This window comes from Candidatus Uhrbacteria bacterium (assembly GCA_016187485.1).
In the GTDB taxonomy this organism is placed as follows: Bacteria; Patescibacteriota; Patescibacteriia; order UBA9934; family UBA10169; genus JACPJO01.
The window spans coordinates 57,672-113,260 of record JACPJO010000003.1 but is presented as its reverse complement, the minus strand read 5'-3'; the positions used below and the strand labels follow the sequence as shown (position 1 = coordinate 113,260).

52 protein-coding genes, 2 tRNA genes and 1 pseudogene (1 of these 55 only partly in view) are annotated in these 55,589 nt (G+C 55.1%); 26 read left to right on the top strand and 29 right to left on the bottom strand.

Features of this window, described 5'->3' with window-relative positions; translation table 11 throughout:
- Positions 1-37: 37 nt before the first annotated feature.
- Complete coding sequence (prmC, locus tag HYW18_01435) at positions 38-940, top strand: peptide chain release factor N(5)-glutamine methyltransferase (protein MBI2484794.1); 903 nt, start codon at positions 38-40, stop codon at positions 938-940.
- A gap of 3 nt (positions 941-943) precedes the next feature.
- On the opposite strand, the gene HYW18_01430 is transcribed toward prmC, so the two are convergent.
- Genes HYW18_01430 through HYW18_01405 form a run of 6 tightly spaced genes read right to left on the bottom strand, consistent with a single transcriptional unit; the run spans position 944 to position 5,559 of the window.
- Complete coding sequence (locus HYW18_01430; protein ID MBI2484793.1) at positions 944-1,411, bottom strand: hypothetical protein; 468 nt, start codon at positions 1,409-1,411, stop codon at positions 944-946.
- A complete protein-coding gene (locus HYW18_01425; protein MBI2484792.1) occupies positions 1,408-2,436 on the bottom strand; it encodes a DUF3048 domain-containing protein in 1,029 nt (342 codons plus the stop codon). Before HYW18_01425 ends, HYW18_01430 begins: the two co-directional genes overlap by 4 nt.
- Before the next feature lie 2 nt (positions 2,437-2,438).
- Positions 2,439-3,137: a 50S ribosomal protein L25 gene (locus tag HYW18_01420; protein ID MBI2484791.1), complete on the bottom strand. Its 699-nt coding sequence runs from the start codon at positions 3,135-3,137 to the stop codon at positions 2,439-2,441.
- Positions 3,138-3,172: 35 nt separating this feature from the next.
- Positions 3,173-3,511: a hypothetical protein gene (locus HYW18_01415; GenBank protein MBI2484790.1), complete on the bottom strand. Its 339-nt coding sequence runs from the start codon at positions 3,509-3,511 to the stop codon at positions 3,173-3,175.
- Between the two features lie 20 nt (positions 3,512-3,531).
- Positions 3,532-4,653, bottom strand: coding sequence for a rod shape-determining protein RodA (locus HYW18_01410; GenBank protein MBI2484789.1), 1,122 nt, complete (start codon positions 4,651-4,653; stop codon positions 3,532-3,534).
- Between the two features lie 3 nt (positions 4,654-4,656).
- Positions 4,657-5,559, bottom strand: coding sequence for a hypothetical protein (locus HYW18_01405; GenBank protein MBI2484788.1), 903 nt, complete (start codon positions 5,557-5,559; stop codon positions 4,657-4,659).
- Positions 5,560-5,627: 68 nt separating this feature from the next.
- Between HYW18_01405 and gyrB the strand changes: the two genes are divergently transcribed.
- The 7 genes from gyrB to HYW18_01370 all read left to right on the top strand — a co-directional run bounded on the left by gyrB (position 5,628) and on the right by HYW18_01370 (position 11,275).
- Positions 5,628-7,646: a DNA topoisomerase (ATP-hydrolyzing) subunit B gene (gyrB, locus tag HYW18_01400; GenBank protein ID MBI2484787.1), complete on the top strand. Its 2,019-nt coding sequence runs from the start codon at positions 5,628-5,630 to the stop codon at positions 7,644-7,646.
- Between the two features lie 226 nt (positions 7,647-7,872).
- The gene (locus HYW18_01395; protein ID MBI2484786.1) at positions 7,873-8,373 is read left to right on the top strand and encodes a hypothetical protein; all 501 of its coding nucleotides are present in this window, start codon (positions 7,873-7,875) and stop codon (positions 8,371-8,373) included.
- 205 nt (positions 8,374-8,578) lie between these two features.
- A complete protein-coding gene (gene secE, locus HYW18_01390; GenBank protein ID MBI2484785.1) occupies positions 8,579-8,797 on the top strand; it encodes a preprotein translocase subunit SecE in 219 nt (72 codons plus the stop codon).
- Position 8,798: 1 nt separating this feature from the next.
- Positions 8,799-9,344, top strand: a complete 546-nt coding sequence (nusG, locus tag HYW18_01385; GenBank protein ID MBI2484784.1) for a transcription termination/antitermination protein NusG — start codon at positions 8,799-8,801, stop codon at positions 9,342-9,344.
- 71 nt (positions 9,345-9,415) lie between these two features.
- Positions 9,416-9,838, top strand: a complete 423-nt coding sequence (rplK, locus tag HYW18_01380) for a 50S ribosomal protein L11 (protein MBI2484783.1) — start codon at positions 9,416-9,418, stop codon at positions 9,836-9,838.
- Positions 9,839-9,882: 44 nt separating this feature from the next.
- Positions 9,883-10,560 carry a 50S ribosomal protein L1 gene (locus HYW18_01375; GenBank protein MBI2484782.1) on the top strand — a complete coding sequence of 226 codons (678 nt, stop codon included), beginning with the start codon at positions 9,883-9,885 and terminating at the stop codon, positions 10,558-10,560.
- Positions 10,561-10,609: 49 nt separating this feature from the next.
- On the top strand, positions 10,610-11,275 hold the full coding sequence (locus HYW18_01370; GenBank protein MBI2484781.1) for a 2'-deoxycytidine 5'-triphosphate deaminase: 666 nt from the start codon (positions 10,610-10,612) through the stop codon (positions 11,273-11,275).
- Here the strand turns inward: HYW18_01370 and HYW18_01365 are convergent.
- Genes HYW18_01365 through HYW18_01355 form a run of 3 tightly spaced genes read right to left on the bottom strand, consistent with a single transcriptional unit; the run spans position 11,270 to position 13,505 of the window.
- Positions 11,270-12,172, bottom strand: a complete 903-nt coding sequence (locus HYW18_01365) for a hypothetical protein (GenBank protein MBI2484780.1) — start codon at positions 12,170-12,172, stop codon at positions 11,270-11,272. The genes HYW18_01370 and HYW18_01365 overlap by 6 nt on opposite strands.
- A complete protein-coding gene (locus HYW18_01360; protein MBI2484779.1) occupies positions 12,169-12,675 on the bottom strand; it encodes a dihydrofolate reductase in 507 nt (168 codons plus the stop codon). Before HYW18_01360 ends, HYW18_01365 begins: the two co-directional genes overlap by 4 nt.
- A complete protein-coding gene (locus HYW18_01355; protein ID MBI2484778.1) occupies positions 12,672-13,505 on the bottom strand; it encodes a thymidylate synthase in 834 nt (277 codons plus the stop codon). The genes HYW18_01360 and HYW18_01355 overlap by 4 nt, the downstream gene beginning before the upstream one ends.
- Positions 13,506-13,548: 43 nt before the next feature.
- On the opposite strand from HYW18_01355, the gene dut reads away from it, so the two are divergent.
- The 5 genes from dut to gatB are packed head-to-tail and all read left to right on the top strand — an operon-like array spanning position 13,549 to position 17,923.
- Positions 13,549-13,986 carry a dUTP diphosphatase gene (gene dut / locus HYW18_01350; protein ID MBI2484777.1) on the top strand — a complete coding sequence of 146 codons (438 nt, stop codon included), beginning with the start codon at positions 13,549-13,551 and terminating at the stop codon, positions 13,984-13,986.
- An 11-nt stretch (positions 13,987-13,997) separates the two neighbouring features.
- A complete protein-coding gene (locus tag HYW18_01345; GenBank protein ID MBI2484776.1) occupies positions 13,998-14,729 on the top strand; it encodes a hypothetical protein in 732 nt (243 codons plus the stop codon).
- Positions 14,726-15,607 carry a hypothetical protein gene (locus HYW18_01340; GenBank protein ID MBI2484775.1) on the top strand — a complete coding sequence of 294 codons (882 nt, stop codon included), beginning with the start codon at positions 14,726-14,728 and terminating at the stop codon, positions 15,605-15,607. Before HYW18_01345 ends, HYW18_01340 begins: the two co-directional genes overlap by 4 nt.
- Complete coding sequence (locus tag HYW18_01335; GenBank protein ID MBI2484774.1) at positions 15,604-16,338, top strand: hypothetical protein; 735 nt, start codon at positions 15,604-15,606, stop codon at positions 16,336-16,338. The genes HYW18_01340 and HYW18_01335 overlap by 4 nt, the downstream gene beginning before the upstream one ends.
- Positions 16,339-16,372: 34 nt before the next feature.
- Positions 16,373-17,923: an Asp-tRNA(Asn)/Glu-tRNA(Gln) amidotransferase subunit GatB gene (gatB, locus tag HYW18_01330; protein ID MBI2484773.1), complete on the top strand. Its 1,551-nt coding sequence runs from the start codon at positions 16,373-16,375 to the stop codon at positions 17,921-17,923.
- Here the strand turns inward: gatB and miaA are convergent.
- Positions 17,868-18,848, bottom strand: coding sequence for a tRNA (adenosine(37)-N6)-dimethylallyltransferase MiaA (miaA, locus tag HYW18_01325; GenBank protein ID MBI2484772.1), 981 nt, complete (start codon positions 18,846-18,848; stop codon positions 17,868-17,870). The two genes, gatB and miaA, sit on opposite strands and share 56 nt — an antisense overlap.
- Positions 18,849-18,879: 31 nt before the next feature.
- On the opposite strand from miaA, the gene HYW18_01320 reads away from it, so the two are divergent.
- Positions 18,880-20,319 (top strand): hypothetical protein, encoded by a 1,440-nt coding sequence (locus HYW18_01320; protein ID MBI2484771.1) that lies wholly within the window; start codon positions 18,880-18,882, stop codon positions 20,317-20,319.
- Here the strand turns inward: HYW18_01320 and thrS are convergent.
- The 4 genes from thrS to HYW18_01300 all read right to left on the bottom strand — a co-directional run bounded on the left by thrS (position 20,270) and on the right by HYW18_01300 (position 27,958).
- Positions 20,270-22,003 carry a threonine--tRNA ligase gene (thrS, locus tag HYW18_01315; GenBank protein MBI2484770.1) on the bottom strand — a complete coding sequence of 578 codons (1,734 nt, stop codon included), beginning with the start codon at positions 22,001-22,003 and terminating at the stop codon, positions 20,270-20,272. The two genes, HYW18_01320 and thrS, sit on opposite strands and share 50 nt — an antisense overlap.
- Positions 22,004-22,008: 5 nt before the next feature.
- Positions 22,009-23,124 carry a hypothetical protein gene (locus HYW18_01310; protein ID MBI2484769.1) on the bottom strand — a complete coding sequence of 372 codons (1,116 nt, stop codon included), beginning with the start codon at positions 23,122-23,124 and terminating at the stop codon, positions 22,009-22,011.
- A 31-nt stretch (positions 23,125-23,155) separates the two neighbouring features.
- A complete protein-coding gene (gene dnaE / locus HYW18_01305; protein ID MBI2484768.1) occupies positions 23,156-26,707 on the bottom strand; it encodes a DNA polymerase III subunit alpha in 3,552 nt (1,183 codons plus the stop codon).
- A 351-nt stretch (positions 26,708-27,058) separates the two neighbouring features.
- Entirely contained in the window at positions 27,059-27,958 is a 900-nt protein-coding gene (locus HYW18_01300; protein MBI2484767.1) for a hypothetical protein, read from the bottom strand.
- Positions 27,959-28,457: 499 nt separating this feature from the next.
- On the opposite strand from HYW18_01300, the gene HYW18_01295 reads away from it, so the two are divergent.
- Positions 28,458-28,533 (top strand) — tRNA-Ser (locus tag HYW18_01295).
- Positions 28,534-28,688: 155 nt separating this feature from the next.
- Here the strand turns inward: HYW18_01295 and HYW18_01290 are convergent.
- From HYW18_01290 to rseP, 6 genes and pseudogenes are all read right to left on the bottom strand, one after another.
- Positions 28,689-29,537 carry a hypothetical protein gene (locus tag HYW18_01290; GenBank protein ID MBI2484766.1) on the bottom strand — a complete coding sequence of 283 codons (849 nt, stop codon included), beginning with the start codon at positions 29,535-29,537 and terminating at the stop codon, positions 28,689-28,691.
- Positions 29,538-29,982: 445 nt separating this feature from the next.
- Positions 29,983-30,626 (bottom strand): annotated as a pseudogene (locus HYW18_01285) (phosphoribosyltransferase).
- 110 nt (positions 30,627-30,736) lie between these two features.
- A complete protein-coding gene (locus tag HYW18_01280) occupies positions 30,737-31,030 on the bottom strand; it encodes a hypothetical protein (protein MBI2484765.1) in 294 nt (97 codons plus the stop codon).
- Between the two features lie 8 nt (positions 31,031-31,038).
- Positions 31,039-33,426, bottom strand: a complete 2,388-nt coding sequence (locus tag HYW18_01275) for a phenylalanine--tRNA ligase subunit beta (protein MBI2484764.1) — start codon at positions 33,424-33,426, stop codon at positions 31,039-31,041.
- Positions 33,427-33,429: 3 nt separating this feature from the next.
- Positions 33,430-34,467 carry a phenylalanine--tRNA ligase subunit alpha gene (pheS, locus tag HYW18_01270; protein MBI2484763.1) on the bottom strand — a complete coding sequence of 346 codons (1,038 nt, stop codon included), beginning with the start codon at positions 34,465-34,467 and terminating at the stop codon, positions 33,430-33,432.
- Positions 34,468-34,470: 3 nt separating this feature from the next.
- Positions 34,471-35,574 (bottom strand): RIP metalloprotease RseP, encoded by a 1,104-nt coding sequence (gene rseP, locus HYW18_01265; protein MBI2484762.1) that lies wholly within the window; start codon positions 35,572-35,574, stop codon positions 34,471-34,473.
- 373 nt (positions 35,575-35,947) lie between these two features.
- On the opposite strand from rseP, the gene HYW18_01260 reads away from it, so the two are divergent.
- A complete protein-coding gene (locus HYW18_01260; GenBank protein MBI2484761.1) occupies positions 35,948-36,118 on the top strand; it encodes a hypothetical protein in 171 nt (56 codons plus the stop codon).
- Positions 36,119-36,184: 66 nt separating this feature from the next.
- The gene (locus HYW18_01255; protein ID MBI2484760.1) at positions 36,185-37,309 is read left to right on the top strand and encodes a diguanylate cyclase; all 1,125 of its coding nucleotides are present in this window, start codon (positions 36,185-36,187) and stop codon (positions 37,307-37,309) included.
- Between the two features lie 48 nt (positions 37,310-37,357).
- Here the strand turns inward: HYW18_01255 and HYW18_01250 are convergent, their stop codons facing one another.
- The 5 genes from HYW18_01250 to HYW18_01230 form a co-directional block, all read right to left on the bottom strand.
- Entirely contained in the window at positions 37,358-38,515 is a 1,158-nt protein-coding gene (locus HYW18_01250) for an ATP-grasp domain-containing protein (GenBank protein ID MBI2484759.1), read from the bottom strand.
- Positions 38,502-39,371, bottom strand: a complete 870-nt coding sequence (locus tag HYW18_01245) for a PLP-dependent lyase/thiolase (GenBank protein MBI2484758.1) — start codon at positions 39,369-39,371, stop codon at positions 38,502-38,504. Before HYW18_01245 ends, HYW18_01250 begins: the two co-directional genes overlap by 14 nt.
- A gap of 141 nt (positions 39,372-39,512) precedes the next feature.
- Positions 39,513-40,940: a hypothetical protein gene (locus HYW18_01240; protein ID MBI2484757.1), complete on the bottom strand. Its 1,428-nt coding sequence runs from the start codon at positions 40,938-40,940 to the stop codon at positions 39,513-39,515.
- Positions 40,900-41,595, bottom strand: coding sequence for a C40 family peptidase (locus HYW18_01235; protein MBI2484756.1), 696 nt, complete (start codon positions 41,593-41,595; stop codon positions 40,900-40,902). Before HYW18_01235 ends, HYW18_01240 begins: the two co-directional genes overlap by 41 nt.
- Complete coding sequence (locus HYW18_01230; GenBank protein MBI2484755.1) at positions 41,592-42,941, bottom strand: phosphomannomutase/phosphoglucomutase; 1,350 nt, start codon at positions 42,939-42,941, stop codon at positions 41,592-41,594. The genes HYW18_01235 and HYW18_01230 overlap by 4 nt, the downstream gene beginning before the upstream one ends.
- 53 nt (positions 42,942-42,994) lie before the next feature.
- Here HYW18_01230 and HYW18_01225 point away from each other — a divergent pair, with 53 nt between their 5' ends.
- The 8 genes from HYW18_01225 to radA are packed head-to-tail and all read left to right on the top strand — an operon-like array spanning position 42,995 to position 52,018.
- Positions 42,995-43,549 (top strand): LemA family protein, encoded by a 555-nt coding sequence (locus HYW18_01225; protein MBI2484754.1) that lies wholly within the window; start codon positions 42,995-42,997, stop codon positions 43,547-43,549.
- Position 43,550: 1 nt separating this feature from the next.
- Positions 43,551-44,441 (top strand): M48 family metallopeptidase, encoded by an 891-nt coding sequence (locus tag HYW18_01220; protein ID MBI2484753.1) that lies wholly within the window; start codon positions 43,551-43,553, stop codon positions 44,439-44,441.
- Between the two features lie 42 nt (positions 44,442-44,483).
- Entirely contained in the window at positions 44,484-46,997 is a 2,514-nt protein-coding gene (locus HYW18_01215; protein MBI2484752.1) for an ATP-dependent Clp protease ATP-binding subunit, read from the top strand.
- 9 nt (positions 46,998-47,006) lie between these two features.
- Positions 47,007-47,645 (top strand): hypothetical protein, encoded by a 639-nt coding sequence (locus HYW18_01210; protein MBI2484751.1) that lies wholly within the window; start codon positions 47,007-47,009, stop codon positions 47,643-47,645.
- 2 nt (positions 47,646-47,647) lie between these two features.
- On the top strand, positions 47,648-48,892 hold the full coding sequence (locus tag HYW18_01205; GenBank protein MBI2484750.1) for a hypothetical protein: 1,245 nt from the start codon (positions 47,648-47,650) through the stop codon (positions 48,890-48,892).
- Positions 48,893-48,894: 2 nt separating this feature from the next.
- Positions 48,895-49,560: a DsbA family protein gene (locus tag HYW18_01200; GenBank protein ID MBI2484749.1), complete on the top strand. Its 666-nt coding sequence runs from the start codon at positions 48,895-48,897 to the stop codon at positions 49,558-49,560.
- Positions 49,557-50,759, top strand: coding sequence for a hypothetical protein (locus HYW18_01195; GenBank protein ID MBI2484748.1), 1,203 nt, complete (start codon positions 49,557-49,559; stop codon positions 50,757-50,759). Before HYW18_01200 ends, HYW18_01195 begins: the two co-directional genes overlap by 4 nt.
- Before the next feature lie 35 nt (positions 50,760-50,794).
- A complete protein-coding gene (gene radA, locus HYW18_01190; protein MBI2484747.1) occupies positions 50,795-52,018 on the top strand; it encodes a DNA repair protein RadA in 1,224 nt (407 codons plus the stop codon).
- 20 nt (positions 52,019-52,038) lie between these two features.
- On the opposite strand, the gene recG is transcribed toward radA, so the two are convergent.
- Positions 52,039-54,093 carry an ATP-dependent DNA helicase RecG gene (recG, locus tag HYW18_01185; GenBank protein MBI2484746.1) on the bottom strand — a complete coding sequence of 685 codons (2,055 nt, stop codon included), beginning with the start codon at positions 54,091-54,093 and terminating at the stop codon, positions 52,039-52,041.
- A gap of 99 nt (positions 54,094-54,192) precedes the next feature.
- Here recG and HYW18_01180 point away from each other — a divergent pair, with 99 nt between their 5' ends.
- Complete coding sequence (locus tag HYW18_01180) at positions 54,193-54,630, top strand: acyl carrier protein (protein MBI2484745.1); 438 nt, start codon at positions 54,193-54,195, stop codon at positions 54,628-54,630.
- A 133-nt stretch (positions 54,631-54,763) separates the two neighbouring features.
- Here HYW18_01180 and HYW18_01175 read toward each other — a convergent pair.
- The 3 genes from HYW18_01175 to HYW18_01165 form a co-directional block, all read right to left on the bottom strand.
- Positions 54,764-54,840, bottom strand: a tRNA-Arg gene (locus HYW18_01175).
- A 59-nt stretch (positions 54,841-54,899) separates the two neighbouring features.
- A complete protein-coding gene (locus HYW18_01170) occupies positions 54,900-55,370 on the bottom strand; it encodes a hypothetical protein (protein ID MBI2484744.1) in 471 nt (156 codons plus the stop codon).
- 15 nt (positions 55,371-55,385) lie between these two features.
- Positions 55,386-55,589: the 3' portion of an ABC transporter ATP-binding protein gene (locus HYW18_01165; protein MBI2484743.1), read on the bottom strand. It continues 525 nt past the right edge of the window; 204 of the gene's 729 nt are visible here — the last part of the coding sequence; its start codon lies beyond the right edge, outside the window — the gene reads right to left on this strand; the stop codon is at positions 55,386-55,388.

Sequence of the window (55,589 nt, the reverse complement as noted above, 5' to 3'; positions counted from 1 at the left end):
TCGTAGAGTCTGGCGAAAGCGAAGAATAGCCTCCTCTATGCGCGTGGTTGATTTACTCACGTGGGGGAAGGAGGAGCTCAAGGCGCACACAGACCCCGGGTTTTCCGATGTGGCTTCCCCCGCTCTCGATGCCGAAGTGCTATTGGCGCACGCCATGGGGGTAAGCAAGCCAGAGCTTTTTTCCCACTTGAACGAAACGCCCTCGGTAGAAGTCGCGCAAAACTTCCGCGCATGCGTGGATCGCCGGCTTGCGCACGAGCCCGTAGCCTACATTACCGGAAAGAAGTTTTTTTATAATCGTGCCTTTGCCGTCTCCCCCGCTGTTTTAATCCCTCGTCCCGAAACAGAGACACTCATAGAAGAAGCGCTCCGCGTCATTCGACTATACGAAGAACACCACGAGCGTATCATGCTCATGGATATCGGCACGGGGTCTGGCGCCATAGCGGTCACGCTGGCGGCAGAGACGCACGAAAAAGTCTGGGCAAGCGATCTGAGCGCGGAAGCCATCGCGGTAGCAACGGAAAACGCCCGCACGCACCATGTCCTGGACCAAATCACCTTTACAACCGGAAATCTTTTGGAGCCAGTCCTCCCCCTGCTGCGCAAACACTCCCCGGAGCACACACTCATCACCGCCAATCTCCCCTATCTTACTCGCGCGCAGTGGGAAGAGGAGGTCCAGCAAGACATCCGAGATTTTGAACCGCGTATGGCTCTTGAGGCGGGCGTATACGGACTCGACGTGTACTGGCTGTTCGCACGGCAGCTTGGTAAGGCGCGCGCCCTTCTTGGCACGTCCTGTACTATTTTGTGCGAGATAGATCCGAGTCAAGAAGAAAAAGTCCCCGTTCTTATTTCTGAACAGTTTCCCCCCGCGGAAATCCGCGTCCTCCCTGATCTCTCTAAACGTCCCCGCATCGTGCGGGCGTATCTTTAAAACCTACGGCAGGATGAAAAACACCGGCACGCGCACTTCTGCGTCGTTTTCAGGAAGGCCGGAAGGATTGTCACGCATAAGGACAAGCGCGCCCACTGTTGCTTCCCCTGGATCGAATTCGATGGTGACGAAGAACGGAACAAATTCTTCGGTCATCCAGTCCGTCTGCGCTGTGGCAATTCCCTCTCCAAGCATATTCCCTTCCCCGTCTTCTATGCGCACAGGGAAACTCGCTTCAAAAAACCAAAATCCGCGCGCCTCGCCCATCACCGAAAGAGGACTTTTCACAAGGGTATGTTCCTTTGGCGAAAGTACGCGCATGGGTGCCTCCGCTGGAGGCTCTTCTATATCCTCCGCCGGTTCTTCCACAACCACAACGGGAGCCGGTTCGAGGTTGCGTACCTTTGCTAACCCCCATGCGCCGCCGGCAAGCGCTAGCAGAAGGACAAGAAAGAAGAAAGAAAATTTCATAGAGATGTTGGTAAGATTTCTATCCACGTAGCCCCCGGGGCCATGACGGCTTCGAGTTCCGTCCCATCCGGTTGTGGGATGAAGAAGCGCAGGCGCTCACTTTGCGCCGGCTTTTCCCAACGGATGTCTTGTTCTCGTCCACGTTGGTACAGCCGTCCATTGCCCGAACCTCGCGTGCGAATGCGGCGGCGTCCAATGGCATCGAGGACTTCCACATCTGTTTCCATTACAACAACGTTGGCGGCAAATATCTTTGACTCGTTTTCCATCACGTGCGGGGATCCGTTCTGGTGACGCAGGAAAAGGCCACGCCCCCCATCATACACCCATTCCACCACATAGGGCTCCGCGCCGAAATCTACTCGCACACGCCCCGCGGGGGCTCCCGCAGCGTCCGGTTCTCCGAACTTCCATGTGTCCCACGCAGGCGCGCCGAAGGGAAACCTCTCGCGTAAACGCGCAAGGCCCTCTGCCAGTTTTTCGGTGGAAGTGTAGACGTTATGCGGAGCGTCGCGGTTATCATCGCGCCAGAAAAACCACTCGTTGGAGAACTCATCAAGATCGCGTGTGTCATCACGCTTTAGTGTCTCAAGCGCCTCTGGGCTCCCCCCCACGTGCGCAAAGAGTCCGTCTAGTTCCGCATTCCAGTCTATAAAATAGGGGCGGGCGGAGCGAACGGGACCGATGCGCTCTACAGTGCGGTCAGCCGGAAAAAAAGCAAGGAACCGCGGGATGCGCGCTTCAACCGGCGCTTCTATGACCACGGACGCCCCATCAAGCCCCGCTTGCGGCCAGGCCTCCACCATATTTTCGATCACCACCCCATACACCTGCCCCACGGGCACTTCTTCCCCTGTGGGCAGACCATCAAGCGGGTGGCGGAACAGAACCGTCGGCGCCTGTTCCTTCACCGGACCGCCGCGGAAAAAATCACGGAAAGCAAAAGCAAAAAGTGCCGCGGATAGTCCAACAAGAACGACCGCGGCACGCATCATGATTTTTTTGTTGTCGGTCCTCCGTGGCATGGTTAGGCCTTTTTGTCTTTCGCGGTTTCGGTGCCGTCTTCGCCTTCCTCTCCCTCTTCTTCCTTCTTCTTCTTTTCCACCACTTCCACCGACTCCACGTTTTCTTCCACTGCTGCATCGAGTGCCGCCAACTCTTCTTCCGTTCGAGGCTCTTCCACGGACGCAACAATATATTCAGCCAATTCCGGTTCCACATGGATCCCTTCTGGAAGCTTGAGGTCGCTCACGCGAATGCGATCTGTAAACGTAGCAAGCGCTGCAATGTCCACATCAATGGAGGAAACAAGCGCGGCAGGAAGCGCGTGCACGGGAAGCTCATGCATTTCGGCAACCAGCGTTCCGCCAAGCCCCTTGACCGCCGGCGCCTCGCCCACAAAGTGAAGCGCGATTTTAGCTTCCACCTCTTTCGTCAAATCTACAGCGTGAAAATCCACGTGATCTACACGATCCGAAACAGGGTGCAGAGCAAATTCGGCAATGAGCACCGGGTACGTCGTGCCGCCCTCCACCTCAAGATGCAGAAGTCCAGACGTACCGGCTTTTTCGTAAGCCTTCACGAAGGCGACGCGATCCACAAGCACCGGTTCGGGATTCACTCCCGCACCATAGACCACGGCCGGAACTTTACCTGCTTCACGTAAAACATTAGTCTTTCGACCGAAAATGCTTCGCTTCTGTGCAGAAAGAGAAATACGTTCCATATCGCGCGCTATCGTGCCGTATTCACAAGAGTCTGTCAAGCAGACCGGACAAGGCGCGCTGAAAGTGCCGCGGGATTCTGGAAGAATTGGTAGGCCTCAAGAAGTTCGTCTTCATCGAGAGCCAGAGAAAGCGTCTTGCGCCCAAGATCATGCACAGACAAATCTGTCACCACACCCACAGAACTCACCATTTCCCCGTTTGTCATGAGGAGCATGAGAATGGCATGTTTGCCGTAATCACAATGTACATACAGAAGCTGAGTGTCGCCATCGCTTTCAAGCACGCGGCCGCGAAGAGACACGTCGCGTCGTTCACACACAGGGCAAAAGGAGACAAGACACACGGCCTCTTTGGACAGTGGGCGGTCACTCATATAAAGCGAGTGTAACACATTCACGCTTGTCGCGTCCCCTCCCCTCCCCCTGTACGAGAAAGGTGTGCGGCCGTACTTTGCGCCATCCCGATCAGACACAAAAAAAATATAAGAGAGGATCCGCCATAGCTCACAAACGGCAGCGTAATGCCTGTCACGGGAAGCAAGCCAAGATTCATACCGACGTTCACAAAAAATTGGATGAACAGCACGGCTGTCGTTCCAAGAAGGAAGAGGCGCAAAAAATCATCGGGAGCACGCGAGGCCAAACGAAGCAAACGCCAGAAGAGAAGGGCGAACGCGGCACACAAAAGCGTAAGGCCCACAAACCCAAGTTCCTCCGCCACGACAGCAGCCACGAAATCTGTATGCGCCTCCGGAATAAACCGGAGCTGACTTTGCGAGCCAAATCCAAGCCCACGACCAAACCACTGGCCGGACCCCACAGCAATCATCGCTTGCGTCACATTGTAGCCCCCTCCAAGTGGGTCCGCCGCCGGGTGAAGAAATGACAGCAAACGTTCCTGTTGATAGCCCGCGAGAAACTGCCAACCGAGCAATCCAAGTACGAGGAAAAGAGCGCCGAGGGCGAGAACTTGTCGAGAAGTTATGCGCGAACACAGAAGCAAGATGCCCCAGACGCCCACAAGCACCAGAGCAGAACCGAGGTCCGGTTGCAGAAACACGAGCACGACAGGAATGCCAGCAAGCAATCCGGTGTGCGCAATATCACGCCACGCAAGAACAGCGGACCTTCGTCGTGCCAGACGATGGGCCAGGCCGAGAATGAGCGCGATCTTTGCAAACTCCACCGGTTGAATGTTAAAGCCCGGCAGAACAAACCACCCGGTCGTGCCGCGAATCGTCTCCCCGAAAAAAAGCACAAGGACAAGGAGAACAACGCCGAGGACGTAGAGGTGAAGACTCAAACTTTCAAACCATCGGACATGCGTAAGCGCAAGGCCAAGCCCGGCAAGCGCGCCAACCAGAAGAGCGATCGCTTGCTTTTTCACGGAGAGCAGATCCCCTACCGGCAAAGACAGAGCAACAGAATAGATCGCCGCAAATCCGATGGCCACAAGGGCCACAACGGCAAGCACCATCCACCAATCAAATTGTCGCCAGGCATGTCCCGAAAACATGTTTTAGGGGTTCGACGAGAGTGAAGGCGGTAAATAGGCAGAAGGAGTAAACAGATCGGGACGCGGGAGAACATCCACGCGTGTCACCGACGGGTATGTCCCAAACCACGACAACTCAACCGTGCGGCTCTCCCCCGCCTCAAGATTTTCGAACACCGTGTGGGTCGCTCCAACAATAGCCTCGCCTCGGCGCAGCAGCACGACGGCAGGCACCTCCCAATACCCATAAGCCCCAGCGTTTTTTATGGTAAAGAGGGAGCGGCCAACCGGAACATCGCCCGAAAAGACGGCGGGGAGAAAGGAGGCGTCGGTAATCTGAAAAAGCGCGCGCTCCGCCATCCACGCAGAAACATCGGGGATGGTATGCGGGTCAATGGCATGCCACGTAACCTGTCGCGTCCGCAGAGTGGGGCGAGAAAGTGTGCGGTCATGCGGGACAGCAAGCGCCAAGAGCGCCGCCTGTTCCTTGGGGTAGATGTTGACAAACTGCGGTTCGCCAAGCGGTGTCTCGCCCGAAACATATTGATACTCCACCCGCGCCCACCAACGATCGTTGGGGTTCTCCACAAAGGAGAGAAGATCCACAAAACCTTCCTTCGCGGAAAGTACCAACGGCTCGCTAAGCGGCCGGATAGGCTTTGCGGCAAACACCTGGGCGTTCTCACGAAGATCATTGGGATTCTCGATGGCAAGCCCGCGCACAAGCGCCCGTTCCGTTTCGTAGCGGAAGAAAAACGCATCGGCAAACACCCATAACGCAAAAAAGAGAAGCGCTCCTGCTGCGACTGCCCAAAGGATAACCCCCAGACGCCGGGCGCGCTCTTTGTGCTCCACCCACCACGCCGCCCGCGTCAAAAATTTTTCCGTCTGCCGCGTCTCTTGGCTGGCCGAAAGAAAATCCTGCATAGCGGTTTCATTATATCCGAAAAAGGCTTTTCAGGCACCTTATCCTGTGATACCCTACGGCCATTCCTATGGCGGCAAAATCCTCTTCGGCCGAATACGGCGCGAAACAAATCCAAGTTCTGGAAGGCCTCGACCCCGTGCGCAAACGCCCGGGTATGTACATCGGCTCCACGGGTCCCGCAGGCTTGCACCACCTTGTATGGGAGGTCGTGGACAATTCGTTTGATGAAGCCATGGCGGGGCACGCCAAAGTCATTACGGTAAGTCTCCTCCCCAACAATCGCGTAAGCGTGGAAGACGACGGTCGCGGTATCCCCGTAGAGACTCATGCACAGTTTAAGGTGTCTGCCCTCGAACTCGTCCTCACAAAACTTCACGCAGGAGGAAAATTCGGCGGCGGCGGGTACAAGGTGTCCGGCGGTTTGCACGGAGTTGGTGTCTCCGTTGTAAACGCGCTTTCCACATGGTTGAAAGTCGAAGTGAAGCGTGACGGATTTTTGTGGGCGCAAGAATATGCGTGCGGCAAACCGACATACAAGGTGCGTAAAGTAGAGAAGGCGAGAGGCACGGGTACAAAAGTTATCTTTGAGCCGGATGCAAGTATTTTTGAAACTGTGGAGTTCGACGTCAAGACCGTCCTTGATCACCTGCGCCAGCAGTGTTACCTCACGAAGGGTATCAAGGTTGTCGTAGTGGACGAACGCACGAGCGAGCCTAAACCGTATGCGTTTTACTTTGAGGGCGGAGTGGCAAGTTTCGTGCGTCATCTGAATCACAACAAGGAGGTCCGTCACGAAAACGTTTTTTACGTACATAAAGTAGATGCCGCAAGCGAGATTGAGGTAGAGACAGCTCTGCAATACACCGATGAATACTACGAATCGCTCTTTTGTTTCACGAACAATATTTACAACCCAGATGGAGGATCGCATCTGGTGGGGTTTCGCGCGGCGCTCACGCGCGAGCTTAACACCTATGCCCGCAATAAAGGATTCCTGAAAGAGAAGGACACCAATCTGTCAGGGGACGACGTGCGCGAAGGGCTTACAACGGTGATCAGCGTGAAGCTGCGGGATCCGCAATTTGAGGGACAGACAAAGGGAAAGCTCGGCAACCCAGAAGCGCGCACGGCTGTGGAAGCTGTATTTGCCGAGGCGTTTGCCGTGTACCTGGAAGAGCACCCACGTGATGCCGAAGCGATCTTGCAAAAGTGTCTGCTTGCGGCCGAGGCACGGCGGGCAGCACGGGCAGCACGCGATACCGTTTTGCGCAAAGGCATGCTCGAGGGACTCACGCTGCCGGGCAAGCTGGCGGATTGCGCGAACCGCGATCCCGAACAGTGTGAACTATTTATTGTCGAGGGTGACTCGGCTGGTGGCTCCGCCAAACAAGGACGCAATCGTGATAACCAAGCCGTCCTCCCTTTGCGTGGAAAAATCTTGAACGTGGAGCGCGCACGACTCGACAAGATGCTGCAGAACAATGAAATAAAATCTCTCATTATCGCGCTTGGCACGAACATCGGCGAGCAATTCGACGTGGGCAAGTTGCGTTATCATCGCGTCGTCATTATGACAGATGCCGACGTGGATGGCGCTCACATCCAGACGCTTCTGCTTACCCTGTTCTACCGTTACTTCCCAGAGCTCATTCACAAGGCCCACATTTACTTGGCGCAGCCACCGCTCTACCGGGTGAACTGGGGCAAGAATGCGCGTTACGTGTACTCGGATGATGAAAAATCGCGTGTGCTCGAAGAACTTGGCGCATCTAAAGAGAAGGCTAAGAGGGCTGGGGCCGAAGAAGGCGGGGACGAGAACGCGGGCGCGCCGGAAGGGACCGGGGAGACCATGAGCATCGGCGGACTTAAAGTAAACATCCAGCGCTACAAAGGGTTGGGGGAGATGAATCCTGACCAACTATGGGAGACGACGATGGATCCGGCACATCGCACACTCCGGCGTATCACTATTGCGGACGCCTCGGCCGCCGACGAAGCTTTTGAAATTTTGATGGGTTCCGAAGTCGCCCCACGAAAAAAATTCATCCAAACTCACGCCAAGAGCGTCAAGAATTTGGACATTTAGGATAACCGCAGACTCCCCCTTCTCTCTACGTCATGACTTCGTTCTCTCTTAGTGATCTCTAAGAGAGAACTGTGGGTGCGGGCGCCGAATTGGGCGCCTTTTCCTTTTCGCGACAGGTTCTCTCTACAGATTCTCTCTAAGTCATGACTTAGTGGTCACTAAGAGAGAATTGTTGGTATGGGGGGGTTTGACCACGCACGAACTTTTGTGCTGAAATGGCCACACCATGCGACACGACGTGTTCATCGGCCTTTCCATGAGTAGCATCCCCCATTCCCTCTGGCAGAGACGCCAAGACGAGGTCTGCGCACTCGTAGACGTCCTTGAGACGCACCGGCTCTCCGTCTACTGCGCCGCACGCGAAACGCAGGCACGCGGACGATTTTCCTCCGGCCCCGAAGCAATCGCCAGAGACATCGACGCCCTAAAACACAGTCACATCATGGTGGCCTTCTACCTCGAGCCCACGAATTCGAGCCTCCTTGTGGAGATCGGCGTGTCTATCGCGCACGGAACCCCGCTCCTTCTGTTCGCCCGCCAACGCGAACACATTGAGCAGATAGGGCTCGCCTTCCCTCGGTGCAAGATGGGCAGGTTGACTCACCCACGTCTGTATGTGAGTACGCAGGCTATTAACCCCTTCAACGGGGCTACGACTTCTCTCATCCGGCGATTCACGAGAAAGTATCGAGAGACTCGCGCTCCGCTTCTCGGGTCGTCTAGGTAGAATCTCCCCCTCCCTTTATAGGCGCCGAACTGGGCGCCTTTTCCTTTTTGTGACAGATTCTCTCTAAGTCATGACTTCGTTCTCTCTTAGTGATCTCTAAGAGAGAACTAAGGGTACGGGTGCCTTTTCCTTTTTGCTTGACGCTGTACAGTGGTTTGTGTATCCTGTCTCCAATCGCCCGAAGGGGCATTTTTAAATACCCAATATGTCCGATGCGACAAAACGACTTCTCAATAACCGGCTCACGCGGTATCTACGCGAGTCCAAAGAAGAGCTCGAAAAAGTCACGTGGCCCAACCGCCGCGAGAGTACGTCCTATGCACTCCTCGTCGTAGCTGTGAGCGTAGGACTTGGCGTCTTCTTCTTCCTGCTCGATATCGTCTTTGGCAAAGGCCTTGCCCAGCTTATCCGCCTCGCCTCTTAATATGGCAAAACAAACCGCACAACTTGGCCGCCGGTGGTACGCCATTCACACCTACTCTGGCTACGAGGAAAACGTCGCGCACAACCTGAACCAGCGTATTGACTCCATGGACATGTCGGACAAAATTTTCAACGTCCTCGTGCCCAAAGAGAAGAAAATCAAAATCAAAAACGGCAAACGCCGCGTGGTAGAGGAGAAGATCTTTCCGGGCTACGTTCTCGTCGAAATGGTCGTAACAGATGATTCGTGGTATGTGGTACGCAATACGCCAAACGTTACAGGCTTCATCGGCACCGGCACCATTCCCACCCCCATATCGGAAGAAGAAATGACGTCGCTGCAGAAGCGTATGGGCGTAGACGAGCCGGAATACAAACTCGATGTACGCAAAGGCGATACCGTGCAAATTTCTGACGGGCCATTTAAGAATATGGAGGGTAAGGTTGCCGACGTGGACGAAGGCCGCGGCAAAATTAAGGTTCTTGTGTCCATGTTCGGTCGCGAAACCCCGGTCGAGCTCGACTTCTTGCAAGTGAAGAAGGTATAGGGTAAGCTCGGGCCACTTACTTAAGCGATGGTTGTCCCCACCGGGGAAATCCATTATAAACAGAACGCTTTATGGCTAAATTGGTTACGCAAATTAAGCTCCAGATTAACGGCGGAGCCGCAACCCCCGCACCGCCCGTAGGTCCCGCACTTGGCCAGCACGGTCTCAACATCGCTGATTTCGTGCAGAAGTTCAACGCAGCCACTCAGGACCGCCGTGGCGAAGTCGTGCCTGTTGTCATCAGCGTGTTCGACGATCGGAGTTACACGTTCATCACAAAAGTCGCTCCCGCGTCCGACCTCATCAAAAAGGCAGCGGGTATTCCAAAGGGTTCTGGAAAACCGTTGACGGAAAAGGTGGGTAAGATCACAAAGGCGCAGTTGCGCGAGATCGCGCAGAAGAAAATGCCCGATCTCAACGCTAACGATGAAGAAGCAGCAATGAAAATTATTGCCGGCACCGCGCGGCAAATGGGCGTGGACATTGGAGAATAACTTAACGAAGTGGGAGCCGAAAGGCGCTTGACCACACAAAAACTATGCGAAGCAAACGATACAAAGCGGCCGCAACCGGCCTCGATCTCAAAAAACTCTACACGCCTGCCGAGGCGATAGAGCTTGTGAAGAAGACGTCGAACGTAAAGTTCGATGCCAGCGTGGAGGTCCACGTACGCCTGGGCATCGATCCGGGCAAATCGGATCAAAGCATCCGCGGCACGATGAACTTGCCGCACGGCACGGGAAAGACAAAGCGCGTCGCCGCATTTGTAGAACCAGATAAAGAGTCCGTGGCAAAAGACGCGGGAGCTGATGTGATCGGCGGCGAGGAACTCATTGCCATCATCGCCCAAAAAGGAACATTCGATTTTGATGTTGCAGTGGCAACGCCAAGCATGATGCCTAAGATCGCGAAGATTGCGAAAATCTTGGGCCAGCGCGGCGTCATGCCAAACCCCAAGACCGACACCGTCGGTGCGGATGTAAAGAAAATGGTAAGTGAACAGAAAGCCGGAAAAGTAACGTTCCGTAATGATGCCACCGCCAACGTGCACCAGATCATCGGAAAAGTCTCGTTCGATGCGACAAAGCTCCTCGAGAACTTCCACGCGCTCATCGAGCAGTTGCGTAAAGTGAAACCCGCAAGCGCAAAGGGTATCTACTTCCGCTCCGTGACGCTGACATCCAGCATGGGTCCCGGAATAAAAGTGAGTGTTTAGAAAAAGCGCTCTCGACATCGAGAGCGCTTTTCGTTATTGTTTCGTCATTATGATTCTCACCCGCAAAGAAATCCTCGCCGAAATGGGTGCCGGAGCTATTCGTTTCAGCCCGCCCATTGACCAGTTCCAGCTACAGCCTCATGCTGTAGATCTTCGGTTGGGATATAAGTTTTTGATCCCCCGCAACTGGCACCAGGAAAAGGGCGGTCGACGCGCCATCAAGACCGCCATCGACCAGAGCGATGTACACAAAGAACAATACGAGGAGATCACGCTCGAACCGGGACAATATTTTGAATTGACCCCAAACGAGTTCGTCATCGGCACAAGTCTTGAGCGCGTGGAGCTTTCCTCCCCTACCCTTATGGCCCTCCTCTTCCCCCGCACCTCCACGAATCGCCGCGGCATCAATCTTTCCCTTTCAGGCATTATTGACGCGCACTATAAAGGCAACCTCATCTTTCCCATGAAAAATGAGGCGGGTAACCAAGTCATCCGCGTGTATCCCGGCGAACGGGTGTGCCAGATCATGTTTCAGACGCTCATTTCACCGCTCACGCTCGAGGAGGCAAACAAACACGGGCTCACGCAAGCAAAGTACAGCAACACCGATGAAAGCTACAAACTCGATAAAGATGAAGAACGCCGCATGATCGTAGAGGGAAAACTCGAGGACATGAAGTCTACCTATCGCGTGCCCCTCTCACTGTTATAGCTGCTTCAGAACATTTTTAAGTTGCCGGCAGGCCTCCGGCCAAGATTCAAATTCCACAAGATACACAACAGAGGGATACCCGGCCATGATGCGCGGGATTTTTTTCCCTTTTTCGACAAGGATGACAGCAGGCTTCCCGGCACTGTGCGCCATCTCCATCTCTGCTCCAACACCAAAGGACGGTGACCCAAGATAAGCAACAAGTACGTCCGACTCTTGAACACGTTTTTTATCCACGTCGTAGATCTCACTCGGGGAATGTACGGTCGCCTTAAGAGGATCTGTGTGTTCGTGAGGGCAATACATCTCCACACCCACTTCACCCGCGGCGATCTTTAACTGAGAATAGAAATCTCGGATTTCCGCCGGCGCATAGGTAAGACCGCAACTTAAATATGCCGTCTTCACGGACGGAACAAGAGTTTTTGCATACACCCGATCGCGGGAAAATTCTTCGTGGGCATTCTCCAACAAATACACATGCCGAATCCCTGCCTCCATCATTGTTTTCCAACACGGCTCGCATGCCCACCAATGTCCATACATGTAGAGATCGGCCCCTGCGACATCTATTCCTGCCTCTTGTGCCGCCTTGATCGTTTGTTGTTCGGCGTGCCCAGGCGAATCATGATGGTGGCAGAGGTCGTACCCCTCGCCGGATTTACACTCACGAACAACACGCGGACAGATATGCACGAACGCTTTTCCCTTGTTATAGCCATTTCCGGCTCGCGCCAAAACTTTCCCCTCCCTCACAAGAACAGCCCCCACAGGATAAATCTGGTCGCCGGAACACTCTTCCTGCGCCCCTTTCGCCGCCTGCATAGACAGGTCATTTATCCCGGCAAAAAGAAACTGTTTCCCCTCTGGCAGATAAGGATATTGAGGCTCACTCATATTTTCTTATAATGAAGCAACACAGCCCGATTCCCAAGCTGTTTTGTCCCGACCAACTCTACATTCATCCGCGCAAACCCCTCAGCAAGAGGAATTCCCGCCCCAAACAAGACCGGTTCAATGGTGAGATACAACTCGTCCACGAGTCCGAGCGAGAGGAACGCACTGTACACCGAAGCTCCGCCAGCAATGACCACTTGCGAAAATCCTCGCTCCTCAAGTTTGCGAAGAATCTCCGTTGGCTCGGCTGTGGTGAACTCAAGCACGTCCGGTTGTGAGGGAAAATCCGCCGGGGTGCGAGACATGACAACAGTCAGCCGTCCTGGAAGCGGCCGTCCAATGGTCTCGTAGGTTCTCCGGCCCATGATGAGTGCGCCGATCTCCTTCGTCTTCTCCACAAAAAACTTTGTATCTTCTTTACTCGTCCAATCAAGCGAGGATTGGTCGGCTCGCTCGGCAATGTATCCATTGGCACTCATGGCGGCAAGAAGAATAACCTTCATAGGGCAATTTGCATTTTCGCAAGGGGTTCAAGAGGATGGTACTCCTTTTTGAAAAGTTCAAAAATATCTTGAACAAGTTTTTTATCCGCCTCGAGAGCTCGTTCAAACGATTTCAACGGAAGCTCAAGGTGGATAGGCGCATGCTCGTGAAACCGGTTGGTAACCTCTTCTGCTTGCGCAAAGTGGTTACCGTAGATATGCGCGTGGGAAATGGAGTGCGTATAGATGCCCGGACGAACCGCAAGACGTTGGGCCAAAATGCTCGCAAGAAGCGCAAAACCCGCCACATCATGCGGCGCCCCGAGCATCATATCGTTGCTGCGCACCACATTGTGCATATTGAGCCTTCCGCCGATAATATTGACCACATACGTAAATGGGCACGGCACATTTTTCTTCTTGGGCGCCGTAAGTCCGTCCCCACTCGGATCCCACGTTACGACAACTCCTTGCCGCGAGGTAGGCTCCTCCTCCAAGTGACGCACAAGCTCTATGAGCTGATCGCGCTCAAAATGGCGCCGCCAACGATAGCCATACGCGCTTGAGATCGTGCCATCAGCTTCCGTGAAGTCGTCCCAGATTTTTGTGAACTCGCGCAAAAATCCCTCCGTCTGCTGTTCTCCAGTAAGAAACCATATCTGCTCGGCAATGAAAAGCTTAAGGGGAATCTTGCGTAGAGTGAGGAGCGGGAATCCTTCTTCTAAATCTACCTGAAACGTCAAACCCGGAAGCGAACGTGTGGTCGTCTTCGTGCGCTCGTGAAACTCCTCCACCCCCTCCTGCATAATCCGGGAAATAGCCGCTTGGTACTGGTCGTCAAATGACATCATAGTGGGGATAGTATAACACGCCTCCATGCTATAATCCTGCCGTATGCCAAGCCTCTCGGTGCGGATAAGACGGCTCTCGCCCGACATCCCCACTCCTGCGTATAAAACCGCCGGGGCATGCGGTTTTGATATTGCGGTCTCCGAAGGCGGCGTCCTCGCTCCCGGCGAGCGGAGGAAATTCCCCACGGGCTTGGTCGTCTGTGTCCCAGAGGGGTATGTTCTGCTCCTTTGCCCCCGTTCAAGCAATGCAAAGAAAGGCATCCAACTTGCCAACAGCGTAGGCGTCATTGACCCTGATTACTGCGGTCCCGATGATCAACTGCATGCTTATCTATACAACATCGGCACAGAACCCTATACCGTAGAGAAAAGCGAACGCGTGATGCAAGGGCTATTTGTCCCCGTGGCGCACGCAACATTTGAAGAAGTCGAGGATCTTGCGGCGCCAAACCGTGGCGGATTTGGGACAACGGGGCGCTAATTTGGTATTATATGAAGCGGTTGTTTCTTGCCATAGAGGGTAACGAGGCTGCAGGAAAAAGTTTTTTAGTGGATGCGGTTCGTGCGTGGGCAGAGAGTCAGAGTAAACGTGCGCTTGATCTTGTCGCGTTCGGTGCGAAGCATCATCGTCTCCCCCTCCCCGAAGAGCTTGACGGTTTTGACATTCTGTTAAGCCGCGAGCCGTCACCCGCATGGATTGGCGAGGCAATTCGTTGGGAGTTCGTGCAACGCGATGCCCGGCCTTACAGCGGGAAAGAGATTGCCGAGGCGTTTGCGCTTGATCGCCTTGTTCTTTACCGGCGTGTGCTGATTCCCGCGTTTGAACGCGGTATGGTTGTCTGCTCAGACCGCTCGGTCGCCTCTTCCATCGTCTACCAGCCGATTACGGAACCCGACCCTCTTTCGCTTGAAGAGATCATCAGCCTCCCCGGCAATCATCTCGCCCTTGAGTACGGCCCTACGCACCTTGTTGTCGTCCTCGCTGACCCACACGAGGCCGCAGGGCGCATTGCGGAGCGCACGCATAAACAGGACAATGCTCGTTTCGAAGTCCTGCCGTTCATGCAAAAACTCGACGAGCGCTATCGAGCCCCCTGGTTTCAGACCTTTTGGCAAAGCCGTGGCGCGCACATCTCCCTTCTGGACACGAGCCACACCGATACCTCCCAAACTCAACACGAGGCACAAAAAATTATCACCTCCATCCTTTCTACCTCTCTATGAGCGAACCCATTTCCGTCGGCCAAGTTATTGATAAAAGCTGGCTCACCTACCGTGCGCATTTTTCCGAACTTGTAAGTATCAGTGGTTGGCTCTTAGTAAGCGTAATCGCCTCCATCATCGGCCTCTCTTTTTCCCCGCCAGCCGCTTCTCTCTACGCCAGTCTTACCTCCTTTTCGGCAACCGAAACGGTCGGCACGGTTTTGCAAATTCTCAATAACTTTCTTGTCGCTCCGATCCTCTATATCTGGATCTTTGCCGCCACCGCGCGTTTCCTGCGCGCACGAGATCACGGCGGTTCGACAAAACTCTCCGCTGTCGGCCGCGAGGGGTGGAAGCGATTTTGGCCTCTCACCTGGGTTACGATTCTTTTCAGCGTCCTTATGCTCGCTGCCTTTCTGCCGCTAGCCCCCGGACTCCTGTTTCTTTTCGGCGGAAGTTTCCTTCCCTCTCTGGGAGCACCGGTGAGTTCGCTCGGCACACTTTTGCTCATCCTCGGTGTGTTTGCCAGCGCCTACCTTGTCTTGCGTTGGGGCATCCGTTATTACTTCGCGCCGCTTTCCCTCGCCTACAATGACATGCAGGGACAGAGCGCTTTCATGCACAGCCGGCGCCTCGTTGCCGGACGCTTCTGGGAGACGCTTATCCGTCTGGTTCTGCCGAAAGTCCTCTACTTCATCATCTTCGCTGCCGCTCTTTTTATCTTGGTGATTTTCGGCGAAGTACTCATCGGTGCCGTGTCCGGACTCAACATTGAACTCCATGCCCGACTCTCCACCATAGTTTTTAGTCTGCTTGTCGGACTCCAGAGCATCGTCCTTAACCCCCTTGTGATGATCACCGATTACGTTGTCTTTCAAGACATCGAAAAACGCGTATGAAGCCGCTCGGGCAATTGCTTGGCACGGCGTGGGAGATTTACACGGGTCAGAGCGCTGTGTTTCTTGGCTATACCGCCTGGGTGCTTGTCCCTTACGCTCTGCTCATCCTGCTCGAACCGAGTATCCAAGATACGGCGTGGGAGATTCCGATCGAGTGGACGCTGAACGTGGCACAGACAGCGCTCATCCTGTGGGCCGTCATCGCCATTACGATCTTGACCTGGGCCATCCTTCGCAAGAAAAAAGTGAAGTTGGAATTAGTCGGGAAAAAAGCCTGGCAGCTGGCACCGATCTTTGTCGTCATCCAACTCGTGAACGGTCTCATTGTTGTCGGAGGCTCTTTGCTCCTCATCATTCCGGGACTGGTCTTCTGGATTTGGTATGCCTTTAGCGCGCAGGAAGTCGTGCTCCACAAGCAACACGGGCTTGTTGCCCTCTCACAGTCTCGCAACCTTGTGCGCGGCCGTTTCTGGCACGTCGCGTGGCGTCTGGTGGGTGGGCACGGATTTCTGGCACTTGTGTACTTGTTTTTTACCGGCGCGCTTGTGGGAATTGTGAGCCTCCTCACCGAAGGTCCCTCTGTGCTGATAAATCCATCCGACATCCCGCTCTGGCTTGAGGTGCTCGTGAACGTTATTGAGATTGTCTTCATGCCGCTCGTGATCGCCTACTCGACGGTGCTCTATTTTGACTTGCGAGAAAGTGCGCCCAAAGAGCCGGCGCGTACTTGAGCCTCGGCGCCCGAACTGGTACGATCCACGCCGTATGCGCTACGTTCCTATCATCGGACTGGAAGTACATATTCAGTTGAAGACCGCTTCAAAGATGTTTTGTCGTTGCCCCAATGGGGAGACAGATGCGCCGAATACCTTGATTTGCCCCATCTGTCTTGGGCACCCAGGAACGCTTCCCGTCCCCAATCGCGAGGCCGTCTTTATGGGCATGCGCCTTGCCACAGCGCTTTCAAGCCGTATCGCTTCGCGGTCAAAGTTTGATCGCAAGCATTACTTTTATCCGGATCTTCCCAAGGGCTACCAAATTTCTCAATTCGATCTTCCGCTTGGAAGCGGTGGAGAAGTCCACGTGGAGGTACCGGAAGAGAAAACCACTGTGCGTGTTGGCATCGAGCGTTTGCATATGGAAGAAGACGCGGCCAAAAACATTCACGCCGGCGTTGAGGCGGGCGGCAAGACACTCGTGGACTACAATCGAAGCGGCGTGCCGCTTATTGAGCTCGTAAGCAAGCCCGATATGCGGTCGAGTGCACAAGCGAAGGCCTACCTGGAACAAATTCGCACCCTTGTGCGCTCACTCGACATCTCTGAAGCCGACATGGAAAAGGGACACATGCGCTGTGACGCCAACGTGTCACTCCGTGTTCTCGATGACAACGACTCCGTGGTTGGTGCGGAGTTGAATCCGAAGACGGAAATCAAAAATCTCAATTCCTTTCGCATGGTGGAGCGCGCGCTCAATTTTGAAATTGCACGACAAACAGAGCTTTGGGAGAGTAACACACCGCCTCTCGAAACTACCACACGCGGGTGGGACGACGTAAAAGGCAAGACAGTCCTTCAACGGACAAAAGAAGGGTCAGCAGAATATCGGTATTTCCCCGATCCGGATTTGCCTAAAATGGAATTGGAAGAATTCGTGAGCGAAGTTGTGGAACATTTGCCAGAACTCCCTGCGGCAAAGCGCGCGCGCTTCATGGCCGAGTACGGCCTCGGTGCTCCAGACGCAAAACTTCTTGTGGAAAGCCGTGCACTCTCCGTCTACGTGGAACAGGTATTTTCCGAAATCTATGACTGGCTACACTCCCTGCCAGAGTACCAATCAAAGAGTGAGGAGGAGAAAGTTGCGGAACGCAATCGCATGGCAAAAATCGTCGGCACGTGGCTCCTCAACAAATGGGTAGGGCTTTTGCATGAGCGAAAGCACACGGTGGAAAAAACACCGATCTCGCCGGAGAACTTTGCCGAGCTGATTGTGTTGTTGGCACGAGGAGAACTTACAAGCGCCAACGCCATGACCGTATTGGAGCGTATGACGCAAACCGGTAAAGATCCAAGCCATATTATGGAAGAAGAAGGTCTCGGAAAGTTGGATGATGCCGGAACACTCGCTACGGCGATGAGCCGCGTCATTGAGGAAAATCCGGGGGAGGTCACGCGCTATCTTGCCGGCGAGGAAAAACTTCTTAAATTTTTCATGGGGCTTGTCATGAAGGAAACGGAAGGACGCGCTGACCCGGGCGTACTTATGAATCTCGTGAAAGTAGAGCTTGAGGCAAAACGAAGCGCGACGCAAGTGTAACGGCCTCCTCTGCCGTTTTCACCCAGTGGACTTCCCCTCGTCCCCTCCACCAGGTCCTCTGCCGTTTGGCAAGCGTCCAGGTGTGTTTTTTTATGCATTCCACGGCAGACTCGAGCGAGATCTCTCCGACAAAAAATTGGCACAACTCGCGGTATCCAATCCCCGTCATGGCTGACGCGGAACTCCCATAGGTATCGAAAAGAGCGCGGACTTCGTTCACCAACCCTTGCGAAAGCATTTGGTCTACGCGCAACGAAATGCGCTCGCGGAGTTCCTCCTCTTCAACATCCATCCCGATCCAGAACGGCTCGTAAAGCTTGGGGCCTTCTTTGCGTTGCTCCCAAAACGGCCGGCTAGTTTTCATCGTCACCTCGAGTGCACGAATGACTCGCCGTTTATTGAAGCGGTCAACGTGCTCTGCCCCTTCCGGATCCAATCGCTTATAGTCGGCAAAAAGGTCACCAAGCGTCATGATGTCAAGCGTCGCGCGAAGTGCGGGGTCAGGGGGAACCTCTGGGAGAGAGAGATTCCGAACCACGGCGTCCACCCATAGCCCTGTCCCGCCTACGAGCACAGGGACGCGGTGGCGGCGGAGCATATCCTTGATTACCTCCCACGCATACTGTTGAAAGTCCGACACGTTGTACTCGTCACGTGGTGATGCGAGATCAAGGCCAAAGTGCAAAACATCCTCCACAACGATAGGTCCGCGCCCCTCCCCCAAAAACTCTGGTCGCCAACGTGGATCTTCGAGCAAGAGAGGTCTCCCTGCAGGTTTTGCCGCCCCGATATCCATCCCCCGATAGACCGTACGGGAATCGCAGGCAAGCACATCTCCCCCCACCGTCTTGGCAATTGCAACTCCCGCGGATGTTTTACCGCTTGCGGTAGGGCCCACAATAACAAGGATTTTCGGCAGAGACATAATGTCGGCGCCATGCTACCATGTGGGACGTATGTCTCAAAGACACCTCGATCGCGGCGTCGCCGACCCCGCGTCCCATGCCCTCTCCGAAGAAGAGGCGCGAAAAGAAATGGCGGGATTGTTTAAAGGGCTGGAAGGTAAAGAACGGATCGTCACGTCAACGGATGGAAAGACGGAGTCCCCTCGCGGAAAGAGCCGGGCAAAACCAGTAGCGCGCAAAACAGCAGAGTCCGTACAAGAAAAAGCCGATCTTTCTCCAACGGCTCCTGTAGGACCAAGGAGCGAGGAAGAAGAGCCGACCAGAAAAGCGCCTCGAGCGAAAAAAGAAGAGGATGACTTGGATGCGCCGCCAAAAAGGACAGAATTGAAACAAGCAGACGAAAAGAAAGAACGCGTGGCATCCTTCCTTGCCGATTACCGCGGGGTCCCCGATGTTTTAGCGCAGATCATTTACGCAGCGGCAAATCTTTCAGCGTCAGGCGGGATGAAGGAGTCCCACGTGGGGCAGGCGGTGTTGAAAGAGGCGCAGAGCATGTTTGCAGACAGCAAACCCGGAGCCCTATTGAGCGACTTCCCCTCCAACACGGCTATGATGGCCGAGATGACGTTCGCCATGCGTGAACTTGCTGGTGTGCCCAAAGACAAAATTCAGAGGGAACGCGTGGCGTACCAACGGGATGTCGCGCGACGCGTGGCAGAAAAGAGTGGGGGAAAGGCGACGATGGAAATGCCGACAACAAAGAAGGGAGCAGCTCCAAAAGAAATAAAGAAGATAGAATCCGGCACGCAGGATGCACAAGTGATTCCGAGTCTTGAAGCTCATATTCCGGCCGATCGTGTGAGCCCCGTTCTTCCTCGCGAACGCGTACGCGAAAATGAAGAGGCGGAGCGACGCGAGTTGGAGTCCTACGTCATCCCGATCGAAGCGGACTTCTTGCGCCGTGAACTTGGGTGGGAATACATCCCGCGCGAGCTTTATCGGTTTAATCCAGCGACCCCATCTGCCTTTGAGCGCATGGGGATGTTGTTATCAGATTTCGCCGAAAACAGGGTAGACGAACGAAACCTTGAGTGGGTCCTTCTTACGCTTGAAAAAGAGGGTTACTCTACAGAATTGAAAAAGTTTTTCGGGAGAAACGAACGCGTCTCGCCGGCGAGCTATGAGCGTGCCCCAGTAAAAAAACAGGAGGCCATGCGGGAAGCCATCCGCGAGACCATGTCCGCCTACTGGAAGGACAAACTTATAGAGCTCAACAAAAACCGGCTCGCTCCCTCGAATATAGAAAAGCGGATTATTCTGGGCAGAGAGCCAAAGGACAGTTTGGGAAACGAAGCAGCAAAGCGTCAACGCCAGGCGGAAGCACGCGATCTGGACATTCCGGCGTTACCGGATGCTTCCTATATTCCCGCACAGGCATCGGCTAAACCGATCGTGCGGAAAGGATTTTTGAGACGGCTTCTTGGGCGCTGATCGCAAGAGGCTTGTCCGAACCAAACACTTTGACCTGGAAGTCGCCACCGGCGACTTCTTTGTCGCCCACCACAATCGTCCACGGGACTTTTTGCATAGCGGCCTTGCGCACTTTGCCGCCGATTTTTTCGCTGCTTACATCTATATCCACTCGAACACCCGCTTTGCGCCACTCCTGTGCAAGAGCACGGACGAATTCTTCATGCCTTTCCCCCACGGACACAAGCACCACCTGTACGGGCGCCAGCCAGAGCGGAAACGCCCCCGCATAATGCTCGATAAGAATAGCCATAAAGCGCTCAAGGGAGCCGGAGATCGCACGGTGAATCATGACCGGACGCTTTTTTTCTCCGTCTGTGTCTGTATACTCAAGCCCAAAGCGTTCCGGCTGGTTGAAGTCAAGTTGGATCGTCGCCAGTTGCCACTTACGGCCAATTGCATCGCGTGCAATGAAGTCAATTTTGGGACCGTAAAATGCCGCCTCTCCGACAGCTTCCTCGTAGGGAAGCCCAAACTCCTTCAGGAGATCTCGCAATATCCCCTCTGCCCTTTCCCACACCTCCCGCGCCCCAAGATACTTTTCCGGAGCCGCCGGGCCAGAAATGGAGAGGTGGGCCTCAAGAGGCATGTGAAACCGCCCATAAAATCCCTGAATAATTTTATAGATGTTTCGCGCTTCATCAAGAATCTGGTCCGGGGTACAGAAAACATGCGCGTCGTCCTGGGTAATAGAGCGCACGCGGGAAAGGCCCTGAAGCTGTCCGGTGTTCTCGTCACGATATACTTTTGTAACCTCGGAGTACCGAATAGGGAGGTCGCGATACGACCGCGGACGGCTTGCATAAATCTGCGTGTGGTGGGGACAGTTCATCGGCTTCATGACAAACGCTTCACTAGTTTTTTTACTCGAGATATGAAAAATGTCATCCGAGAACTTGTCCCAATGCCCACTTGTTTTGTAGAGTTCGGCCTTTGCCATGTGCGGAATGTCTACACGTTCGTACCCGAAAGGCTTCATGAGTGACCACACAAACCGCTCCAAAAGGCGTCGGATCGTTGCTCCTTTCGGAGTAAACAGGGGAAGCCCCGGCCCCACAAGAGGAGAAAAGGTAAATAGATCAAGCTCCACCCCAAGCTTGCGGTGATCACGTTGCTTGGCCTCCTCCATCATCAGAAGATATGCATCCAAATCTCCTTTTGTGGGAAAAGCCGTGCCATAAATCCGTGTGAGCATGGGGTTGCGCTCATCCCCACGCCAATAAGCACCCGCAAGCGAAAGAAGTTTGAAATGTCCCATCTCCTTCTGCGGATTCTTTACATGTCCCCCGCGGCAGAGATCTATGTAATCGCCCGATTGATAGAGCGTAATAGGCTGCTTGTCACTCACGATCTGATCGATAAGTTCGAGCTTATACGGGTTATCGCAAAATAAGTCTCTCACTTCCGTGGCTGTCGCCTTGCGGCGCTCGAACCCTTCCCATGTTTTGAGAATAGCATGCATTTTTTCTTCGATCGCCGGCAGGTCGGTCTCGGAGATCGGTTTGAGAAATTCAAAGTCGTAATAAAATCCTTCTTCAATCGCGGGGCCGATAGTGCGCCTGGTGCCGGGATATAACTCCATGACCGCTGCGGCTAACAGGTGGGCGGTTGAATGACGCAGATGTTCCAAGTGTTCCTTGTCCATAAACATTACGGTTCGTTCACGATGATTTTAATTTTATTCGGCGCGCGTGGCACACGTCGGCGCCAGCTTGGGCGCAGTTCCACTTCCACGGTTTTCGCCAAGTTATTCTCCTCAAAATATTGCACGACTTCTTGCGACGTCATCCCCGCAAATACCCCACGCGAAAGCGCCTCATGCGCCGCCGAAGGGATCGCGGTCCCCGAAAGCTCTACCTTAAGCGTCGCCGTTTCCAGAGAGACATCTGCTCGATCCACGTTGATACGGAGATCCTCCGCCGAAACCCCTACCGGACGCAACCCTTTTGCTACATCATCATAAAGTCCACGTTCTGCCTCGCGGTAAAGACTTTCTTCATCAAAAAACACTCCGGTAATATTAGAGACAAGCCGCACCGTATAGCGGTCCGTCTCGGCACCTGGTGCTGTATCGCTGGCACGCTCTTTTACTTCGACGAAGAAAGCCTCTCCATCGAATACGCTGGCTGCCTCGCGCAATTCCTCCCGCACACGCTCGACACTCTTTGCTTTCAAGTCCGCCTCGGCCTTTTCCAAATCTTTCTCTGTAAGCACCCGCACGTATCGAAGTCCACCGGTCATGGGCTCTTTGCTTTCTGCGTAAATCACCGCCTGGAGCGACTCGGAGAGACCGGGAATAGTAAATTTGCTGGGACCAACATCTCCGCCGGCACCCGGCTGGTCAGCCACAATGCGTGCTTCCTTTGACGTCTTCCCAGAAACGGTCATCGTCTTCTCGAGCCGGAAAAGCACGCCGGATTCGGAAAGGAAGCGCGTCGTGGCCACAAGCGTCTGCTCAATAGAGCGATCATTGTAAACGGTCACTATGCCAGATGCTTTTCCCTCTTTAGGTTCCGCCAGAGCACCCTCTTCCTTTGGCAATTCAAAGCTTTCGGAAATCTCCACTGTGCGCGCTAAGACACGTCCGCGAAGTTCATCCTCCCGAACCGGATTTTTGCTTACATCCACAAGAAAGGATGACGAAATTTGTTGTTCAGTCGGCGTCACACGGATCGTCGCGGAAACAAGCGAGGCATACAAGACAGCCAAAAGCAGGAAGGCCGTGATAAAAACAAAGCCAAAGGCGATGCGGCGATAGACATTCATATGCGACGGATAGTATCAAATTTCCAGAGGCTTATCCAACTTCGATATTCTGGGGGCCCAAGATATTCCGCAGGTTCTCAAGAAGGGCCGGATCGAGCGAGACGCGGTACTCCGTCTCGACCTCACGGAACCTCCCAATAGATTCGACCAGAAGAAAGACGGGTTTGTTGCCTGGATACACCTTCAACGCCTCGCGGATCTCCCCTATTACTGCACGGTCCGGCCTCCCGCGCAGAACGATATTGAGCCGCCCCGGTTCCTCTTTGGGAGTCTGCACCGGCAAGACGGCAACGGAAGCTCTTCCCGTCCCCGCAGGAGAAACCGTTTTTGGCTCCTGCTCGCTTGCTTCCGGCACAAGCCAGAGACCATCATGAAGCATGTCCGCAACAGGAGAAATATTTTGAAACGAAATAGGGATAATACTGTTCGCCACAAGCTTCACTTCCTCCTCTTCTCGTTTGGAGATTTTGACGGAGATGAGGCAGGGAGCGTCATTTTTTATATGATCCTTGCATTCGGCGTACGTACGCGGGAAGAAAATAACTTCCGCCTGGGCTCTTCCGTCACCGAGCCGCGCAAAGGCCATCTGGTCCCCTTTTTTTGTAGTAATCACGGAAAGATCCGAGAGCATCCCCCCTACGCGTGCGAACGTATCCGGCTTCTGCCCTATAGCGTCGGCGATCGACACAACATACTTCGAGACGTGTGGGAGGACTTCCGACCACGGATGCGCACTTACATACAAGCCGAGAAGTTCTTTCTCCCATGCCAATCGTTCAAAACGGCTTGCCGCAGGAGCAGGCGAGAGGGAGAGACGTTCGCCGGTGGCAGAGGGCGAGAGGTCAAAGAACGACGTTTGTTTTTGTTCACGCGCTTTTTGAACATGTTTGTTGTACGCAAGGATTTGATCCACGTTTTCGAGCATCTGCCGGCGCTCCCCGAAAACATCTAGTGCTCCCGCCTTGATAAGAGCCTCCAGAGATTTTTTATTAAACGCGCGGTGCGTCACACGAGCGGCAAAATCCGCAAGATCAGTAAACGTCCCGTGCGTCTTTCGTTCCTCCACAATAGTATTCACCACTTCTACACCAAGATTCTTCACGACCAAAAGCCCAAAGCGGATTGTTTTATCGTCCACGTAAGTGAAATCTCTAAATGAAATATTCACATCGGGGCCCAACACATCCATGCCCATGCGGCGGCATTCCGTAACAGCCGCGGCGATCTTATCCAAGTCGGAAGCCTCTGCCGTCATGAGCGCTGTCATGTACTCCGCCGGGTAATTCGCCTTCATGTACGCTGTCTGGTACGCCACCATCCCGTAGGACGCGGCATGCGCCTTGTTGAATCCATATGCCGCAAACGGCTCAATAAGCAACCACAGCTCGTGCGCTTTTTTGGCCGACAGTCCATGCGCCACGAATCCTTCAAGCAGCTTCTCTTTCTGCTTGGCCATCTCTTCGGGAATTTTCTTCCCCATCGCTTTGCGCAATTTGTCGGCTTCAAGCCACGAATAGCCCGCGAGGTGAATGGCAATAAGCATCACGTCATCCTGATAGACAATAACGCCATACGACATATCGAGGATACTTTCCATGCGCGGATCCAGATACTGGATAAGAGACGCATTGTGCTTGCGGCGGATGTACTCGGGAATAGATTCAATAGGCCCCGGACGATACAAGGCCACCATCGCCATGATGTCTTCAATACGTTCCGGCTTAAGCTCCATGAGATACTTCGTCATGCCATCCCCATTCAACTGAAACAGCCCCATCGTTTCCCCGCGTGCTAATAGGGAAAAAGTCTTCCCGTCATCCACAGGAATTTTCTCAAGTTCAATCTCGACTCCCTTAAGCTTGCGCACCAACTTGACCGCATCTCCAAGAATGGAGAGGTTGCGGATGCCAAGAAAATCCATCTTGAGAAGCCCGGCGGCTTCGACAGATTTCATTTCGTACTGCGTGATCACTTTCCCCTCACGCGTATCGCGCTGGAGCGGCGTAAAGTTTACAAGAGGGGTAGGCGCAATAACGGTGCCGGCGGCGTGAATGGAGACATGCCGCGCCCGGCCCTCAATACGGCGTGCTACGTCAATCACGCGCCGGACATCCGGCTCCGTGTCGTAGCGCTTTTTTAAGTCCGGGCTTTCTCCAAGCGCGCGCTCAAGCGTCATAGGAAATCCCTGGCTTCCCATCGGCACAAGTTTGGCGACTCCATCTACAAATCCATAGGAAAAACCGAGCGCACGACCAACATCGCGGACACTTCCGCGCGCCAACATCGTGCCAAACGTACAAATCTGCGCCACTTTATCGGCACCGTATTTCTCCGTCACGTATGCCAGCATTTCATCACGCCGGTTGTCCGCAAAGTCTCCGTCCACATCGGGGGCGGAGGGACGCTCGGGATTCAAAAAGCGCTCAAATGGAAGACGGTAGCGGAGCGGATCTACGGTAGAAATGCCGATGGCGTAACTTACGAGGGACCCGGCCGCCGAGCCGCGCGTCGTGGTCACGATGCCGTTGCGCCGCGCATACTGAATATAGTCAGAGACGATCAAGAAGTATGGCGCAAAAGCCTTGAAGTCAATGACGCCGAGTTCATAGTCCAAACGCTTTTGCATCTCCTCTGTAATTTCAGGAACTTTTTGTGCGAGCTCGGCATACGCGCGTTCGCGCAAAAATTCAATGGCTGTCTTCCCTGCAGGAATATCAATGTTGGCGAAATTCCACTTGCCAAGATCAAGCGTGAGATTACACCGGTCGGCGATGCGGCGCGTGTTTTCAATGGCTTCCGGGAGATCCGCAAAACGGGCGGCAATCCCCTCTGCATCAGAAAGCGAGGCGTCAAAATCATTCTGCGTGCCGCGCTCGACTTCCTCGAGTGTCCGACTCCCTTGAATACACGATTGCACGCGCCAAGCCTCTTGGTCGCCGCGGGCAAGATAATAGGCGTCGCGCGTCACCACAAGCGGGATCCCACACTCCTTCCCTATTTCCACAAGAAGGCTGTTCACCGTGCGCTGTTCGGCCAGCTCGGGCCGATCCACAAGTTCAAGATAAAAGTGCTCTGGCCCGAACATGTCTCTGTACCGCTCTGCAACTTCTCGGAGCTTGGTACGATCAGCTCCTTGCCGCGCCAACGTGGCAAGCTCGCTGTGATAGCCGCCGGAGAGGCAGATGAGACCCTCCTTCATGCTCGCAAGCAACTCGTCATCGAGACGTGGTTTATAATAAAATCCCTCGAGGAAACCTTGTGAGGAAAGTTTCATGAGGTTTCGGTACCCTGTTTCATTTTCCGCAAGAAGCACGAGCCGCCACGGCCGCGTATCAATACGCGCGCGCTTTTGTGTACGGCCGTAAGGCGCCAGATAGACGTCCATGCCGATAAGGGGCTTCTTCCCGGCCTCTGTCATTTTTTGATAAAACTCAATGGCCCCATAGAGTACCCCATTGTCTGTAAGCGCCATGGCGTCCATGTTTTGCGCATCACAAAACTTTACCAGTTCCTTCACTTTCGGAAGAGCCTCCAAAAGAGAGTAATGACTGTGCACATGGAGGTGGACGAACGGGCTTGGCATACCGGCCAAAGCGTACCACATCGGGCCTCCCGGCGGGAGTTGTCCAGTACTAAGCGTATTGGATACCAATTCTCTCTTAGTGATCTCTAAGAGACAACTTAGAGAGAAATTCAATTCCGTCGTAGAAACACGGCCTTGCAGAAAGTCTTATAGGCACCGGTCTTCACGCAAGGGCCGATCGGTCCTTACATGAAGATCACGACTGAGGTTGATATTACTCATCGACTCCTATGTCGCCACGAAGAGGCGGCCCAAAGAGAAGTCAGGAATTCGAAACCCAGTCAGATGACTGGGTTGATGGGCTCGGCCCGGAGGCGCGTTGGCACCCCCGAGCCGAGCAAGATGGTGAGGTCAGGAAACATTCATGGTGACGACGCAGTGCGGGTCACGGGAGTCGACCGTGAAATACGCTCCTCTACTCCTCCTGTCGTCGATTTCATGCCCCGATGCCAGGACGAGATCAGGCAGGACGAGCTTGATCTGCTCGATGGTCTGAAGGCCGTTCTCCCGCAGAACACCTTCAAGCGCGGCAGCGAACCCGGGCTCCGCCACGACGTGAACACGACCACTAGGCCGTTCCACCTTCTTGAGGTGTGAGACCAGGCTGTCGGCGGAGATGATGTAGCGGAACTCCAACCGATTGTTGACCGCATCTAAGCAGTGGTCCTCGCAGGTCAGCACCGGCAGGAGAAGCGTTGACGCAGTGTGCGTAAGGCACGATGCGTCGATCGTGACCTCCACGAGGAACTCGGCGGGGCTGGTCTGCCTATTGTAGAGGCATGCGATCTGGCACAGGACGCCGGCAAGGTATCCCGTGAATGCATCGCAGAGGATGTGGGGCTCGAGGCTCCGCTGAACGATGGAGAGATGCGGACGAGGTGCGCCTACGGACCAGTACTCCGATCGACGCGGGTGCGGTGCCCCCTTCCTCTCCTGCATGTGCGCGTGGACGATGGTACGAGCGTAGTAGGGATGGTGGGCACAGAGGGATGCGTATTCGGAGAGCTCTGCCTTCGCTACGTCATCATCGAAACGACGCCACGGCTTGGGACGCGTCTTCGTGTAGTCCTCCCAACCCTTCTCAAGAAGCCGCCGATCGTGCCGGAGCAGCTGATCCCCCTCGGGCATGATGTCGTGCAGACGTCGAACGTCACGCACGCTCACAGCCATCTGCCAGATCCGCGCGAGCTTCTTCGGATCCCTGTAGCCAAGCTTCCTGAAGTGCTCAAGAATCTCACTGAACGTCGACATGGTTTGTCCAAGGTCGTGAAACCATTCCGCCAAAGGCGCTCTGCGTCCCCGCAGAACCAAACCGACTGACCACATCCGGCTTGGAAATGTCCCATCCGTCTCCCGACGGATTTGCCTGGGATGTTGTTTCGCCGACCCGCTGCGTCCCCGCAACGTTTTCTCCCATGATTGAGAGAGGCCGGATAGCATCATACGTCCTCGTATGAGTCCCGCTGACAAGGCAGGATGCGGCTATTTGAGCACTATCGGAGAGAGGTGTCAATAACCGGAGTGTCGACATAAATTCTCTCTTAGTGATCTCTAAGAGACAACTTAGAGAGAAACCTCGAAAGAGTTGCAAAGTGGCACCGTGGCAAAGAGGAATAATCCACAAAATGCCATTGACAAAGAGACAATTCTGTGGTGGAATGCACCTAAGCTAGTGAGGTATTTCCTCTATCTAGGTGTCTCAAATACAACTCTCCCCTGGTGAGTTGTATTTGTTTCACCCCGGATCCGTGGGACTGTAGAGGTAATGGTAACCTCACTAGCGTCGACACCTAGAGTTGCCGGTTCGAATCCGGTCAGTTCCACCAGCCACAGAGGCAAGATCCGGGAACACCACTCCACCTTCGTCTCCACGGGGGTGGTTGTGGTTGTAAAAGTCGAAACCCAGTCAGACGACTGGGTTGAGATTGTTGGCTCGGCCCGAAGGCGCGTTGGCACCCAAGAGGCGAGCGAGGTTGGTGGATCAGGCAGCCTTGATGGGACGCCTGATGTCAGAGACCGGGACTCCCGCCGCATTCAGAGCTACCTTGAGGTCAGAGAGAAACGCATCGGGTGCGATCCATTCGCCCATCGTGACCGATGAGCTCGCCTCGAGCGGCAGGTTGCAGGGTACCGTGATGCACATCGTGCAGGAAGTCGTTGCGGCAGACCGTCCCCGCGTACCGCTGTGCCGTTGAATCAGAACAAACTCCTTAGGAACCTTATCGATGAAGCGGTCGACAACATGTGCATCGAGCCTCTGGAACGAGGCATCTGCTGCGCACACTTCGACCATCCATCCACGATTCGGATATTGATGGAGCTCGACACTCGCGTTCATCAGACATTCGATCATCTCAACGGTAAACATGGCAGGGCTCTGAAACCTGGAGAGGGTCTCCTCCGTCACCCCCGTCACTCCCTCAGCCTCCTCTACAAGCAGAACGCAAGATGAAGACGGAGAACGCCCCTCTGATCGATTCCCTCCGAACGCCTCGACAAGACGATCGATGTAGTAGCCAGAGACATTTGTCTGAGGGTCTACGGACCACTGCAGGAGAAGGAGTGCTCGCGAGGCTTCGAGAAGCTGGAGCTTGTAGAAGGTACGGCCGAGGTCACCACCGTTCAGGTCCTTCCAGACCTTCTTCAGACGGATCACGTCAGCCTTCACGAGCTGCCAGTGGGCCGACAGGAGCTTGTGGTACTCGTACACCTGGCCCATGCTCTGCGAGAGCGCCAGAAGGACGCAGTACAATGGACGAAGGGGGGCGGGAACGAACTCGACGAACTCCATGTAGGAGTCGACCCGAAGGTCCTTTTTCTTAACAGGCATGTCGTCACCTCTAGTCGTTTGGAACCTCGCGAGCCGTCAGAGACGGGGTGTGCCAAGTGACTAACTCGGCACGGCGAGAGGGCCCCGCAGAGCGGGGGTCGTCCCTTATTGTCCTTCCTGCGTCAGTGACGCCGGCGGCCGCCCAGAATTGAGCGGCGGCTTTTGACCTGTCAGCGACAGGAACCCGTTGACGAAGCGGGTTGAACGTATTTGAGCACCATAAAAGGCGGGTGTCAATCAAAAACGTAAAAAGGTGCCAGGCACCAAAACATTGAGCAAATTGGTGCCAGGCACCGAAATGCTTGGCTCAAGATCCGAACCTCATATAAGTGCCGATCGACACTTAGGTGAGGTTCGAAACCAGCTTTTAGTCCTCTCTCAAAAACTCGAAACCACGTCTCTAGGACGTGGCTGTAAAGAAAGAACTTTGTTCAGATCGCTCTGCTCACGAGTGGGTAGCCTTGCGAGCGAGGAAGTCGTGGCCCTTGCCGACATCCGTGTTGACAGGAACCCCCTTTGCGCACAGTGGGCACGCCAGCTCGCCCCAGGAGTCAAGCGTGATGTTGAGAAGCGATACGAGCTTGGGCACTTCGCCCACGTGTCTGGCCATCACCCCACCGCGGTTGCAGAGCGCGCCCACGCCCACCACATCGCCACCCACCGCACGCACGGCGAAGACCGCCCCGCGTACCGACTCTCCCGTGGTGAGAACGTCCTCCACCACGAGCACCCGCTTGCCCTGGACCAACGCGCCGTAGCCGCGATTGAGAACAAAGCCCGTCGGCGCCTTGTCGGCATAGGCCGCCAGGACCCCAATCGAAGTCCGGGACCGCAGATGATGCGCCGTCCACTGGGAGAGAATGATCCCGCCCATGGCCGGACCCACGACGACGTCCACCTGGTCCGTGTCGAATGCCTGAGCCAGGTACCAGCACAGAGCGGTGACCTTCTCCGTGTGTGGGTAGATGGCGTCCTTGTTGACGTAGGCATTCCCGTGACGTCCGCTCGTGTAGACGAAGGCCCGTCCGTGAGAACTGCCCCTGTCTCTTTGAGAATGCGCGAGATGTTGCTCGTAGAGTCTGTGTCCACGGAACCTCCTACCGGTGGATGTTGACGAAACGGGGTGCAGGCATTTGATCACCATAACGAGCGAATGTCAACCAATATCAAAACGGGGCACGAGCCCCGTTTTTCTATCTCTATTTCTTTTTCTTCACCTTCTTCTCCTCTCGCCGGGTGGCAAGCATATCCACAATTTTCTTCCCCGCCTCAAGCGCCAGCATCATGCCAGACGTCGCGTGATCAAACCTGTTGCGGATACCGCTGACTGCCTGCTCAAGTTTCGCCACCGACCCGCGCACATCAGAAACCGTGTCATTTACATTTTTCAGAAACACCGCCAACTGATAAATAAGCCAACATGCAAACGCCGTAAACCACAGCGCGCAAAAAGCGAGTACGATAAACAGAATGTCTTTAGCGTCAAGCAACATAGTCCTCCTTATGTGCGCATGGTAACACGAAATTGTTTTTCGAGCATCTGTGTCACAGTGGATAATGCACGCTCCACCTCTTCGGACGTGAGCGTCCGATCATCGGCGCGGAATTCCACGTGCCATGCCATAGACTTTTTCCCTTTCTCGATCCCCTCCCCTTCATAGGCATCAAACATCTCGCTTTCGCGCAGAAGCGGGTGCGCTCCGGCCAACGCTTCCTGTATGGCGCGGTGCTCTACGGTGCGCTCAATCACAAACGCCACGTCACGTTTCACGCTTGGAAACTGCGGCAAAGCGCTGAACATCTTTGTTTTATTTGCCAGCGGCACAAGTTGCGGCATATCAAGCTCGAACAGCGTTACGCGCTCGTGTATACCAAAACGCTTTTGCACATCCGGCGCCATTTCACCTAGCACGCCAAGTGTCACCCCTCCCTTCTTTATGCAGGCACTCCGGCCAGGATGCCAGTGTGGGTCATCCGTCAAGCGTTCAAACGTCCACCCGACGATCCCCATGGCTCCAAGCAAGCGCTCGAGTACTCCTTTCGCAGAAAGAAAATCGTTGGCCTCCCGTCCGTAGCCGGCGTAAACAAGTCGTGTCTCTTCGCGGGGCAAATCTCCCATTCGCGGTATATACACGGCAGCAAGTTCAAACACGCGCTCAGAAGAAGTAGCACCCTGGTTGCGCTCGATCGTCCGGAGCACACTTGGGATGAGAGAGACGCGCAGATATTTTTGATCTTCCGAGAGTGGATTCACAAATGCAAGCGCGTCGGATGGCATATGGCCGAAATCACGCAGGTCCTCTTCGCTGGCAAACGAATAATGATAAAGCTCCGTGGCTCCCGCCTGCCCCATAATTTCTTTTGCCTGCTCATTCCAATAGAGAACGGGGCTCCAGACATCGGGCTGCACCGGCGCACGCGGCAGGGTCGCCGGCAGATTCGCGTAGCCAAAGACGCGCGCCACTTCCTCGGTAAAATCCACGCTTTCCTCAATATCATGGTCGCGCCAAAACGGCACGCGGAGCATAGGGGAGCCTTCCTCGTTTACAAATTCAAATCCGAGCGATTCAAGAATCCGGCGCTGCTCATGCGGAGGAATCTCGTAACCCAAACGATCATTCACCTCGTCCGCGCTGTAGGGAAATGTGAGCGGGTGGTAGGCCTCTTCACGGATGTCCACAAGCCGGCTCGCCACGCGTGCTCCCGCCAACTCCTGTAACATCTCCACCGCACAGGAGAGCGCAAATGGCGGCGCTTCGGTGGAAAGACCTTTCTCAAACAACAGTTGGGAGTCCGAGAAAAGATTGAGGGCGCGAGCTGTGCGACGCACCTGCACCGGCTCGAAGGTGGCGCACTCAAGCACCACGCGCGTTGTCGCCTCTGACACTCCCGTTTCTTGTCCACCCATCACGCCAGCCACCGCAACAGGGTGCGTTGCATCGGCAATCACGAGATTGTCAGGCTTAAGTTCGTAAGCATTTCCATTGAGCGCCATAAGATGCTCCCCTTTTTGTGCGCGGCGCACAACAATTTCTCCGCCAGAAAGTTTATCGTAGTCGAAGGCATGCATGGGCTGGCCGTACGCGTGCAGCACATAGTTCGTGACGTCCACCACCACGTTAATCGGACGGTGCCCGGCAAGCAGGAGCCGTTTTTGAAGCCACCAGGGCGAAGGTTCGATCTTCACGCCGTCAAGCACGATGCCTTGATACCGCGGGCAGAGTGCGGGTTCGCGAACATGTACCGACAAAGAAATCTCCTCGGCCTCTGGGATCTGGGGATCGGGCTTCCACACAAATTGTCCAGCCTCCACGGCTCCCGCCTCTCGTGCAAGCCCCACCATGCTCATTGCATCGGGGCGATTTGTCGTGACTTCGATATCAAACAACGTGTCGTCAAGGTCAAGCGCCTCTGCCGCCAACGTACCCGGCTCGGCAGACGTCAGTACCGAGATGTCCCAAATAGCTCCGTCAGGCTGGGAGAGTTTTTCAAACCCGATCTCGTCGGCTGCGCAAATCATGCCGTGACTTTTCTCGCCACGGATTTCTGTCTCTTCGATCGTTACGAGTTCCCCCTCTCCATGCCAACGCACATGAGCCCCCGGAAGAGCAACGGCCACGGAGAGACCCGGAGCAACGTTTGTCCCTCCGCACACAACTTGCACCGTCTTCTCTCCCACATCCACGTCCACAAGCCGAAGTCGATCCGCCGTAGGATGCGCACGCACGTCTTTGATGCGCCCCACAACAATGTGGGCAAAACGTTCCGTGAGTTCATGCCGGTACTCGACCGACATACCCGATGCGGACATGCGTTTGGCAAATTCCTCCGGCGCGGCCGGGTTCTTCAGATAGTCTTTGATCCAAGAATAGGGAGCAAGGATGTTCATACGCTAAAACTGTTTCAAGAATCGCAAATCGTTCTTATACAACTCACGCATATCTGGCAAGCGGATTCCATCGCGCATCATAAGGACGCGTTCAACACCAAATGCAAACGCAAAACCACGATAGATCTTCGGATCAAGCCCGCCGGCACGAAGCACGTTCGGATGTGTCATGCCCGCTCCGGCAAGTTCAAGCCATCCTTGCTTACACAAGCGACAACCACTCCCGCCACAGACCGCACAGTTAATATCAATCTCGAAACTCGGCTCGGTAAAGCGGAAGTGATGCGGGCGCAGACGAATTTTCCGATTGCGTCCAAAGTATTCGTACACAAAAAACTCGATGACCCCTTTCAACTCGGTAAACGTCGCTTGCTTGTCAATCACCTCCGTCTCAAATTGGTGATGAATCGGCACATGAGAAACGTCCGACTGTCGCCGATAAGCCTTCCCAATATAAAGCGCGCGGAATGGCGGTTTCAATGTTTCCATAAGACGCACCTGATTGTTCGAGGGATGTGGCGTAGCAAGCAGCTTCCCCTTTGGCCCTTCCGGCACGTCCAGAAAATATGTTTCCCAATTATCACGCGCCGGGTGATCGGGGGGCATGTTAAGAGCCTCAAACGCGTAGTAATCCCAATCCACTTCGGGCACGGGATAGCGCGTGAAGCCGATGCGCGCAAAAATTTTCTCCACTTCGGCAATCGTCTGCGAAACAATATGAAGATGACCTGCCCTCGGCGCCGTGCCGGGAAGCGTCACGTCGATCCACTCTTCTTTTCCGAGCGACGCTTTCTCTGCTTTGCCTAGACGCGACGCGGCCTCTTCAAAAGCACGCGCGAGTTCCGTCTTTGCGGTATTGGCCGCTTGGCCAAATGCCTTACGCTCTTCGGGAGAGGTCACGTTAAGCTTATCCATCGCCTGCGTCAGCATCCCTTTGCGGCCAAGCACCGCGACACGCGCATGCTCAAGCGCTTCGGCGGAATTCGCCTGCGCAAAAAGTTTTTTCCCCTCTTCCGTCATCGAGATAAACAGGTCTTCCATATGCTAGGCAGAAGTAAAGGCACCAAAAAGTTCGCGGCCAAGCCGCACAAGATCACGATACGTCACCAGCACGACAAGAAGCAAAAGAAGAAGGAACCCGAGATTATGCACAACGGTCTCAACATGCGCGCTCACACGCCGCGCGCGTACAGCCTCGATGAGAAGAAAGAAGATCCGCCCGCCATCGAGAGCGGGGATCGGCAGAATGTTCAGCACTGCCAGATTAAGGGAGAGGAGGGCGGTAAATTGAATAAGGTAGGGGATGCCAAGACGCGCAACCTCGCCTGTCATAACCGCAATCCCCACAGGCCCAGAGACTTCAAAGGGTACAGGCTTGGCGTTCACGAGCGAGCGGAGAAGGTCCCAAAACCCCACGACAATACTCCGCGTGAGTTGCCCCGTCGCCACAGCCCCGTGAGCAACTGCTGAAGGAACCGGGTATGACACGATCCCCGAACGCATAAGCACCACGCCGATCACGGAACCTTCCACACCGGCAATCTCTTCTTTTGTCAGCGTGAGGCGCACGTGCGTTTCCCCACGGCGGAGCAAAAGCTCCACGGGCTCCTCTGCGCGAGCTAAATAGCTGTAGGCCATTTCGGTGGTTGAAAAAAGCTGATTGTCTATCATGACAAGCTCATCGGCCACTTTTATTCCTGCGCGGTCTGCGGGACTCTCCGGAAGAACTTCTACAATGCGCGTCGCCTCCCCGTGCACGCGCGCGCTTGCGGGAAGCGTGTCGTCTACCACCGAGGGAAGTCCTGTCGCAAACCCAACCGAGAGAAGAACAAATGCTAAAATCACATTCATCGCCACACCTGCGACGAGTACGCTAAAACGGACAAAGACTGATTTGTGGGCAAAGCTGTCCCCTTCCTCGGCATAGTCCCCGCTCTCCCCTTTTATTTTCACAAAGCCACCAAGCGGGATTGCGTTAATGGAGTAGAGGGTGGCACCACGACGCATCCCAAACAATCGTGGGGGAAATCCGAAGCCAAATTCTTCTACCTTCATCCCTGCCCGCCGCGCCATAAGAAAGTGACCAAACTCATGCGCAAAAACGAGGAGGGAAAGAACGGCAATGAACACGAGGACCGTGACGAACATAGTGACGAAATGATACCTGTTTTGCCGCGCGTTGACAAAGGAAGATGGGTGTGGTGGTATGGGAGCAGCAGCCGGGACCGCGCGGCCCCAACACGGCGTCTCGGCGAGCCCCGCCGGTCACCCGCAACCATGCGCGGGGCAAAAACAGGACGGCCACTGGGAAGCGCCAAGCGCGCTCGCCAACCCTCCCCCCCCGGAGCGCGTGTAACGCTCCCGGTGGCCGCTCCTGTTTCTTTGATCCTTCTCCCTCGAGAGCACTTCGGTGCTCTCTTGTTTTTTTATTTTATTGTCCGACACCTAGTGTTGAACAGACGGGATTGACGAGATTCAAAAAACAAGGTAGCTTCATGGCGGGTTTCACCCTGGAGGATCCATGCCAAGCCAACGACCCTTCGATCCGTTCCTCGTTCGCCCAAGCCACGCCGATGTCGTGGAAGAACTCGCGGCGGACTTGCGGAGCCGCCCCGTGCGCCTGCCGCCGCCCAACCGCGACGACCGACGAGACACGGGGAGCAAGTCCCCGTCGTCCATTCCCAAGCGCTGACCGAGTCCCTCGGTCGTTCCCTTCAAAAGGCCCCACGGCCTTTTCTTCGTACCCATCGGAGATTCTGTGGATACTCTACCGACGACCCTGCTCGAAGCTCACGCGCGCATTCGAGAACTCGAGGACAGAATCCTCGCAGAAGAAAAAGAGGTCGAGCGCCTCAACAGAGACCTGGAGCGGAAAGACGCCGAGATCCAACGGCGGCGGCGCGACGGTCTCACTGGGCTGTTCCGCCGCGACGAGCTCTGGCCGCACTTGGCCGCGCTCATCCGCCGCTTCATGGACACGCCCGTGGCGGGAAAACTCATGCGAGGACTCCCGATCGAGAACCTGACGCCAGCGGAAATCGCCTCGATGAACACCACGCTCATCTGGGGAGATCTCTCTTACTTGGCGCTCGCCAATGCCTACGGGCATGAGGTGGGCGACCAGGTTCTGGAGCGCTTCGGCGCGACCTTGCAGAGCTTCCTCGACACCGAACGCCTCGCGACGGGATACGACGAGCATGGAGAGAACGTCCTCCTTCTGCGCCACTTCGGGGTGCGGCACGGTGGCGACGAGTTCGTCGTCATCCTCGCCGACACGCACATGGAGGAGGCCGCGACGCTCATGGCAGAGATGGCCCTGCGCTACAAGAAGGAGCGCATCTCTCGGCTCATCTTTCCTCTGCGAGTGGACTACGGGCACTGCCACATCTGGGAAGCCTTCGAGGCCTACCAGTACTGGACCCGCTTACGCGGCGTGCCCCGAACCTTTCGCGACCGTGTAACCTTGATCCGCCGAATCATGACCACCATCGCCGACACCCGTTCAAAGAAGAGCAAGATGATCGCGCGCATCGGCCTTGTGGCACGCATCCTCGTTCTGCAGGAGTCGCGCTTCACGGAGCTCCTGCCCTACATCACGAAGGGTATGCACTTCCCGCGCCAGAGCCTTGACGATCTCGTCGCGGCCGCGCGTGTCAGCCAGACCGAAACGGGCAAGGTCCTGGACATTCTTGCCCTCGATGAAGACGTCCGCCGTGCCGTCAACACCGTCTTCGAGCAGACGCAAGAGCAGATGCGCCACGAACTCGCAACGCTCTCGCCGCACAACGGCGAAGACCTGGCGCTCTCCCGCTTGGCGCACCTCGCCACGCAAGGAGAAATGCACCGCTTTCTCGATGGCGAGGTCGGTATTCAAACGCTCTAATTCCTCGTTCTTTCTCCACATCCCGCCCTTACTTGGCGGGATTTCGTTTTAACATGTAGGCAATCCTGCCAATTCCTCTGGCGAGAAGAGACCGCGTTTGTACACCACCGCAAACGGCTCGCCCGGCGGAACCTCTGTGCCGGGAGCCCTTGCCACCATCGTCTTCTCCCCCCCGCGCAATACGCTCCACGGAGTGCGTGGCGGCACAGAAGAACATTTCATGGTTTCTGATTTCTCGTTGCGCAACACGACATGCGATTCCATAAATCCATCCGCCAGACGTCGCTGTTCCTGGACAAGATCAAGTGTATAGGGGATTCCGAGTGTCTCGAGAACGTGAAGAAGCGCAAAGGGCGTCTGCCCTGCCTCTTTTTGCATGGCGGAAAATACTCCGCACGAAGCCGTGAGCCGCGGATTACACTCAATCCACCCCACGATAGTTCCATCTTTCACCAGCACATCAAGACCGAACCACCCGCTGTATCCTTCCCGGTGAAGATGTGCGCCAAACCGCTCCGCCTGCCCCATGATTTCAAGCGCCAACTCATCCCCAATGGGAACATGCGCATTCCCGCACGTCGTAAAAGGATTCGATGTTCCGTAAGCCGCAACATTTTGAAGCTGGAGAAATGGACGCGAAACAAGGGTGCCAAATCTTGTCACAACACCGTTCAATGTCCACGTTTCTCCTTCCAACCACGGGCTTATCTTTGCGGGAAAGGAGGCAATTTCTTTCTTCAAATTCTCAAAGACTTCCAGAGATCCGACTCCATGCGTGCTTGATCCTGCGTGCCCTCGCTCTTTCTGTACAACAAGACGGGGGCCAAACCGCTCACGAAGCGCTGCATACGAGAGCTTCTCAAGCGGGCTTACGAGATACGGGAGAGTCGGCAAATGCACCGCAAGAAATTCGTTATTGATGGTGAGCTTGTTTTCAAAACGACGATTCAACTCGACCGACGGCGCGCAAAGTCTCCACCCACGATCCCCTGCTATCTTGGAGAGCTTGGGCGCTGGCTTCATAACAAGAACGGCAGAGTTTTTTGGGATACGCCGGGTAACATCTGCATACTCAAATAAATCAATCGTTGAAAGGCACCCCGGTTGGTCTACAAGAAAACATGCGTTTGGAAACACTTCCTCGAGACCCCACAAGTAAAGGTCATGCGGATGGACAACAAAAATAGGTTCTTCAAACGCGGGCATGTTCTGCATAGATTCTGTCAACATCCTCAAAGGTCTCTGCGCGATAGAGGTTTGCGGCTTGTGGATTCATGGTTCCCACACCCCAATCCTTTCCAGAAACGATCCATAGAATGCGCCCATTAAGCTGGCGCTCTAAAACGATGGCAAGACTCGCCGCCGCTTCTCTGGCAACGCATATGCCCGCACGCGTGAGCAACTTTTGTGTTCGCTCTACGGCATCGTCTGAGACATCTACAAGTTCCGCAACGTCTGCAACATCCGCAAGACGAGGGCTCTTTTCAATCCCATAACACCCCACCGACAGGTTCCTCGCGGCAAAAAACTTTGGGCGCGGTTCCGCACGATAGCCACGGCACATGCCAAGCATGCTGGCCCCGCTTGTGCAAAAACTCACGATTACATCCACTCCCCCGTATTCCTCCACCTGCTCGGCAAGTTCTTCTCCAAGCGGGACAAACCCAAGTACCGCACGATCGTCTATCGAAGGACGAAGATTGCGTATGCGATAGTGGGCCGCAAGATAGTTCGCGAGTCTCATGGCGCGTGTTGATTGAATCACCACAGGGTCGTACGCCAAAAGCGCTGCCGTCTTTGCAGAAGAAAGATTGGGCGGGACAAAAGCAAAAAGCGTGACCCCCTGGGCTTTCGCCTCGTGCGCAAGCGAGATTGCCGCATTCCCCGAAGAGGAAACCACCCCGGCACGCTCTCCATGCTCCACCATATCCTCTATCTGCCGGAGAGCGCTTCGATACTTAAACGAGCCGGTCGGCGTCTGATCCTCCCTCTTCAAAAACATGCGCTCCACGCCAAGCGCTTCCGCAAGATCTCTTGACTCCTCTAGAGGGGTAAGATACATACGCGCTATACTAGCACAGACAAGATTTATCTATTCCTTCTATGCCTTCCTGCCCAGACTGTTCTGCCGAAATCGCGTTGCCGGAGGACCCATCCGTGGGGCACGTTTCCGTGTGCGAGAATTGCGGCGCCGAGCTTGAGCTTACTTCGCTTGAGCCTGTTTCTCTACGCGCCATTGAAGAGATGAAATAACGGCCTCGAGTCCCTGCGGGAGATACCGCGAGGCAAAAAACGCTCCAGCCGGCGAGACAAGGATCGCTCCCCCGCGTGGAGTTTTTTTGTGCGCGTCTTCAAGCGCCTCACGCGCCGTGTTAAAAGTGGAAAGAGGGACGCCAAGCGTGCGAAGTGCATCGGCTACCTCACTTTCCACTCCACAGACCACAACACCTTGCTCCTTCAGGGTTTGCGCGAGCGGCGCATAATCCACCCCTTTAGTTGAACCACCAAGCACCACCGCCAATGGTCGTCCGGAAAACGCTTTCACCCCACGCCGCGTGGACTCCATGCTCGTCCCGCTCAAATCGTTGATCAGTTCCCGCTCGTCCACAAACCCAAGCGACTGCAGACGTTCTTTCACCGCCGCAAATGTCCGCACGCCTTTTTTGATCTCTGCAGACGACAAACCAAGAAGCTTCACTGCAGTAACCGCGGCCAACACATTCTCCACATTATGTTCCCCTGCAAGCGGCATGTCAGCGAGAGAAAGAAGGCACTCATCCTGCATCCATATTTCTTCTCCACGCACACAGGCGCCGTTTACCTCAAGATGCTTTGAAAATAAGAAACGGTTGGCGAGTCTCTTGTTTTGGTAACACGCCGTGATGGGGTTATCGGCGTTAAGCACCGCCACCGTCCCCGAACCAAGAATTCTCCCTTTTGTCTCGATGTATTCATCGAACGCTTTATATTCCGTCAAATGATTCTGCGTAACGTTGGTAATGACCGCGATGTTGGGGGTCTTCGGAAGACCAAAATTCAGGTGGCGATTACTGATTTCCAAAACGAGAAAACCGTTCGGATCAAGCGTGGAGAGTTCTGCAAGCATATGCGGACCGTGACGGTAATTGCCCGAAAGCCACGCGGGTTTCCCTGCCGATAAGAGAATGTGCCAAATAAGGTGAGCGGTCGTTGTCTTCCCATCACTCCCTGTCACACCGATGGTTTTGCACGGAGCCAGCGCCACATATAATTGCATCACGTTACGCAAACGCTCGCGCAGTGACGCGAGTCGTGCATTCTCCGGATAGAGTTCCCACGACTGCGGCACAAAAATAATGTCGGCCTCTTCAACGCCAGAAAGATACTCCGTGTCGCAGTGAAGCGGCACGGCAGCGGCACGCACACGAGAGAGGAGTTCGTTTTTTTGAGCGGGCTCTTGTAAACCGTGGCTCTGCAGAATTTCTTTTTCAAACGACTCTTTCGCACACAGAGCGTGTCCCACGATGTTTTGAAAGCCTTCGCGTCGCAAAAACAAGAGCACCGTCGTGCCTTCCACGCCGCTCGCGCCAACAACATGGATATTCTGCGTCTTATTCGTGAGATCGAATGCGTGTGGTTCCGAGAATGTCATACCGTTCTTGTACCGATTTTTTGGACTCGAGCGACACGCCTTGCTGGTCAAGACAGGCGTGAAGCACTTGGCCCCCTTCCCAACAAATACCCACATGGTCGCGGCTGCTCTCTCGATGACGCAATTGCAAAATATCGCCCGGCAAACAGGGTTCATCGTGCAGAGGCCGACCGGCCTTCCATTGATCCGTCGAGTGTCGCGGAAGCCAGACTCCGTGTACAAGCGCAAAATATCTTTGCACAAACCCAGAGCAATCTATACCTTTTGGCGTGTTGCCGCCGCGTACATAGGGTGTGTGACGATAGAGTTCGAAAAACGCCGCGTCGGTCAGCAGAGGCTCGTGAGGATGTTCAGGTGTTTCCACAACACGCAAGGCTTCTTTGCGCGCCCACCCCACCGTTCCTTCATGCAAGCGCACAAGAACCCACCCTTCGATGTCAGGCGAAAGAATGTGCAAGGAAGGATCCTTGCGCGTGATTTGCGTCGCGCGCAGACGATTGCGCGTTTCGCTCTTTGCTAGTTCTATCTGGCGAATGGGACGAGACCAAATATCTACCAACTCCTCGCCAGCGACCGCAAAAGCCCGGGGTTCTTTCCCCGCCATCCATCCTCGAACCTCTGGATGGCGATAGTCCGTATAGATGTTCGTTATCATACCGCCACAAGCGAGGAAATCTCCGCCTTCTTCTGCTCCATGAGCTCCGCCGAATCCGCCTCGAGCGTCAGCCGCACAAGAGGCTCCGTGTTGGAAGGACGAAGGTTAAACCACCACCCGTCAAAAAAGAACGAGACGCCGTCGATGTCCAGTCGTTGTTTCGCTACCCCCCCGTATCTTTCAACCACGCGCGCAAGAGCCGCTTCCCTATCGGCAACCTCAAAATTGATCTCGCCGCTGTGCGGCGTGCGAAAGGGCGCCACAAGTTCGGAGAGCTTTTTCCCTGAACGGGCAAGATGAGACAAGAGAAGAACAATCATATACTCCGACGCTTCCGCAGAACCAAATTCTTTAAAGAAGAAGTGACAGGAGAACTCCCCGCCAAAAACGCCGCCGTCGCGCACCAAGTGGCGCTTGAAATTTGCATGTCCCACTTCGGACATAACCGGCACGCCGCCCGCGGAGGTCACCGCTTCTGCCACGCGACGTGTCGAGCGAAGATCGTAGTAAATTTTCCCGCCCGGGTACCGTCGCAAGATATCAGGCGCCAGCATGGCGATAATGTGGTCTCCGCGGATCACCGCCCCTGTTTCGTCCAAAAAGACTACGCGGTCACCATCTCCATCGAGCGCAATACCGACGTGCGCATGCGCGGTCTCCATGAGCCTCCGTATATCGTGAAGGGTTTCTTCCTTCAATGGATTCGCCTCGTGGTTGGGGAAACGGCCGTCTGGATCAAGGTAGAGTCCTTGCCATGCGCATCCAAGCTTTTCAAAAAGCGGTCGCAGAACGAGACTCCCCATCCCATTACCCGCATCTACCGCAACAACAAATCCAGAAAGATCAGGAAGCGGGGCAGATTGTGAAAAAATCTCCTGCAGATACTCTTCTTCCACGTTGAGCGACGTCACACTTCCCGCGGCATGATCCGACACAGGCGCATCCGAAAGCACGAACTCCGCCACCGCCTCCATTCCATCCCCTCCTCCGACCACCGTACCGTCATGGCGCACTATTTTAAATCCGTTGTAGGCAACAGGATTGTGCGAAGCCGTCACCATCACGCCTGCGTCATGGTCGGGATAATGCGTCACGGCAAAATTGAAAAGCGGCGTGGAGCAAAGCCCAATATCCACCACATGCGCGCCTTCCGCCATTGCTCCCCCAACAACAGCTTCTGCAAACGCGGGACTTGTCTCGCGCATATCGCGTCCAACAACCAAACGTTTCGCTCCCGTGAGACGCACGACGGCCGCGCCAACACGGCGCGCTAATTCTTGGCTTAATTCTCCCTGCGCAAGCCCACGAATATCGTACGATTTAAAGATGGTTTTTGGAACATTCATATTGACGCGGCCTCCCCGCCGACGTAGGATGAGGATACACGAATATTCTTTCTATGTCACCTGTTTTTCTCATCATTTTAGCCGTTGTTGTTTTAGCCATTTTATGGCTCGTTATCACCTTTAACGGCCTGGTGCATGCACGCAACCGCGTCCATGAAGGGTGGTCAGACATCGAGGTACAATTGAAGCGCCGACACGACCTGATTCCCAATCTTATTTCGACAGTCCAGGGATATGCGGCGCATGAAAAGGACGTGTTCGACCGTGTGACGCACGCACGCGCACAGGCGATGAGCGCCACGACGCCGCACGACCAGGCCGCCGCTGAAAACATGCTCTCACAAACACTCAAGTCTCTCTTCGCCGTTTCCGAAAACTATCCCACGCTTCAAGCCTCGCAAAACTTTCTGGATCTTCAGCGCGACCTCACCGACGCCGAAGACAAAATCCAGGCAGCGCGCCGTTTCTACAACGGCCAAGTGCGTGATTACAACACGCGGATCCAGGTCTTTCCAAACAATCTCGTGGCCGGAAGGTTCGGCTTTACCGCTTCCGAGTTCTTCGACGCTCCCGACGAGCTCGTGAACCCGCCAAAAGTGAGCTTCTAACATGTATAACGCCCTCGCCCAAAACAAGCGCAAAAGCGCGCTTCTCGTCTTTGCCTTTGTCCTCCTCTTGCTCGCTCTAGGATGGGCGTTGGGCGTATGGCTTGGTAACCCCACGAACGGGCTCGTGATTGCTGGGGCCATTGCTCTCCTCACCACGCTTATAGGATATTTTGCCGGAGACAAGGTGGCGCTGGCTGTCGCGGGGGCCAAAAAAGTTGAGCGGCGCGATCACCCGGAACTCTATCGGCTCGTGGAAAATCTGGCGATCAGCGAGGGCCTCCCCACGCCATCCGTGTACCTCATCAGCGACAGAGCGCCCAATGCTTTTGCCGCCGGACGCGATCCGAAACATGCAGTGATCGCCGTGACACAAGGACTCCTCGACACTCTCGAGAAGGTCGAACTTGAAGGAGTGCTGGCGCACGAACTCGGACACATCAAGAATGCGGACGTGCGCTTCATGACACTCGTCGTCGTCCTGGTGGGCTCTATCATTCTGCTGTCGGACATGCTCACACGGAGTTTCTTGTGGGGGCGCGACCGTGACAACCGGAATGCCGGGCCTTTGCTCATCGTGGGCCTTGTCCTTGCCATTCTCTCTCCCTTTATCGCCGAACTCATCAAACTCGCCGTCTCGCGAGAACGCGAGTATTTGGCAGACGCGACAGCCGCGATGACCACGCGGTATCCAGAAGGATTGGCGCGGGCGCTCGAAAAAATTGCCACGCTCGACCAGCCGCTTGCGCGAGCTAATCACGCCACGGCGCACCTCTACATTGCGAATCCCTTCGACCCGCACATTACGCACCGAAAGTTTGAAACGTTGTTCTCCACGCATCCGCCCATTGAGGACCGTATCCGGCGGCTGCGTTCTCTCGGTGCAAGCGCCTAGTTACTCTGCACTCTCCCACTTTGCAACTCGGCAACTCCCCCTATGCCCCGCGACATCGTTGATCGTTTCACCACTCACTTAAAAAATGTTCTCACGCGAGCGCTTGTTTTTGCTGTGGAAGAAAAACAACCGGCCGTAACACCCGCCATGTTGCTGTGGGCACTTGGCACGCAAAAGGGATGCGTGGGAGCCGAAGTCCTGCGGCGCCAGCATGTACACGTATCTGGCCTTCGTTCCTTTGTAGCGCAAGGCATGCGCGCGCATGATTCGATCAACCCTACCCCGCCGCTCGCGGAAACATCACGCCGCATGCTGGAAAAGGCCGTATGGATCGCCCACACCTACGGGCACCCGTACGTGGGGACAGAGCACCTTCTCGGTGCCATGCTCGAAGTGCAGGACCCCGATGTCGCCTCATTTTTCACAAGCGAAGGCGTTCTCACGTCCACCTTGCAGGAGCAAGTTATTCAAGTTTTAAAGAGCGCGTCCCGATTTCCAGAGATGGAGGAAATGCTGCGTGATGCCATCCCCTCGCGAGAGACGGCTCTTAAACCCATTCCTGAACTGGGGCAAGAAGATCACGAAGAGGAGAAAGAGGAGTCTGGCGGGGGAAAATCGGAGACCCCTGCGCTTGATTTTTTCGCGCGCGACCTGACGGCCCCCCGTGTCGCGACAGAACTGGATCCCGTCCTCGCTCGCGAGGCCGAAATTACGCGCACCATCGAAATCCTCTGCCGGCGCACCAAAAATAATCCGCTTCTCCTGGGCGAGCCGGGTGTGGGAAAGACCGCAGTCGTGGAAGGACTTGCAAAACGTATTGCTAGCGGAGACGTGCCGGCCCCCCTTTTCAAGAAACGCATCCTCCTTTTAGACTTACCTAGCATCGTTGCGGGCACGGTCTACCGCGGCGAGTTCGAGGGACGCATGAAGCAAATCATCGAGGAGGCGCGTGAACATCCCGATCTCATTCTTTTCATTGACGAAATCCACACCATCATCGGCGCAGGGTCTGCCTCCGGGTCCCTGGATGCGGCACATCTTCTGAAGCCTGCGCTCGCGCGCGGAGAGATTCGCTGTATCGGCGCCACAACGCCGGCAGAGTACAAAAAACATTTTGAAACCGATGCGGCACTGGAACGCCGATTCCAACCCGTGCAGATTCTTGAGCCTACCGCTTCCGTCGCCCTCACTATGCTCGAAGGGCTCATGCCCGCTTACGAGAAATACCACCACGTGCGTATTACGCCCGCGGCCCTCTCTGCAGCCATCCGGTTAAGCACGCGCTATCTGCACGACCGTTTCTTGCCGGATAAAGCGATCGACTTGTTGGATGAGGCTGCCGCAATGTTGCGCGTCCGCTCGGCACAGCCGGTACCCGAAGGGAGAAAGCTCCGTGAGAAAGAAGAGGCTATGGCGCAGATCATCGCAAAAAAACGCGAGGCTATCGAACACGAACGGCTTGAGGAGGCTATCCAGCTCCGCACAAAAGAGCAGGCGCTTAAAAAAGAAATCGAGAATTGGGAGGGGGTAGCTCCAGAGGAACCCCGCCTGTTCGTCGTCGATGTGGAAGAAGTTGCGGAAGTCATCAGCCGCGCCACAGGCATTCCTGCACAGGAACTCGTCGCTGAAGAGCGCGAGCGTACGATGCAACTCGGACCGCATTTGCGCCGGCAGATTGTGGGGCAAAGCCACGCAACAGATGAAGTCGCGAAGGCCATCCTGCGGGCAAAAACAGGCATCAACAACCACAACCGCCCCTTGGCATCCTTCCTTTTCGTGGGACCGTCAGGCGTGGGGAAAACCGAAACCGCGCGCCAGCTTGCCACGTACCTCTTTGAAGACAAACGATCTCTCGTCGTGCTCGACATGAGCGAATTCAGTGAAAGCTTTTCCCTCTCTAAACTGATTGGGGCTCCCGCCGGATATGTCGGGTACCGCGAGGCAGCAAAACTCACCGACCAAGTGAAAGCACGTCCCTACGCGGTTGTGCTGTTCGACGAGATCGAGAAAGCGCACCGCGACGTACAAAATATTCTGCTCCAAATTTTGGATCAAGGAGAACTGCATGATGCCACCGGTCGCAAGATCAATTTCCGCAACACCATCATCGTTCTCACATCCAATATAGGCTCGGCTCGATGGGCTGGGGCAAAACTCGGGTTTGGAGACAAGCAGGAACATCTACCGGAGATGAAAGATGTCCGGACAGATTTGGAGAATCTTCTGCGTCCGGAACTCTTAAACCGTATCGATCATACGCTCTTGTTCCGTCCTCTTGAAACAAAGCATCTTGAGGATATTGCGGAGCAGCATTTTGCGGAACTCGCCTCTCGACTGGAAGAGCGGGGTGTTGCTATCCAGATCGGCAAAGCCGTCGCGCCCTGGCTCGCCCTGCATGCTATGCGCGAGACCGGCGGTGCGCGCGCGCTCCGCCATATTATCGAGACGGAAGTCGAGCCGCTCATTGCGGACAGGATTCTGCAAAAAAAGCCAAAAAAACTTCGCGTAAGCCTCAAAGGAAATATCCTCGTCGTCGAGAACGCGCGCGTGATATAATGTTGGCCTATGGCCGACATTGCCGTGGAGCACGAACGTTGGCTGCAATTCGAAGGGGGAAAAGCTGCGCCCCTTTCTTTTGGGCGTACAGAGGCAATCCCACGGCCGGCAACAATAGATCAAGCAGACGAGGATGCAGTCATGGCAGCTGCGCTGACGCTTGAGGCAGAACGCGCCTCACAAATTGCCCGAGCGCGAGAGGCAGAGGCAGGAAATATTGCGGCGGGGTCGGCGTCGGAGGATGCGGCACAGGAAGAAGAAAAACAAGAAGATCTTAAACGGCCGTTTGTGCGAAACGAACAGCGCGCACTTCTGGGTACGGCTCTCATAACCGCCGAGACGATTCTTGGCAGCGTCGTTGCAGGAGCAACATGGATGGCATGGAGATCTCTTGAGTTTTGGCGGACCATAACAAAAAGTAAAAATCCTTTTCTAAAATCCATCACCGTCAAGATGAACTTGATTGAAAAGAGCACCTTCGCTATGGGCTTCCTGCTTCTTGCGTTTCTTTTCTTTGTGGTCCTCCCCTCCATCGCCTTTGTGATGTGGGCCGCATTCAACCCTTTGGACGCCTATACCTCGTTCCCGGAAATGCGCCCGATGTTCCGCGCTCTCATGCCAAATTTTCTCCCAGAGATTGAAACATAACTATGTCCCCACGTCTTCGGCAGGTCCTGCTTATCCTCGGGTTCATTGTTCTCATCGCTGCCATGGGCGCGGCTATCTACTTGGTGTTTTTCAAAACCCCGCAGGCACGCGTGCCCGAGGCAATCCCTCCCGCGGAGACAACGCGTGAAGAGACGGGGCTTCCTGCTGCAGGCCTCGGCGCTCCCCCAGGAACAGCCTCTCCGGAAGGAACGGCGGAAATTCCGCGCGCGCAAACTCTTCCGGGCGCGAAACCCGTTGCAGAAGGGGGCGTCACGCAGACGCAAGCTCTCACAAGCGCGCGCGTCACGGCGCCCACGTTGAGCCAAGACGGCAATGGCATGCAATACTACGATAAAGCAGACGGGCGATTCTATCGGATTAGCACAGGGGGAGATGTAGAGAGAATCTCTGACAAAAAGTTTGCAAACGTCGAGAACGTGACGTGGAACGCCAAAGGATCATCAGCGGTGCTTGAATTCCCCGACGGATCTAATGTTGTTTATGACTTTTCTGCTGGCAAACAAGTGTCCTTACCGCGCCACTGGGAAGATTTTTCCTTCGCACCAAGAGGGGACGAAATTCTTGCGAAAAGCATAGGGATCGATCCGAGTAACCGCGCCCTCGTCATCACGAAAACAGACGGCTCAAACACGCGTGCCATCGCTGCTCTTGGCGATAACGCGGACAAGGTGATCCCAAGTTGGTCGCCAAACGATCAAGTCATCGCATTCTCCGACACCGGTCCCACACTTTCGGGCTTTGGACGCAAAATGATTATCCCTATCGGCAAGAATGAAGAAAACTTTAAGGGGCTCGTGGTGGAAGGATTTGATTTCCAACCTTTGTGGAATACGCAGGGTGACGCGCTTGTGTACTCCGCGGTGGGTGACACAAACGGCTACCGCCCGATGCTCTGGGCGGTGAGCGGCCGCGCCCAATCCATCGGGGACAACCGGAAGAGTCTCGGTGTAGAAACATGGGCGGACAAATGCTCGTTTACATCAGGAACAACACTTTACTGCGCCGTGCCGCAACGCTTGCCGGCAAACGTGGGATTACAGCGACAACTCTCCGCCCAGAGTGCCGACGCTATTTACCGCGTGAATGTAGAAACGGGGTCGGCCGAGCTTGTCGCCATTCCCGACACACCGCAGTCCATTGATCACGTAAGCGTGAGCGAGGATGGAGGGAACCTCTTCTTCACAAATGCCTCCACGGGCATTCTTCAGATCCTGCGATTGAAATAACTATGCAAACGCACGAGGAACGTTGGAGCGCTATCTTGATCTTGAGCTTCTTGTTCGTGGTGGTATTTCTTACGTTCCATTTGTATTTGTCATCTGCAAAAAAAGAAAAGAACTCCCCGCCAGCGGAAACGTCTACGACTCTTTCCTCCCCACGTGTCGAGATTATCAACCCTGTCTTGGGACCCCCGGGCGCCATTGTCACTCTGGTGGAGTTCGGCGACTTTGCCTGTCCCGCCTGCGCCGATACGTCTGCTCTCCTTGAATCCTTCGTGAAGGAATTCGAAGGCAGAGTACGCGTCGTGTGGAAGGATTTTCCAAACGAAGACCTCCATCCCTCTGCCACAGACGCAGCCGTTGCCGCCAGGTGCGCGCAAGAACAAGGAGCCTTTTGGCCTTACCATGACCTCCTCTTCACGCAACGCGAACTCTTAAGTGCCACCACGTACACAGCCCTCGCCCGTACGCTTAAACTCAACACAGACGCTTTTGACCGTTGCGTGAATGCGAAAGCAACCCTGCCGCGCGTGCAGAAAGACTTTGAGGAGGGGCTCGCCTTGTCCATCAGTGCAACACCAACCGTCTTTGTAGGCACAGAGCGACTCGTCGGCACCCCAGATGCCGAGACCCTGCGCGCATTAATCCAGCAAATGCTGACGTCTTCCCTATGATGCGGCGTGCTCTTATCCTTGTCTTCATTCTTGGGACACTTCTTCCTTCGTCTGGGCAGGCAGAAACAACAACCGTTGAAGCGTGCCACTGCAATTACTACCCGACCGGAAAAAGCACCGCTGCACGTTTGGCGTTTATTCCCGAGACCGGTTCCACACCATTGAACGAACGTTGTCAGACGCAGTGTATGGAACGGGTCCAGCAAGCCGGAGGCACCTTTATTTCTTCCGAAGCACGGTCAGAAATCGTAGAGGACACGCCCCCTGCTGTCGAGCCATCCCCCATTGTCCCGCGCCTTTCCGTGCCCATTCCAAACTTCTCGTTCACAAAGCCTGTCTTTGAAAACGGGAGTGTCTCCGTGAACTTCATTGGCCAATACATCGTCGGCATTTACCGGTGGCTCATCGGCATTGCTGCCGTTTTCGCCGTGGTGATGATCATGGTAGGCGGCATTCAGTATATGCTCGGCGCCACCGGCAAGGGCGCGAAGGAAGGCATGGAGCGTATAAAAAACGCCATCGTGGGATTTGTCATTCTCCTTGCCAGTTATCTGCTCCTCTACACGGTGAATCCGCAGCTCGTCGTCTCGCGGCCAATCAGTTTTAAAGTAATCGAGCGTTCGGATGCAGACTTCACCGCAAGTATCGTCGCTCACCCAGAGTTGGCCGACACGGCAGAGGAATTCAAAGGAATGGGGTGCCCGAGCACGGAAGAGTTGAGAAATGGCGTAACATTTTTCACAACAGGATATTACAAACCGTCTTACGGAGAGAAGCAGGCGTATCAAAGTTTTGAATGCAACATCGCTATGCAGTGTACGTGTCCGAATGGTAGACAACCTGAATCTTCCTGCAGCGCCGCCGGAGGAAAGTGGCAGCCCTGTGTTCCGTTCCCCGAAGGCACCACCTACTGCAACCAAACCAGCCCACCCGCCGTCCTCCCCCAAGCGTTCCACACGGCTGCGGTAAGTTCTTGTCTGCCTAAAGGCACCGTGTTTAAAATCTTCGACTCCCCTCTTGGCGAGGCAAATAATGCTGTGTGGTATGCCGAAGATGGTGGGGCATGGATTAAGGGGCGCCGCCTTGACCTCTACACAGGGGAAGGGAGTACTGCGTACACAAGGGCAGTAAGCGCCGGCGGCAAGGTGACCATCAAGACGTGTCCCGGAAATAATCCCTCGCAGTGTCCGACGAACTAGAGTTGTTACGTTGCCTCGTTCTCTCTCGCCTACCTATGTTCTCCTGCACCAAATGTGACAGCCAACAACCGAAATGGAGCGGGCGGTGTCCTACCTGCCAGGGGTGGGGCACGCTTGTAGAGGAGGCGGGGGTAAGCGGAAAGAGGGCGCTCTCACATGTAGCTCCGGCCATTTTCGCTCCTCTCACAATCGAGCAAGGAGCGGCGGCACGGCAATCTTCCGGCATGGAGGAGTGGGATCGCGTGCTGGGCGGCGGACTGGTCACGGGAAGTGCTGTATTGTTGTTCGGAGAGCCAGGAATCGGAAAATCTACGCTTGCCGCTATTGTGGGAAATCGCATGGGGACAACGGAGAAACCCACGCTCTACGCATCGGGAGAAGAGTCCGCTCACCAACTTGCCACACGGCTAGGTAGGATCGACTGCGGCCTGTCGCATTTTTCTTTTTCAAGCGAAACAGATGTCGAGGCACTCTGTGCAAGTATAAACGAAAGCCGACCGCGTGTTGTCATTGTAGACTCCGTCCAAACCCTCACGTCCTCAGCTGCCGATTTGGCCGAGGGTGGCGCCTCCCTCGTGCGTTACGCAACGAGTCTTCTTGTGCAGACCGCCAAAACTACCGGAGCATGCATCCTCCTCATCGGCCAAGTGACGAAAGACGGGGCAGCCGCAGGTCCCAAGACGCTGGAACATTTGGTTGATGTAGTTCTGGTTCTAGAAGGTGAAGCAGCCATGTCGTCACGCATCTTGCGCGCAAGCAAAAATCGCTTTGGGAGCACCGACGAAGTCGGCGTGTTTGACATGCAGCAGGGTGGACTTGTCGAGGTAGCAAATCCCTCAAGTTATTTTTTAGAGGAGCGCGTTGCAGCTGCGGGATCTGTCATCACGGCGGCACTTGAGGGGTCGCGTGTGTTTTTGGTGGAAGTACAAGCACTCGTCTCCCGGCTCCTTATGTTATGCGCCATTTTGTCGCGGCGGGCTGGACTCAAACTCGCCGACAAAGACGTATATGTAAACGTGGTGGGCGGCCTACGCCTGCAAGAGCCTGCGGCAGATTTGGCCGTATGTTTGGCGATTGCAAGCGCGCTTTCGGATAAGCCCACCGCCGAAAAGACGGTCGTGTTTGGTGAAGTAGGACTGTCGGGTGAGATCCGCCGTGTCCCCGGTGTCGATCGGCGTACAAAAGAGGCGAAACGCTTGGGATTCGACCGCGCCATATCTCCAGAGCATGCCCGAATCCTCATCGATTGCCTGAAGTGACGGCGGTACCAGGTACCGACCTATTCGAGATGGATGTCGGCGAGGGCATCGTTAAGATGCTCGCGTAGAGTAGGGTATACCAAGAGTTCTGGATCCTCGGCAAGCAGGCGCGTGGCCCAATCACGCGCGCTTTTCATAATCGACACATCTGCCAGCGTGGCGAGTTGAAAGTCTGGCAGTCCCGACTGTGCATCTCCAAATAAATTGCCGGGCCCGCGGAATTTCAAATCCATTTCGGCAAGTTCAAACCCGTTTTGACATCGCACCATGGCGCCCAACCGCTCTTTTGAGGCAGCACTCTGTGCCCCCGACGTGCGCAAAAAGCAATACGATAAAGCATCGCTGCGACCTACACGTCCGCGCAATTGGTGAAGTTGCGCCAGTCCAAAACGTTCGGCGGCCTCGACCACCATTATGGTGGCACTCGGCACGTCCATACCAACCTCAACAACCGACGTGGCCACCAGCACCGGTGTGTGGCCTGAACGAAATGCTTCCATCACTTCCTCCTTCTCCTCCGTCTTCATCCTTCCGTGAAGTTGTCCGATTTTTACGCCCCTAAGCGATCCCGCGGCGAGCCGACTCGCCGTCTCGGCCACCGAGGCGACACCGAGCTTATCCGAGGGATCAATAAGCGGACAGACCACGTACACAACATGACCCACATCGATCTCTTCACGCACTTTTCGCATCATCACCCCTTCGTCTCTGTCAGTCACGAGCCGTGTCATCACGGGACGACGTCCTTTCGGAAGTTCTTTTATAAGGGAGATGTCCAAATCTCCATGCACCGTAAGGGCAAGCGACCGCGGGATGGGCGTGGCGGTCATGGAAAGAAGGTGGGGGGCGATATCGTAGCGCGCAAGAAGTCGGTGGCGATCACGCACCCCGAAACGATGTTGTTCGTCCACCACGACAAGCGCGAGCAGAGGGGTATCCCACGCATCCTCTAAAATCGCATGCGTGGAGACGACGACAAATGGCCCGCGAGTATGAAAGATCTCCGCCACGCGTGGACGACTCACCTTTTCGTCACGGAGTAGGCAACGAGAACGTGTGAGAAGTATCACATCGGCGTCAGGCAAAAAGCGGCGCAGATTCTTATACTGCTGCTCCGCAAGGATCTCTGTGGGCGCCAAATACACGGCCTCCTTTCCCGCTTCCAGCACAGAGCATATCGCCATGGCCGCCACAACGGTTTTGCCGGAACCGACATCTCCTTCCAAAAGACGATTCATGGGGTGTTCATGCGAGAGATCCTGGATAACTTCCCACGCCGCACGTTTCTGTTCCGCTGTGAGAGTAAACGGCAGACGCGACACAAAGGCGCGCAGAGCAACTTCGTCTACGGGAATTTGATACGCGCTCCCCTCCTGTCGTGCAGCACGCACGCGTGCAAAAAAGAGTTGGTGCAAAAACAGTTCGTCGAATTTGAGACGCGACACAGCAGCATCCACGTCCTTCATGCGTTCAGGAAAGTGGATGTGGCGCATGGCTGTCCCAAGCGGGAGCAATCCTTCGGCATCCAGAATCTGTGCAGGCAGAGGATCCTCCAGACGATCTGCAAGAGGTATGACTTGCGCAAGAGCAGAACGCAAACGCTTCTCCCCAAGCGAGCTTGAGCGCGGATAGAGAGGAATGATGCGTCCGGTATGAAGTGGCGCTTCTTCGCCCACACGCTCGTAGCGCGGATTCACAAGCACCAGTCCCTTGCGCGCATCCACCGTGCCAGCAAGCGCCAACCGCATGCCGGGCTTGAACGTCTTTGCGAGAAACGGCTGGTTGAACCATTTGACCGTAAGCGTTCCTGTCTCGTCACGAACAGTGGCTTCGGTTACCATGACGCGGCTCTTAAACGACGGTCGAGCCCTGACAGATACTACCTCAACAAAAACCGTCACAGTGTCTCCTGCCAATAGAGCATTAACACGTTTACGCTGCGAGAAGTCTTCGTATCGATACGGAAGATAGGACAAAAGGTCACGTACGGTTTTTACACCGGCCTGCAAAAGTGCCCGCGCCGCCACCGGCCCCAGACCTCGAAGCGTGGTGATTTTGTCGTAGAGAGTCGGCATGCCGGTATCATATCAATGCGCGTGGTGACCGTCACGGTCATATTGGCAAAAATCTCGTATTCCGCTAGGATGCCGGCACACCCGTTCTCGGAGGTTCCTGTGTCCAAGACTCCGTCACACGCAGAGGTTGTCGACACGCTCCGCATCATCTTGGTGGAGACGCGCGGTCTGGAGGAACACGAGGTTGTCGAGGAAGCCACTCTCTTCGCTGACCTCACCCTCGAATCCATCGACTTCCTCGAGATCTCGTGGCGCATCGAGGAAAGGTTCGGCTTCCCCCTCGACACGGATGAGCTTGGCAAGCTGCTCAACTGGTCGTGGGCATCGCGGGCAGCGCAGATGGGCGAGGAAGCAGAGACGATGGGATGGATGTGGCAACGCTATTTCCCGAACGTCCAACTCGAAACTCTCGATGGCTACGAGCCGCGTGACGATGCGAAGCTCCGCCAGAGCATCACCTCCCTCCTCACCTTCGGCTGGCTCGTGAGCTGGACGAAGCGGCACCTGCTCGCCAAGAAGCTCGCCCAAGTGTGGTAGCATTCGCTACAAGAAGCAACCGCCCTTTTCTTTCAGGCCACCAATACAGGTGGCTTTCGATTTTCCGTGTTAACAACTGACAACACTCGGTGTCATCACCACAAACAAAAGAACTCCTGTCTAGGAGTTCTTTTGGTGCGCCCGGCACGACTCGAACGTGCGGCCTTCAGGTCCGCAACCTGACGCTCTATCCAGCTGAGCTACGGGCGCATACGCAGCGCTCCGCTATTCTATAGAAGTTCCTTTGTTTTGTGAAGTCTCTGCCTCCCCTACAACTTTGCGACTCTCGCGACCATCTCTGTCAGCGTCTCCTCGGTGCGGTTTAAGTCCTCGGGCAAATACCCCATAAGCGTCTCACGCACCGTATTTGGATCCATGTCCTGAAGCGAGATCGTTACCACCGGGCGAAATCGTTTATCCGATGTGAGGTAGAGACTTTTGACGTGCGGGGGGTTGTAGAGAATCGCAAAGTTGCGGAACTCATGATAGGGGTGAAAATGTTCGCCGATAAGAAACCCGGCGGGCGTTACCGCAAACGGCACTTTGGCCGGCTCGCGCCCTGTGCTCAAAAACATGATGATGCCGCCCATGACCAGAATGATGGCAAAAGTGAAGTTCGCGGTGAAGATCGCGTACCCCACCAGCACGGCGAGGGCAATCCCAAACCACACGTACCACCGACGTGAACGGTCGTAGTGCTGATACTCCGGCACCTCCCACTCCAAAAGAATCGTCTCCATACGCCCCACATTCTACTACACATGCACAGGCTCTCCAAGCAAAACACGCGTAAGCGTATCCCCCTCTAAAATTTCTTTCCCACTTCCCTGCGCCACCACTTCTCCGCGATCAAGCACGTAGGCACGGTCCACGATCGGCAGCAAAGAAGGAATGTTGTGCTCCACAATGACCACTGCCGTCTTGTGCCGCTCATGAATGCTCCCGATGGCCGCAAACAC

Coding starts and splice junctions, on each gene's coding strand:
- prmC (MBI2484794.1), top strand. CDS start 38: ATGCGCGTGGTTGATTTACTCACGTGGGGGAAGGAGGAGCTCAAGGCG.
- HYW18_01430 (MBI2484793.1), bottom strand. CDS start 1,411: ATGAAATTTTCTTTCTTCTTTCTTGTCCTTCTGCTAGCGCTTGCCGGC.
- HYW18_01425 (MBI2484792.1), bottom strand. CDS start 2,436: ATGCCACGGAGGACCGACAACAAAAAAATCATGATGCGTGCCGCGGTC.
- HYW18_01420 (MBI2484791.1), bottom strand. CDS start 3,137: ATGGAACGTATTTCTCTTTCTGCACAGAAGCGAAGCATTTTCGGTCGA.
- HYW18_01415 (MBI2484790.1), bottom strand. CDS start 3,511: ATGAGTGACCGCCCACTGTCCAAAGAGGCCGTGTGTCTTGTCTCCTTT.
- HYW18_01410 (MBI2484789.1), bottom strand. CDS start 4,653: ATGTTTTCGGGACATGCCTGGCGACAATTTGATTGGTGGATGGTGCTT.
- HYW18_01405 (MBI2484788.1), bottom strand. CDS start 5,559: ATGCAGGATTTTCTTTCGGCCAGCCAAGAGACGCGGCAGACGGAAAAA.
- gyrB (MBI2484787.1), top strand. CDS start 5,628: ATGGCGGCAAAATCCTCTTCGGCCGAATACGGCGCGAAACAAATCCAA.
- HYW18_01395 (MBI2484786.1), top strand. CDS start 7,873: ATGCGACACGACGTGTTCATCGGCCTTTCCATGAGTAGCATCCCCCAT.
- secE (MBI2484785.1), top strand. CDS start 8,579: ATGTCCGATGCGACAAAACGACTTCTCAATAACCGGCTCACGCGGTAT.
- nusG (MBI2484784.1), top strand. CDS start 8,799: ATGGCAAAACAAACCGCACAACTTGGCCGCCGGTGGTACGCCATTCAC.
- rplK (MBI2484783.1), top strand. CDS start 9,416: ATGGCTAAATTGGTTACGCAAATTAAGCTCCAGATTAACGGCGGAGCC.
- HYW18_01375 (MBI2484782.1), top strand. CDS start 9,883: ATGCGAAGCAAACGATACAAAGCGGCCGCAACCGGCCTCGATCTCAAA.
- HYW18_01370 (MBI2484781.1), top strand. CDS start 10,610: ATGATTCTCACCCGCAAAGAAATCCTCGCCGAAATGGGTGCCGGAGCT.
- HYW18_01365 (MBI2484780.1), bottom strand. CDS start 12,172: ATGAGTGAGCCTCAATATCCTTATCTGCCAGAGGGGAAACAGTTTCTT.
- HYW18_01360 (MBI2484779.1), bottom strand. CDS start 12,675: ATGAAGGTTATTCTTCTTGCCGCCATGAGTGCCAATGGATACATTGCC.
- HYW18_01355 (MBI2484778.1), bottom strand. CDS start 13,505: ATGATGTCATTTGACGACCAGTACCAAGCGGCTATTTCCCGGATTATG.
- dut (MBI2484777.1), top strand. CDS start 13,549: ATGCCAAGCCTCTCGGTGCGGATAAGACGGCTCTCGCCCGACATCCCC.
- HYW18_01345 (MBI2484776.1), top strand. CDS start 13,998: ATGAAGCGGTTGTTTCTTGCCATAGAGGGTAACGAGGCTGCAGGAAAA.
- HYW18_01340 (MBI2484775.1), top strand. CDS start 14,726: ATGAGCGAACCCATTTCCGTCGGCCAAGTTATTGATAAAAGCTGGCTC.
- HYW18_01335 (MBI2484774.1), top strand. CDS start 15,604: ATGAAGCCGCTCGGGCAATTGCTTGGCACGGCGTGGGAGATTTACACG.
- gatB (MBI2484773.1), top strand. CDS start 16,373: ATGCGCTACGTTCCTATCATCGGACTGGAAGTACATATTCAGTTGAAG.
- miaA (MBI2484772.1), bottom strand. CDS start 18,848: ATGTCTCTGCCGAAAATCCTTGTTATTGTGGGCCCTACCGCAAGCGGT.
- HYW18_01320 (MBI2484771.1), top strand. CDS start 18,880: ATGTCTCAAAGACACCTCGATCGCGGCGTCGCCGACCCCGCGTCCCAT.
- thrS (MBI2484770.1), bottom strand. CDS start 22,003: ATGGACAAGGAACACTTGGAACATCTGCGTCATTCAACCGCCCACCTG.
- HYW18_01310 (MBI2484769.1), bottom strand. CDS start 23,124: ATGAATGTCTATCGCCGCATCGCCTTTGGCTTTGTTTTTATCACGGCC.
- dnaE (MBI2484768.1), bottom strand. CDS start 26,707: ATGCCAAGCCCGTTCGTCCACCTCCATGTGCACAGTCATTACTCTCTT.
- HYW18_01300 (MBI2484767.1), bottom strand. CDS start 27,958: ATGTCGACGTTCAGTGAGATTCTTGAGCACTTCAGGAAGCTTGGCTAC.
- HYW18_01290 (MBI2484766.1), bottom strand. CDS start 29,537: ATGCCTGTTAAGAAAAAGGACCTTCGGGTCGACTCCTACATGGAGTTC.
- HYW18_01280 (MBI2484765.1), bottom strand. CDS start 31,030: ATGTTGCTTGACGCTAAAGACATTCTGTTTATCGTACTCGCTTTTTGC.
- HYW18_01275 (MBI2484764.1), bottom strand. CDS start 33,426: ATGAACATCCTTGCTCCCTATTCTTGGATCAAAGACTATCTGAAGAAC.
- pheS (MBI2484763.1), bottom strand. CDS start 34,467: ATGGAAGACCTGTTTATCTCGATGACGGAAGAGGGGAAAAAACTTTTT.
- rseP (MBI2484762.1), bottom strand. CDS start 35,574: ATGTTCGTCACGGTCCTCGTGTTCATTGCCGTTCTTTCCCTCCTCGTT.
- HYW18_01260 (MBI2484761.1), top strand. CDS start 35,948: ATGCCAAGCCAACGACCCTTCGATCCGTTCCTCGTTCGCCCAAGCCAC.
- HYW18_01250 (MBI2484759.1), bottom strand. CDS start 38,515: ATGCCCGCGTTTGAAGAACCTATTTTTGTTGTCCATCCGCATGACCTT.
- HYW18_01245 (MBI2484758.1), bottom strand. CDS start 39,371: ATGTATCTTACCCCTCTAGAGGAGTCAAGAGATCTTGCGGAAGCGCTT.
- HYW18_01240 (MBI2484757.1), bottom strand. CDS start 40,940: ATGACATTCTCGGAACCACACGCATTCGATCTCACGAATAAGACGCAG.
- HYW18_01235 (MBI2484756.1), bottom strand. CDS start 41,595: ATGATAACGAACATCTATACGGACTATCGCCATCCAGAGGTTCGAGGA.
- HYW18_01230 (MBI2484755.1), bottom strand. CDS start 42,941: ATGAATGTTCCAAAAACCATCTTTAAATCGTACGATATTCGTGGGCTT.
- HYW18_01225 (MBI2484754.1), top strand. CDS start 42,995: ATGTCACCTGTTTTTCTCATCATTTTAGCCGTTGTTGTTTTAGCCATT.
- HYW18_01220 (MBI2484753.1), top strand. CDS start 43,551: ATGTATAACGCCCTCGCCCAAAACAAGCGCAAAAGCGCGCTTCTCGTC.
- HYW18_01215 (MBI2484752.1), top strand. CDS start 44,484: ATGCCCCGCGACATCGTTGATCGTTTCACCACTCACTTAAAAAATGTT.
- HYW18_01210 (MBI2484751.1), top strand. CDS start 47,007: ATGGCCGACATTGCCGTGGAGCACGAACGTTGGCTGCAATTCGAAGGG.
- HYW18_01205 (MBI2484750.1), top strand. CDS start 47,648: ATGTCCCCACGTCTTCGGCAGGTCCTGCTTATCCTCGGGTTCATTGTT.
- HYW18_01200 (MBI2484749.1), top strand. CDS start 48,895: ATGCAAACGCACGAGGAACGTTGGAGCGCTATCTTGATCTTGAGCTTC.
- HYW18_01195 (MBI2484748.1), top strand. CDS start 49,557: ATGATGCGGCGTGCTCTTATCCTTGTCTTCATTCTTGGGACACTTCTT.
- radA (MBI2484747.1), top strand. CDS start 50,795: ATGTTCTCCTGCACCAAATGTGACAGCCAACAACCGAAATGGAGCGGG.
- recG (MBI2484746.1), bottom strand. CDS start 54,093: ATGCCGACTCTCTACGACAAAATCACCACGCTTCGAGGTCTGGGGCCG.
- HYW18_01170 (MBI2484744.1), bottom strand. CDS start 55,370: ATGGAGACGATTCTTTTGGAGTGGGAGGTGCCGGAGTATCAGCACTAC.